This window comes from Mycobacterium aquaticum, from assembly GCF_002086485.1.
In the GTDB taxonomy this organism is placed as follows: domain Bacteria; phylum Actinomycetota; class Actinomycetes; order Mycobacteriales; family Mycobacteriaceae; genus Mycobacterium; species Mycobacterium aquaticum.
The window spans coordinates 1-52,387 of the sequence record NZ_MVHF01000056.1 but is presented as its reverse complement, the minus strand read 5'-3'; the positions used below and the strand labels follow the sequence as shown (position 1 = coordinate 52,387).

At 66.5% G+C, this 52,387-nt stretch carries 45 protein-coding genes and 1 pseudogene; 25 read left to right on the top strand and 21 right to left on the bottom strand.

The window, feature by feature from the left end; all coding sequences use genetic code 11:
* Window positions 1–302, bottom strand: a pseudogene (locus BST13_RS40000) (DUF4190 domain-containing protein); the annotation flags it as partial.
* Between the two features lie 131 nt (window positions 303–433).
* On the opposite strand from BST13_RS40000, the gene BST13_RS34050 reads away from it, so the two are divergent.
* The 6 genes from BST13_RS34050 (at window position 434) to BST13_RS34025 (ending at window position 6,485) form a co-directional block, all read left to right on the top strand.
* Window positions 434–946 (top strand): YflT domain-containing protein, encoded by a 513-nt coding sequence (locus BST13_RS34050; protein ID WP_029366602.1) that lies wholly within the window; start codon window positions 434–436, stop codon window positions 944–946.
* A 172-nt stretch (window positions 947–1,118) separates the two neighbouring features.
* Complete coding sequence (locus BST13_RS34045; RefSeq protein WP_095533822.1) at window positions 1,119–2,516, top strand: ABC transporter substrate-binding protein; 1,398 nt, start codon at window positions 1,119–1,121, stop codon at window positions 2,514–2,516.
* A gap of 71 nt (window positions 2,517–2,587) precedes the next feature.
* The gene (locus BST13_RS34040) at window positions 2,588–3,439 is read left to right on the top strand and encodes a carbohydrate ABC transporter permease (RefSeq protein ID WP_425437089.1); all 852 of its coding nucleotides are present in this window, start codon (window positions 2,588–2,590) and stop codon (window positions 3,437–3,439) included.
* 259 nt (window positions 3,440–3,698) lie between these two features.
* Window positions 3,699–4,535 (top strand): carbohydrate ABC transporter permease, encoded by an 837-nt coding sequence (locus tag BST13_RS34035; protein ID WP_083170064.1) that lies wholly within the window; start codon window positions 3,699–3,701, stop codon window positions 4,533–4,535.
* A 4-nt stretch (window positions 4,536–4,539) separates the two neighbouring features.
* Entirely contained in the window at window positions 4,540–5,889 is a 1,350-nt protein-coding gene (locus BST13_RS34030) for an ABC transporter ATP-binding protein (RefSeq protein ID WP_083170062.1), read from the top strand.
* On the top strand, window positions 5,886–6,485 hold the full coding sequence (locus tag BST13_RS34025; RefSeq protein ID WP_083170060.1) for a suppressor of fused domain protein: 600 nt from the start codon (window positions 5,886–5,888) through the stop codon (window positions 6,483–6,485). The genes BST13_RS34030 and BST13_RS34025 overlap by 4 nt, the downstream gene beginning before the upstream one ends.
* A 3-nt stretch (window positions 6,486–6,488) precedes the next feature.
* On the opposite strand, the gene corA is transcribed toward BST13_RS34025, so the two are convergent.
* On the bottom strand, window positions 6,489–7,595 hold the full coding sequence (gene corA / locus BST13_RS34020) for a magnesium/cobalt transporter CorA (protein ID WP_083170058.1): 1,107 nt from the start codon (window positions 7,593–7,595) through the stop codon (window positions 6,489–6,491).
* Window positions 7,596–7,729: 134 nt separating this feature from the next.
* Between corA and BST13_RS34015 the strand changes: the two genes are divergently transcribed.
* Together BST13_RS34015 and BST13_RS34010 are read left to right on the top strand one after the other, a co-directional pair.
* Window positions 7,730–8,932 carry an NAD(P)-dependent malic enzyme gene (locus tag BST13_RS34015; RefSeq protein WP_083170072.1) on the top strand — a complete coding sequence of 401 codons (1,203 nt, stop codon included), beginning with the start codon at window positions 7,730–7,732 and terminating at the stop codon, window positions 8,930–8,932.
* Window positions 8,933–8,934: 2 nt separating this feature from the next.
* Window positions 8,935–9,777, top strand: a complete 843-nt coding sequence (locus BST13_RS34010; protein ID WP_425437088.1) for a glycine betaine ABC transporter substrate-binding protein — start codon at window positions 8,935–8,937, stop codon at window positions 9,775–9,777.
* Window positions 9,778–9,781: 4 nt separating this feature from the next.
* On the opposite strand, the gene BST13_RS34005 is transcribed toward BST13_RS34010, so the two are convergent.
* From BST13_RS34005 to BST13_RS33995, 3 genes are all read right to left on the bottom strand, one after another.
* Window positions 9,782–10,606: an SDR family NAD(P)-dependent oxidoreductase gene (locus tag BST13_RS34005; protein WP_083170054.1), complete on the bottom strand. Its 825-nt coding sequence runs from the start codon at window positions 10,604–10,606 to the stop codon at window positions 9,782–9,784.
* 35 nt (window positions 10,607–10,641) lie between these two features.
* Window positions 10,642–11,499, bottom strand: a complete 858-nt coding sequence (locus tag BST13_RS34000; RefSeq protein ID WP_083170052.1) for an SDR family NAD(P)-dependent oxidoreductase — start codon at window positions 11,497–11,499, stop codon at window positions 10,642–10,644.
* Between the two features lie 371 nt (window positions 11,500–11,870).
* Window positions 11,871–12,131: a helix-turn-helix domain-containing protein gene (locus BST13_RS33995; protein ID WP_083170050.1), complete on the bottom strand. Its 261-nt coding sequence runs from the start codon at window positions 12,129–12,131 to the stop codon at window positions 11,871–11,873.
* Window positions 12,132–12,201: 70 nt separating this feature from the next.
* Here BST13_RS33995 and map point away from each other — a divergent pair, with 70 nt between their 5' ends.
* Window positions 12,202–12,963, top strand: a complete 762-nt coding sequence (map, locus tag BST13_RS33990; protein WP_083170048.1) for a type I methionyl aminopeptidase — start codon at window positions 12,202–12,204, stop codon at window positions 12,961–12,963.
* On the opposite strand, the gene BST13_RS33985 is transcribed toward map, so the two are convergent.
* The 3 genes from BST13_RS33985 to BST13_RS33975 form a co-directional block, all read right to left on the bottom strand.
* On the bottom strand, window positions 12,960–14,273 hold the full coding sequence (locus BST13_RS33985) for an MFS transporter (RefSeq protein WP_083170046.1): 1,314 nt from the start codon (window positions 14,271–14,273) through the stop codon (window positions 12,960–12,962). The two genes, map and BST13_RS33985, sit on opposite strands and share 4 nt — an antisense overlap.
* Window positions 14,274–14,351: 78 nt before the next feature.
* Window positions 14,352–18,059, bottom strand: a complete 3,708-nt coding sequence (locus tag BST13_RS33980) for a multifunctional oxoglutarate decarboxylase/oxoglutarate dehydrogenase thiamine pyrophosphate-binding subunit/dihydrolipoyllysine-residue succinyltransferase subunit (protein ID WP_083170044.1) — start codon at window positions 18,057–18,059, stop codon at window positions 14,352–14,354.
* A 172-nt stretch (window positions 18,060–18,231) separates the two neighbouring features.
* On the bottom strand, window positions 18,232–18,981 hold the full coding sequence (locus BST13_RS33975; RefSeq protein WP_083170042.1) for a hypothetical protein: 750 nt from the start codon (window positions 18,979–18,981) through the stop codon (window positions 18,232–18,234).
* Between the two features lie 145 nt (window positions 18,982–19,126).
* Here BST13_RS33975 and BST13_RS33970 point away from each other — a divergent pair, with 145 nt between their 5' ends.
* Window positions 19,127–20,398 carry a multidrug effflux MFS transporter gene (locus BST13_RS33970; protein ID WP_083170040.1) on the top strand — a complete coding sequence of 424 codons (1,272 nt, stop codon included), beginning with the start codon at window positions 19,127–19,129 and terminating at the stop codon, window positions 20,396–20,398.
* Window positions 20,399–20,489: 91 nt separating this feature from the next.
* Window positions 20,490–22,454 carry an MFS transporter gene (locus tag BST13_RS33965; protein WP_083170038.1) on the top strand — a complete coding sequence of 655 codons (1,965 nt, stop codon included), beginning with the start codon at window positions 20,490–20,492 and terminating at the stop codon, window positions 22,452–22,454.
* 9 nt (window positions 22,455–22,463) lie between these two features.
* Here BST13_RS33965 and BST13_RS33960 read toward each other — a convergent pair whose 3' ends face one another.
* From BST13_RS33960 to BST13_RS33945, 4 genes are all read right to left on the bottom strand, one after another.
* Window positions 22,464–22,883 (bottom strand): histone-like nucleoid-structuring protein Lsr2, encoded by a 420-nt coding sequence (locus tag BST13_RS33960; RefSeq protein WP_083170036.1) that lies wholly within the window; start codon window positions 22,881–22,883, stop codon window positions 22,464–22,466.
* A complete protein-coding gene (locus tag BST13_RS33955; RefSeq protein WP_083170034.1) occupies window positions 22,871–26,305 on the bottom strand; it encodes a TM0106 family RecB-like putative nuclease in 3,435 nt (1,144 codons plus the stop codon). Before BST13_RS33955 ends, BST13_RS33960 begins: the two co-directional genes overlap by 13 nt.
* A 59-nt stretch (window positions 26,306–26,364) precedes the next feature.
* On the bottom strand, window positions 26,365–27,234 hold the full coding sequence (locus BST13_RS33950) for a hypothetical protein (RefSeq protein WP_083170032.1): 870 nt from the start codon (window positions 27,232–27,234) through the stop codon (window positions 26,365–26,367).
* Window positions 27,235–27,342: 108 nt separating this feature from the next.
* Window positions 27,343–27,867 (bottom strand): LppP/LprE family lipoprotein, encoded by a 525-nt coding sequence (locus tag BST13_RS33945; protein WP_425437087.1) that lies wholly within the window; start codon window positions 27,865–27,867, stop codon window positions 27,343–27,345.
* A gap of 98 nt (window positions 27,868–27,965) precedes the next feature.
* On the opposite strand from BST13_RS33945, the gene BST13_RS33940 reads away from it, so the two are divergent.
* From BST13_RS33940 to BST13_RS33930, 3 genes are read left to right on the top strand one after another with little or no spacing between them, the layout of a single operon-like run.
* Window positions 27,966–29,681 (top strand): DEAD/DEAH box helicase, encoded by a 1,716-nt coding sequence (locus BST13_RS33940; RefSeq protein ID WP_083170028.1) that lies wholly within the window; start codon window positions 27,966–27,968, stop codon window positions 29,679–29,681.
* On the top strand, window positions 29,678–30,826 hold the full coding sequence (locus BST13_RS33935) for an acyltransferase family protein (RefSeq protein ID WP_083170026.1): 1,149 nt from the start codon (window positions 29,678–29,680) through the stop codon (window positions 30,824–30,826). The genes BST13_RS33940 and BST13_RS33935 overlap by 4 nt, the downstream gene beginning before the upstream one ends.
* A gap of 23 nt (window positions 30,827–30,849) precedes the next feature.
* Window positions 30,850–31,560 carry a siderophore-interacting protein gene (locus BST13_RS33930; RefSeq protein ID WP_095533824.1) on the top strand — a complete coding sequence of 237 codons (711 nt, stop codon included), beginning with the start codon at window positions 30,850–30,852 and terminating at the stop codon, window positions 31,558–31,560.
* A 1-nt stretch (window position 31,561) separates the two neighbouring features.
* Here the strand turns inward: BST13_RS33930 and BST13_RS33925 are convergent, their stop codons facing one another.
* The 3 genes from BST13_RS33925 to BST13_RS33915 form a co-directional block, all read right to left on the bottom strand.
* Window positions 31,562–32,140 carry a TetR/AcrR family transcriptional regulator gene (locus tag BST13_RS33925; protein ID WP_083170022.1) on the bottom strand — a complete coding sequence of 193 codons (579 nt, stop codon included), beginning with the start codon at window positions 32,138–32,140 and terminating at the stop codon, window positions 31,562–31,564.
* A complete protein-coding gene (locus BST13_RS33920) occupies window positions 32,140–33,387 on the bottom strand; it encodes a cytochrome P450 (protein WP_083170020.1) in 1,248 nt (415 codons plus the stop codon). The genes BST13_RS33925 and BST13_RS33920 overlap by 1 nt, the downstream gene beginning before the upstream one ends.
* A 203-nt stretch (window positions 33,388–33,590) precedes the next feature.
* Window positions 33,591–34,268 (bottom strand): TetR/AcrR family transcriptional regulator, encoded by a 678-nt coding sequence (locus tag BST13_RS33915; protein ID WP_095533821.1) that lies wholly within the window; start codon window positions 34,266–34,268, stop codon window positions 33,591–33,593.
* A gap of 58 nt (window positions 34,269–34,326) precedes the next feature.
* On the opposite strand from BST13_RS33915, the gene BST13_RS33910 reads away from it, so the two are divergent.
* From BST13_RS33910 to BST13_RS33900, 3 genes are read left to right on the top strand one after another with little or no spacing between them, the layout of a single operon-like run.
* Window positions 34,327–35,169 carry an alpha/beta fold hydrolase gene (locus tag BST13_RS33910; protein ID WP_083170016.1) on the top strand — a complete coding sequence of 281 codons (843 nt, stop codon included), beginning with the start codon at window positions 34,327–34,329 and terminating at the stop codon, window positions 35,167–35,169.
* Window positions 35,166–36,059: an alpha/beta fold hydrolase gene (locus BST13_RS33905; protein WP_095533820.1), complete on the top strand. Its 894-nt coding sequence runs from the start codon at window positions 35,166–35,168 to the stop codon at window positions 36,057–36,059. Before BST13_RS33910 ends, BST13_RS33905 begins: the two co-directional genes overlap by 4 nt.
* Window positions 36,060–36,062: 3 nt before the next feature.
* On the top strand, window positions 36,063–37,604 hold the full coding sequence (locus BST13_RS33900; protein WP_083170014.1) for an FAD-dependent monooxygenase: 1,542 nt from the start codon (window positions 36,063–36,065) through the stop codon (window positions 37,602–37,604).
* A 93-nt stretch (window positions 37,605–37,697) separates the two neighbouring features.
* Here the strand turns inward: BST13_RS33900 and BST13_RS33895 are convergent, their stop codons facing one another.
* Window positions 37,698–38,618 carry an alpha/beta hydrolase fold domain-containing protein gene (locus BST13_RS33895; protein WP_158087249.1) on the bottom strand — a complete coding sequence of 307 codons (921 nt, stop codon included), beginning with the start codon at window positions 38,616–38,618 and terminating at the stop codon, window positions 37,698–37,700.
* A 300-nt stretch (window positions 38,619–38,918) separates the two neighbouring features.
* Between BST13_RS33895 and BST13_RS33890 the strand changes: the two genes are divergently transcribed.
* Window positions 38,919–39,545: a cutinase family protein gene (locus BST13_RS33890; RefSeq protein WP_083170010.1), complete on the top strand. Its 627-nt coding sequence runs from the start codon at window positions 38,919–38,921 to the stop codon at window positions 39,543–39,545.
* Between the two features lie 57 nt (window positions 39,546–39,602).
* On the top strand, window positions 39,603–40,475 hold the full coding sequence (locus BST13_RS33885; protein WP_083170008.1) for a rhomboid family intramembrane serine protease: 873 nt from the start codon (window positions 39,603–39,605) through the stop codon (window positions 40,473–40,475).
* Between the two features lie 3 nt (window positions 40,476–40,478).
* Here BST13_RS33885 and BST13_RS33880 read toward each other — a convergent pair whose 3' ends face one another.
* Window positions 40,479–41,846 carry an FAD-binding oxidoreductase gene (locus BST13_RS33880; RefSeq protein WP_083170006.1) on the bottom strand — a complete coding sequence of 456 codons (1,368 nt, stop codon included), beginning with the start codon at window positions 41,844–41,846 and terminating at the stop codon, window positions 40,479–40,481.
* A gap of 133 nt (window positions 41,847–41,979) precedes the next feature.
* Between BST13_RS33880 and BST13_RS33875 the strand changes: the two genes are divergently transcribed.
* Together BST13_RS33875 and BST13_RS33870 are read left to right on the top strand one after the other, a co-directional pair.
* A complete protein-coding gene (locus BST13_RS33875) occupies window positions 41,980–42,894 on the top strand; it encodes a carbohydrate kinase family protein (RefSeq protein ID WP_158087248.1) in 915 nt (304 codons plus the stop codon).
* A 12-nt stretch (window positions 42,895–42,906) separates the two neighbouring features.
* On the top strand, window positions 42,907–45,168 hold the full coding sequence (locus BST13_RS33870) for an SIR2 family protein (RefSeq protein ID WP_083170002.1): 2,262 nt from the start codon (window positions 42,907–42,909) through the stop codon (window positions 45,166–45,168).
* Here BST13_RS33870 and tap read toward each other — a convergent pair.
* Entirely contained in the window at window positions 45,165–46,403 is a 1,239-nt protein-coding gene (tap, locus tag BST13_RS33865) for a multidrug efflux MFS transporter Tap (RefSeq protein ID WP_083170001.1), read from the bottom strand. The two genes, BST13_RS33870 and tap, sit on opposite strands and share 4 nt — an antisense overlap.
* Window positions 46,404–46,427: 24 nt before the next feature.
* Between tap and BST13_RS33860 the strand changes: the two genes are divergently transcribed.
* Window positions 46,428–47,294 carry a uracil-DNA glycosylase gene (locus tag BST13_RS33860; protein ID WP_095533819.1) on the top strand — a complete coding sequence of 289 codons (867 nt, stop codon included), beginning with the start codon at window positions 46,428–46,430 and terminating at the stop codon, window positions 47,292–47,294.
* Between the two features lie 13 nt (window positions 47,295–47,307).
* The gene (locus BST13_RS33855; RefSeq protein ID WP_083170000.1) at window positions 47,308–48,357 is read left to right on the top strand and encodes an LLM class flavin-dependent oxidoreductase; all 1,050 of its coding nucleotides are present in this window, start codon (window positions 47,308–47,310) and stop codon (window positions 48,355–48,357) included.
* Here BST13_RS33855 and BST13_RS33850 read toward each other — a convergent pair.
* Together BST13_RS33850 and BST13_RS33845 are read right to left on the bottom strand one after the other, a co-directional pair.
* Entirely contained in the window at window positions 48,354–48,803 is a 450-nt protein-coding gene (locus BST13_RS33850) for a nitroreductase family deazaflavin-dependent oxidoreductase (RefSeq protein WP_211296253.1), read from the bottom strand. The genes BST13_RS33855 and BST13_RS33850 overlap by 4 nt on opposite strands.
* Window positions 48,804–48,807: 4 nt before the next feature.
* On the bottom strand, window positions 48,808–49,245 hold the full coding sequence (locus tag BST13_RS33845; RefSeq protein ID WP_083169999.1) for an HIT family protein: 438 nt from the start codon (window positions 49,243–49,245) through the stop codon (window positions 48,808–48,810).
* A 176-nt stretch (window positions 49,246–49,421) separates the two neighbouring features.
* On the opposite strand from BST13_RS33845, the gene mbtM reads away from it, so the two are divergent.
* Window positions 49,422–50,999, top strand: coding sequence for a long-chain-fatty acid--ACP ligase MbtM (gene mbtM / locus BST13_RS33840; RefSeq protein WP_083169998.1), 1,578 nt, complete (start codon window positions 49,422–49,424; stop codon window positions 50,997–50,999).
* Window positions 51,000–51,005: 6 nt separating this feature from the next.
* Here the strand turns inward: mbtM and BST13_RS33835 are convergent, their stop codons facing one another.
* Complete coding sequence (locus BST13_RS33835; RefSeq protein ID WP_083169997.1) at window positions 51,006–51,473, bottom strand: VOC family protein; 468 nt, start codon at window positions 51,471–51,473, stop codon at window positions 51,006–51,008.
* 27 nt (window positions 51,474–51,500) lie between these two features.
* Here BST13_RS33835 and BST13_RS33830 point away from each other — a divergent pair, with 27 nt between their 5' ends.
* Window positions 51,501–52,337: an AraC family transcriptional regulator gene (locus BST13_RS33830; protein ID WP_083169996.1), complete on the top strand. Its 837-nt coding sequence runs from the start codon at window positions 51,501–51,503 to the stop codon at window positions 52,335–52,337.
* Window positions 52,338–52,387 lie beyond the last annotated feature (50 nt).

Here is a 52,387-nt window from a genome sequence, read left to right as displayed (position 1 = left end):
GGAGGCGGGGGGTACGCCGCGGGCTGCGGCGGGTACGGCGGATAGTTCATGGGGTAGTCGACCGCAGGGGGCGACGGTGGTGGGGGAGGCGACGAGTACGTCGGCCCGGACGCATACCCGGCATCAGGGCGGGCCTCGATCGATGGTGGCGCGCCATAAGACGGTTGCGCTTCTGCGGCAGGCGGCAGATCCTTGGATTGCTCGATCGGAGGTGCTTCATAGCCGCTCGACGACGGTTCTGACGGCACGGCACTGGGCTCGGATGCAGGTGTTTCGCCTGCGTGGCCGTCCGGGTTTGTCATGCTGATCAACCTAGCGCACGGCACGGAACGTAGAGGTCACCTCATCGCAGGCACCTTTTGCGGGTGGGGGACGTTGCTGTAACAAGAGCAGCAGGCCGATCGGTCGCTGCACGACAGGAGAGTGAAGATCGATGACCAGCCCATTCCAGCCCGGGCAGGCAGCCGGTGCGACACCAGGTGCGCCGCTGCGCGGCGCGTTGCCCACACCGCCCAAAGGGTGGCCGATCGGCTCCTACCCGACCTACGCCGAGGCGCAGCGTGCGGTGGACTATCTGTCCGACCAACAATTCCCGGTTCAGCAGGTGACGCTGGTCGGTGTCGACCTGATGCAGGTCGAGCGGGTGACGGGCCGGTTGAGCTGGCCCAAGGTGCTCGGCGGCGGCGTGCTCTCGGGCGCCTGGCTGGGTCTGTTCATCGGCCTGATCCTGGGCTTTTTCAGCCCCAATCCGTGGAGTGCCCTGCTGACGGGTCTGATCGCGGGCGTGTTCTTCGGCCTGATCACCTCGGCGATCCCGTACGCGATGGCTCGCGGCACAAGAGATTTCAGTTCGACCATGCAGCTGGTCGCGGGCCGCTATGACGTGCTGTGCGATCCGCAGAGTGCCGAACAGGGCCGGGATCTGCTGGCGCGCTTGACGATCTGAGCCCGTCCGGCCGCCGCTGATGTGCGGTGTGGCAAAGTTTGCAGGTCACGATTGTGATGCGCGTGTGCCGAAAGTGTTGCACATCATGCGTATTTGGCTCTACGGTTTGCGCGCGGGCGGTTCCCGCCCGAAGTCGCAGCGGCGGCGACATGGAGTGACGGGAGGCCCAGCGGTGCGCGCTCGGCGGCTGTGTGCTGCGGCAGTGGCCGCGTTGACGGCGGTCACGACCGTCTCCGCCTGTGGGGCCCCCGCCAGCGGCCTGGTCATCAACTACTACACGCCGGCCAACGAGATGGCCACGTTCACCGCCGTGGCCAAACGCTGCAACTCCGAACTCGGTGGCCGGTTCACCATCAAACAGATCAGCCTGCCGAAAGGTGCTGACGACCAACGGCTGCAGCTGGCCCGACGCCTGACGGGCAACGACAAGTCGCTCGATGTGATGGCGCTCGACGTGGTGTGGACGGCAGAGTTCGCCGAAGCCGGTTGGGCACTACCGCTGTCCGACGACCCGGCCGGCCTCGCCGAGTCCGATGCCGCCGAGAACACCTTGGCAGGCCCGCTGCAGACCGCGCGCTGGCAGGGCAAGCTGTATGCCGCGCCGATCACCACGAACACCCAATTGCTTTGGTATCGAGCCGATTTGATGGATGAGCCGCCGCGCACCTGGGACGGCATGGTCGCCGAGGCGACGCGTCTGCACGCGGCAGGGAAGCCGAGCTGGATTGCGGTGCAGGCAAAGCAGTACGAGGGCCTGGTGGTGTGGTTCAACACGCTGCTCGCGAGTGCGGGCGGTCAGGTGCTCTCCGACGACGGCAAGACCGTCACCCTCACCGACACCCCTGAGCATCGGGCGGCGACGGTGAAGGCATTGCAGATCATGAAGTCGGTCGCGACCGCGCCGGGTGCGGACCCGTCGGTGACCCAGACCGACGAGGGCACCGCGCGCCTTGCCCTCGAACAGGGCAAGGCTGCCCTGGAGGTGAACTGGCCGTTCGTGCTGCCCTCGCTGTTGGAGAACGCCGTCAAGGGCGGGGTGAAGTTCCTGCCGCTCAACGAGCGTCCCGATCTCACCGACGCCATCAACGACCTCGGCACCTTCTCGCCCAGCGATGAACAGTTCGAGGCCGCATACGACGCCAGCAAAAAGGTCTTCGGCTTCGCCAACTACCCGGGCGTCCGCGCCGGCGAACCGGCGAAAGTGACCATCGGTGGTCTCAACCTGGCTGTCGCGTCCACCAGCCAGCACAAGGCCGAGGCCTTCGAAGCCATTCGCTGCCTGCGCAACATCGACAATCAGCGCTACACCTCGGTGGAGGGCGGGCTGCCCGCGGTGCGCGAATCCCTCTACGACGACCCGGCCTTCCAGGCGAAGTACCCGCAGTACGCCATCATCCGCGAGCAACTCAGCGATGCCGCCGTGCGCCCGGCGACCCCGGTCTATCAGGCGGTGTCCACCCGCATCTCGGCGACGCTGGCCCCGGTGACCGCGATCGACCCGGAGCGGACGGCCGATGTGTTGACCACGCAGGTGCAGAAGGCCATCGACGGTAAGGGGCTGATCCCGTGACGTCGTCAACCGCTACCGCTTCCGCGCCCGCGCCGGCGGCCCGCACCGACGACCGCCGGTCGCAGCGCAGGCTGGCCTACGCACTCATCGCTCCGGCGGTGGTCCTCATGCTCGCGGTAACGGCCTATCCCATCGGCTACGCGGTATGGCTGAGCCTGCAGCGCTACAACCTGGCCGCGCCGGGCGACACCGCGTTCGTCGGGGTCGACAACTACGTCACGATTCTCACCGACCGGTATTGGTGGACGGCGTTCGCCGTGACGCTGGGGATCACGGTCGTGTCGGTGGCCATCGAGTTCGTGCTCGGCATGGCGTTGGCATTGGTCATGCACCGCACCATCTTCGGCAGAGGCGTCGTGCGTACCGCGGTGCTGATCCCGTACGGCATCGTCACCGTCGCGGCGTCGTACAGCTGGTACTACGCATGGACGCCGGGCACGGGGTACCTGGCGAACCTGCTGCCGGATGGCAGCGCGCCGTTGACCGAGCAGTTGCCGTCGCTGGCCATCGTGGTGCTGGCGGAGGTGTGGAAGACCACGCCGTTCATGGCGCTGCTGCTGTTGGCCGGGCTGGCGCTGGTACCGCAGGAACTGCTCAACGCCGCCCAGGTCGACGGTGCGGGGGCATGGCAGCGGCTGGTCAAAGTGATTCTCCCGCTGATGAAACCGGCCATCCTGGTGGCGCTGCTGTTCCGCACCCTTGACGCGTTCCGGATCTTCGACAACATCTATGTGCTGACCGGTGGGGCCAACAACACCGGGTCGGTGTCGATCTTGGGTTACGACAACCTGTTCAAGGCGTTCAACCTCGGGTTGGGTTCGGCCATCAGCGTGTTGATCTTCGCCTCGGTCGCGGTCATCGCGTTCATCTACATCAAGATCTTCGGGGCGTCGGCGCCTGGGTCGGACGCGGAGGGCCGCTGATGACCGAAGCTGACGATGCGGGCCCCCAGGCCCGAGGAGGAAGCGAGCAACATGGCTGAAGCTGACGATGCGGGCCCCCAGGCCCGAGGAGGAAGCGAGCAACATGGCTGAAGCTGACGATGCGGGCCCCCAGGCCCGAGGAGGAAGCGAGCAACATGGCTGAAGCTGACGATGCGGGCCCCCAGGCCCGAGGAGGAAGCGAGCAACATGGCTGAAGCTGACGATGCGGGCCCCCAGGCCCGAGGAGGAAGCGAGCAACATGGCTGAACGGGTCGGTGCGCGCCGCGCGACCGGATGGGTTGTCGTCGACGCACTGGTGATTCTCTATGCACTGTTCCCGGTGTTGTGGATCCTGTCGTTGTCGTTGAAACCGACGTCAACGGTCAAGGACGGCAAGCTGATTCCGACGCAGATCACTTTCGCCAACTACAAGGGCATCTTCACCGGTGACATCTTCAGCTCGGCACTGGTCAACTCCATCGGCATCGGCCTGATCACCACGGTGATCGCGGTGGTGGTCGGTGGCATGGCGGCCTATGCCGTGGCACGGCTGGCGTTCCCGGGCAAGCGGTTGCTGGTCGGCGTCGCTCTGCTGATCGCGATGTTCCCGCAGATCTCGCTGGTGACACCGCTTTTCAACATCGAGCGCCGGCTCGGCCTGTTCGACACCTGGCCGGGCCTGATCATCCCCTACATCACTTTCGCGCTGCCGCTGGCGATCTACACACTCTCGGCGTTCTTCCGGGAGATCCCATGGGATCTGGAGAAGGCCGCGAAGATGGACGGTGCCACGCCGGCGCAGGCGTTCCGCAAGGTCATCGCCCCGCTGGCGGTGCCAGGCATCGTCACCGCGGCCATCCTGGTGTTCATCTTCGCGTGGAACGATCTGCTGCTGGCTCTGTCGCTGACCGCGACCCAACGCGCCATCACGGCGCCGGTGGCCATCGCGAACTTCACCGGCAGTTCGCAATTCGAGGAGCCGACCGGTTCCATTGCGGCGGGCGCGATGGTCATCACCATCCCGATCATTGTCTTTGTCCTGATTTTCCAGCGGCGCATCGTCGCTGGACTGACCTCCGGTGCGGTAAAGGGGTAGTTGGATGGCCGAGATTGTGTTGGACCGGGTGACCAAGAGTTACCCCGACGGCGCAGGCGGTGTCCGGGAAGCCGTCAAAGAACTGTCCATGACCATCGCCGACGGCGAATTCATCATCCTGGTCGGGCCGTCCGGGTGCGGCAAATCCACCACGCTGAACATGATCGCCGGGCTCGAGGAGATCTCGTCGGGCGAGCTGAGCATCGGCGGGGAACGGGTCAACGAGAAGGCGCCCAAGGACCGCGACATCGCGATGGTGTTTCAGTCCTACGCGCTGTACCCGCACATGACGGTCCGGCAGAACATCGCCTTCCCGCTCACGCTGGCCAAGATGAAGAAGGACGAGATCGCGGCCAAGGTCGAAGAGACCGCCAAGATCCTCGACCTGACCGAACTGCTGGACCGCAAGCCCGCTCAGCTCTCCGGCGGGCAGCGTCAGCGGGTGGCGATGGGGCGGGCAATTGTCCGCAGCCCCAAGGCATTCCTGATGGACGAGCCGCTCTCTAACCTGGACGCCAAACTGCGGGTTCAGATGCGTGCCGAGATCTCGCGGTTGCAGAGCCGGCTGGGTACCACCACGGTGTACGTCACCCATGATCAGACCGAGGCGATGACGCTGGGGGACCGCGTTGTCGTGATGCTGGCCGGTGTGGTGCAACAGATCGGCACCCCCGACGAGCTGTACAAAAACCCGGTCAACCTGTTCGTGGCAGGCTTCATCGGGTCGCCTGCCATGAACTTCTTCCCGGCGACGTTCACCGATGTCGGGGTGCGGTTGCCGTTCGGTGATGTGACGCTGAGCCCCGACGTGCACGAGTTGCTGGCCCGAGCCCCCAAGCCGGACAACATCATTGTCGGGATCCGCCCGGAGCATCTTGAGGATGCGTCCCTGCTGGACGGGTATGCCAGGATCCGGGCCTTGAGCTTTACCGTTCGCGCCGACATCGTCGAGTCGCTGGGCTCGGAGAAGTACATCCACTTCACGATCGAAGGCGACAGTGCCCGCGCGGCGCAGTTGGCCGAGCTGGTCGCCGAATCCGGCGCGGGCGAAAACGAGTTCGTGGCAAGGGTTTCCGCGGAGTCCCGAGCGACGGCAGGCCAGCAGATCGAGCTGGCGTTCGACACGTCGAAACTGGTGATCTTCGATGCCGACTCGGGGCTGAACCTGACCCGGGTGATCGAACCCGAACCCGACGAGACGCTCGAGCCCGAGCCACAGCCCGAGCCGGAACCCGAGCCCGAGGCCGAAGCGCCAGAGGCTGAAACCAGTGAGACAGATTCCGACGAGCCCGCAGAACCCGCCGACGACGCCGAGGAGAAAACCGCGGCGCCGTCCGAGCCCAAAGCCGAGTGACCGACGTCCTGGCGGCCGTGCGAACCGGTCTCGACGAGCACTTCGCAGCTGCGGGTATCACCGCCGAACCGGTCAGTGCGAGTGTCACCTTCCTCGGAACCGAGCGGATCGAGGTGCTCCGCTTCGGCCCCGACCCAGCTGATGACACCGTGTACCACTATGTGACGCTGGGCTGTTCGCGTCACCCGATGTTCGACCCCACGGAATTCGTGGCCGACCCGATCCACGGTCCGCGGGCCGAGGTGACGGTGTCGCTGCGCGGGCCGACGCCGACTGGGCTGGCCCGGTCCCTGGCGATCCTCGCGGCGGCGCCTGCGGTCGAGGGGTTGGTGCTTGAGGCCGACGCCCTGGTCGATCTGGAGACGCCGTTGTTCGCCGGTGCGCCGTTCACGGCTTTCCTGTTGTCCCCCAGCGATATCGGGGAGATCGCGTTGCCGGATCCGATGACCGCGGTGAATGTCCTTGCCGCGACTCCGATCACCGCGACGGAGGCGGCGTGGGTGCGGCTCAAGGGCGCCGACGCGATGCGTGAGGCGTGGCAGACCGACGGTGTGGACGTGCTGAATCCGGCTCGCCGGGCCGCCAACCCGACCTGATACTCAGAGCCAGTCGTTCTTCCGGAAGGTGCGGTGCAGCACCACGCACACTGTGAGCATCAGGGTGAGAACTGCGGGATAGCCCCAGACCCAATGTAATTCGGGCATGTTGTCGAAGTTCATGCCGTAGATCCCGGCCAGTGCGGTCGGTACCGCCGCGATGGCTACCCACGCCGATATCTTGCGCATGTCGACGTTCTGCTGCATCGCGACCTTGCCGAGGGCGGCCTGCACCAGTGAGCTGAGCATTTCGTCGTAGCTGGAGATCCGCTCCGAGGCCTGGATGGTGTGATCGTTGACGTCGCGCATGTAGCGGCGCACTTCCACGGAGATGACGTCATTGTGGTCGGTGAGCAGCCGCTGCAGCGCCAGTGTCAGCGGCCCGACGGCGCGGCGCAACTCGACGACCTCCCGCTTGAGCAGGTAGATGCACTCGATGTTGGTCGGGGTGTCGGGGGAGAAGACGTTCTCCTCCATGACGTCGATATCGGTTTCCATCAGGTCGGTGACGTGCAGATAGTGGTCCACCACGTGGTCGGCGATCGCGTGCATGACGGCGAATGGGCCCAGCGTCAGGATGGCCGGCGACGCGTCGAGGCGGCGGCGCACGCTGGCCAGCCCGCCGTGTTCACCGTGCCGGACGGTGACCACGAAGTCGGGGCCGACGAAGATCATGATCTCGCCGGTCTCGACGATTTCGCGAGCGTTGGCCACCGAGGCGTGCTCGACGTAGTTCACGGTCTTGATCACCAAGAACAGTGTCTTGTCGTAGCGCTCCAGCTTGGGGCGCTGATGGGCGTGCACCGCGTCCTCGACCGCAAGCTCGTGTAACCCGAAAACGTCTGCGACAGACTGCATCTGGTGTTCGTCGGGCTCATGCAGGCCGACCCACGCGAACGCCTTCTTCCCGGCGCTCTCCAGTTCACGCACCTTGGCCTGCGCGGCCGCGTGGGTGTATTTGCCGGGCAACCTCTGTCCCTCGCAGTACACCCCGCAGTCGACCATGGCCCGGGCCACCGGAACATGGATGGATTTGGCGTCGGTGACGGGCGGTTTGGTCCGCGCAGCGGGGCGGAGCAGCGACGGCGGTAGCGCGCGGAACGAGGGCATTCGCTGGGCCTCCCATCAGCTGTGACCGGCACCCGATCGGGCCGCATTGAATCGTACGCGCCCAACCTGTTACCAACGGCTCACGAGAGGGGAAGTCGACCCTGTGAGATCGGTCTGTGAAGTACCCTGGCGCCGTGTCGGAAAGTACTGTCGCTTCATCGCGTGAGGACTCCGCGACGACGCGCACTCCCCAGGTTGTCGTCGAAGATTCCGAGATCTTTACTGCTCACGAAGGCGGCAAGCTCTCCGTCGAGCTCAATTCCCCGCTGGACACCCAGCGGGCCCTGTCGATCGCCTACACCCCGGGCGTCGCCCAGGTCAGCCGGGCCATCGCCACGGATCACACGCTGGCGGCCAAGTACACCTGGGCGAACCGTTTGGTCGCCGTCGTCAGTGACGGCACCGCGGTGCTGGGTCTCGGCGACATCGGCGCGGCGGCGTCGCTGCCGGTGATGGAGGGCAAGAGTGCGCTGTTCAAGTCTTTCGGCGGACTGAACTCCATTCCCATCGTGCTGGACACCAAGGACCCCGACGAGATCGTCGAGACCCTGATCCGGCTCCGCCCGACATTCGGCGCGGTCAACCTGGAGGACATCTCGGCACCGCGGTGTTTCGAGGTCGAGCGCCGCGTCATCGAGGCGCTCGACTGCCCGGTCATGCACGATGACCAGCACGGCACCGCCATCGTGGTGCTCGCCGCGCTGCTGGGGGCCACCAAGGTGCTTGAGCGCGACATGCACAACCTGCGGGTCGTCGTCTCGGGCGCCGGCGCGGCCGGCGTGGCCTGCACCAACATGCTGCTCGCCAAGGGCATCGCCGACATCACCGTGCTGGATTCGCAGGGCATCGTTCACGCCGACCGCGAGGGCATGAACTCCTTCAAGACCGAACTGGCGGGGCGCACCAACCCGCGCGGTCTCACCGGCGGCATCGCCGAGGCGCTCGACGGCGCCGACATGTTCCTCGGAGTGTCGGCAGGCATCGTGCCCGAAGAGCTCATCGCCACGATGGCCCCGGGCGGCATCGTCTTCGCCCTGTCCAATCCGGATCCGGAGATCCATCCCGATGCGGCGCGCAAGCATGCTGCGATCGTCGCGACGGGCCGCAGCGATTTCCCGAACCAGATCAACAACGTGCTGGCCTTCCCCGGGGTGTTCCGGGGTGCGCTCGATGCCGGTGCGCGCCGGATCACCGAGAAGATGAAGGTGGCCGCCGCTGAGGCGATCCACTCGGTCGTCGGGGACGATCTGGCCGCCGATCACATCGTGCCGAGTGCGCTCGATCCCCGGGTCGGGCCTGCGGTGGCCGCGGCAGTGGCGGCCGCGTCGGGAGACTGACACTGTCTGTGCGTCGTCGATTGGTTTTGGCGCTGGCGGTCGTACTGCTGATCGCCGGCTGCAGCTCCCATCCGCCGCCTGCCCCGATGGCCGTCGCGGCGGGCATGACCCCGGAGTATGCGCTGATCGGCCAGCTGTATGCGGCCGCGCTGCGCTATTACGGCACTCCCGCCGAGGTCACCCCGACCAAGGAGGCGCTTGGCGCGCTGGATTCCGGTTCGGTGACCGTCCTGCCCGGGTTCACCGGACAGTTGCTCGAGACGTTCGCGCCCGGTGCGTCGGCGCATTCCGATGAGCAGGTCTACCGCGACCTGCTCTCGGCGTTGCCCGAGGGCGTCGCCGCCGGTGACTACACCATGTCGGCCCAGGACAAACCCGCTGTCGCGGTGACGGAACAGACCGCGTCGGCCTGGGGCGGGAAAGATCTCTCCGCGCTGCGGCGCAACTGCGCCAAGGTGGTGCCCGGGGCTCTCAAAGGCGCAGCCGTCCCTGCGCTGGTGGGTACCTGCCACCTGCCCAAACCTGTCGAATTCACCGATCGCGCAAGTCTTTTCGCGGCGCTTCGGGCCGGGAAGATCAACGCGGCATGGACCACCACCGCCGACCCGGCCAACCCGGCGGAGGTGGTGGTGCTCGCCGACCGCACGGCGATGATCCGTGCGGAGAACGTGGTGCCGCTCTACCGGCGCAATGTGCTCAACGAACGCCAGATCCTGGCGGTCAACGAGGTGGCGGGTGTCCTGGACACCGGTTCACTTGCTGACATGCTTCGGCAGGTGGCCGAAGGCGCCGACCCGCGTGCGGTCGCCGACGCCTTCCTGCAGGCCAACCCGCTCGGCCACTAGTCCGTCAGTAGGGCAGGATGCGGCTCATGGCGGTGGAGAACAACCGCTGGTAGCCCGAGCCCGTGATGCGCACGACGATGTCGAGCAGCTTGGCGTCGGGGCCGACGAGCACCCGGGCCTTGTTCTTGCGCACGGCCTCGAGGATGATCTTCGCGGCCCGCTGCGGTGTGGTGTTGGCGAGCTTCTTGTCGAACACCTTGGCCAGTTCCTGCGGGTCGAGACCCTCGGCTGCCGTGGCGTTGCGGGCGATCGCGGTCTTGATGCCGCCCGGGTGCACAGTGGTGACCTTGACCGGGTGCTTGGCCAGTGCCATTTCCTGGCGCAGAGCCTCGGTGAACCCGCGTACCGCGAACTTGGCCGAGTTGTAGGCGGCCTGGCCCGGCACGGCGAACAGGCCGAAGATGCTGGAGACGTTGACCACGTGTCCGTCGCCGGAGGCGATCAGGTGCGGCAGGAACGCCTTGGTGCCGTTGACGACGCCCCAGAAGTCGACGTCCATCACGCGTTCGATGTCCTTGTAGCTGCTGACCTCGATGTCGCCGGTGAACGCGATGCCTGCGTTGTTGTAGATCTGATTGACCTTGCCGTAATGCTCGACGACCGAATTCGCGTACAGCTCGAAAGCTTCGCGCTCGGTGACATCGAGCCGGTCGGCCTTGACCGGCGCGCCGATCGCCTTGAGTCGCTCCTCGGTGACGGCGAGGCCTTCGGTGTCGACGTCGCTGATGGCGAGCTTGGCGCCCGAGCGTCCGAGTTCGATGGCCAGTGCCTGTCCGATACCCGACCCGGCACCCGTCACCACGGCGACCTTCCCAGCAAAGCCTTCCATGCGCACTCCCTTGTGTCGTTTGACTGGTGTCGAGATTAGCCGGTACCCGCGGTTCCGCGTAACTCGGCCGACTTGGTCGAGGCCAGCTTCAGGAAAGTCGTGAACATGCGCTGATAGCCCGATCCGGTGACGCGCACGACGAGGTCGAGGAATTTGGCGTCGGGGCCCACCAATACGCGGGCCTTGTCTTTGTGCACGGCGTTGAGGATGAGCTGCGCCGCGCGTTGCGGGCTCGTCCTCGCGAATTGCTTGTCGAAGTTGGCCGCCACCAACTCGGCGTCGATACCGTCGGCCATGATGGCGTTGCGTGCGATGGAGGTCTTGATGCCGCCGGGGTGCACGGCGGTGACTTTGACCGGATGACCCGCCAGCATCATCTCCTGGCGCAGGGCCTCGGTGAACCCGCGTACGGCGAACTTGGCCGAGTTGTACGCGGCCTGCCCGGGCAGCGAGAACAACCCGAAGACGCTCGACACGTTGATGACGTGGCCGTCGCCCGATGCGATGAGGTGGGGCAGGAATGCCTTGGTGCCGTTGACGACTCCCCAGAAGTTGACGTCCATGACCCGTTCGATGTCCTTGAACCGGGCGACCTGGATATCACCGGCGTATCCGATGCCCGCATTGTTATAGATCTGGTTGACCGTGCCGAAGTGCTGCTTGACCTGGTCGGCGTAGGCCAGGAACTCCTCGCGTTCGGTCACATCGAGGTGGTCGGCCTTGACGGGCGCACCGATCGCTTTGAGCCGTCGCTCGGTGTCAGCCAGACCGTCGATGTCGATGTCGCTGATGGCGAGCTTGGCGCCTGCACGCCCCAGTTCGACGGCCAGCGCCTGTCCGATTCCCGAGCCGGCGCCAGTGACGACAGCGACCTTTCCAGCAAAGCCATTCATGTAAACCGCTCCATCGATCGAGGTGTCTGGCGCTATCGTCTCGGAACTGCTTCGCAAGACAATGGCAATCGCCAGATGTGGAAATGGGTTCAGCCGCGTCTCGGCTTTCGCATTCACAGCCGTATTGGCACGGTGATCCCCCGGTCGTAGTGTCCTGATGCCTCGGAAAGGCCATGATTCGCAGCAATTTACGATCGGGAGCGGCGCGTCACGGGTGGCCTGTAGGGAGTTCGTACCACTGGATCGCCGCATCCACAAGCCGGGCCACATCGCCCGTGTGACCCTTCCGGCGAGTTGAAATGTCCGACCGACGTGGTCGAGCGTTATCCCGAATCCGACCGGTGATTCACTGATACGTCACGAGCAAACAACTACGACGCCGCGGCGCTCACCGGCCGCCATATTTCGGCGAGGGTCTGCAGTGGCAGGTCGAGGACATCACTGAGTCCGACGATGGTGCCGAATGCGGGGGAGGGCAGGCGACCGGTTTCGATCTTGCGCAGTGTCTCGGGGGAGATTCCTGCGCCGCGTGCGACGTCTTCGAGGGTGCGGGGGCCCCGGGCAGCGCGCAATGCCGCGCCGAGTCGGCGGCCTGCGGCGACTTGCTCGGGGCTGAGCGGCGTACGAACCACGCCACCACCGTAGCGCTGGTATTTGTATACCGCTAGTCTGGTATTTAAATACCGTACAAGGAGTAGTGACGTGATCGAACTCAAAACCGATGCCGAGATCGAGAAGATGCGGACCACCGGACGCTTCGTGGCCGAGGTGCTCGCCGAACTCGGAAGGCTGGCCGAAGTCGGGGTGAATCTGCTCGACCTCGAACACCACGCCCGGGACATGGTCAAGCGCCGCGGTGCGCAGTCCTGCTACTGGGACTACGACCCGTCGTTCGGGTCGGGACCGTTCCGCAACGTGATCTGCTTGTCGGTGAATGACGCTGTGCTGCATGGCCTTCCCTTCGACTACGTGCTGCGCGACGGCGACGTGTTGAGCATGGACTTCGCGGTATCCGTAGACGGCTGGGTGGCCGATGCGGCGCGCACCGTGATCGTCGGCACGCCTGCCGACGAGGACGTTCGGCTGATCCGTGCGACCGAGGAGGCGCTCGCGGCAGGCACCGCGGCGGCACTGCCCGGCGGCCGACTCGGCGACATCTCCGCCGCCATCGGCGCCGTCGTCGCGTCGTACGGATACTCGGTCAATCTCCAGTTCGGCGGGCACGGACTCGGCAGGACCATGCATGAAGATCCGCACGTACCGAACAACGGCAAGCCCGGGCGGGGCATGCGGCTACGGGCGGGCATGACACTCGCACTGGAGCCGTGGCTCGCCCGCACCACCAACCGCATCGTCTATGACCGGGACGGCTGGACCATCCGCTCTGCCGATGGATCCCGCACCGCGCACACCGAGAACACCATCGCGATCACCGGCGCCGGCCCGGTGGTACTCACCACCTAATACCGCGGCCGCAGCAACAGCGTCGCGACGACGCTGATCGCGGCGGTCGCGACCAGATACCCGCAGGCGTACCAGGGCTTGCCGCCGCCCGCGGCGATGAGCGCCGTCAGGATCAGCGGCGTCAGACCCGACGCGTACACCCCGGAGAGCTGATACACCGTCGACAACCCGGTGTAGCGGGTGCGAGTCGGGAACAGCGATGCGTACAGCGTGCCCTGCGCACCGTAGAACCACGCGTGAATCACGCCGAACGCCAACAACATTGCCGCCGAGTAGGCGACGATGCTGCGAGTGCCGAACAGCGCGAACGCCGGGAACACCACTAGACCGTAGGCGGCGATCCCGCTGGCATACATGGTGCGGGCGCCGAACCGGTCGGTCAGCCGGCCCGACACCGGCAACAACGCCGCCATCAACAACGCCGAGATGGTGACCACGATCAGCACCGGCACCTTGCCCAGATGCAGCGTGCTGGTGGCGTACGCGATGGTGAACACACCCCAGGTGTTGAAGGCCGCCCCCTCACCCCACCGCGACAGCATGCCTAGGATCGTCGACCGCAGCACAGGCGGCCGGAAGATCTCCCGCACCGGGACCGGCGCACGGTCGTCGTCGGCACGGATCTTCTCGAACGCGGGGGTCTCGGCCACCCGGAAGCGCACCACCACGCCGAAGATCACCAAGGCGATGCTGATCAGAAAGGCGATGCGCCAGCCATAGGCCAGGAAAGCGTCCGGTGACAGGGCCAGCTGCAGCACCACGAACACTCCGGTGCCGAGCGCAAGGCCCAGCGCCAGCCCGACCTGGGGAATGCTGCCGAACAGCCCACGGCGGTTGCGCGGGCTGTGCTCGACGGCCAGCAGCACCGCGCCGGCCCACTCACCGCCGAGGGCGAAACCCTGCACGACGCGCAACACCAGCAACAGCACCGGCGCCAGCGCCCCGATCTGAGCGGCCGTGGGCAGCAGACCCATCAATGCGGTGGCACCGCCCATCAACAGCATGGTCAGTGCCAGGGTGCGCTTGCGGCCGATCCGGTCGCCGATGTGCCCGAAGACGAAGCCGCCGATCGGGCGCACCACAAAGCCGACCGCAAACGTCGCGAACGCCAACATGGTCCCGACGAACGAGCTCTGGTCGGGGAAGAACGTGTGGTTGAACACCAGGCTCGCGGCCGTGGCGTAGAGGAAGAAGTCGTACCACTCGATCGTCGTCCCGAGCAGGCTGGCCAGCAGGGCAGTCCGAACGGTCCGCGGGTCGGCAGGCGACGCTGCGGGTTCCGCGGCCGGGGCGCTCGTCGTGAAGGTCACCCTTGTTGACTAGTCGCCCCGGGCCGCGGTGCCCAGCGTTGCGTGCGCGGTGATTCGAACCCGCGCGGTAGCTATCGACTACCCGAACGCGAGATCGATGATCTCCTGCTGCTCCACCGCGTGCACCTTCGACGAGCCGGACGACGGTGCGGACATGGCCCGTCGGGAGATGCGCTTGATGGGGTTGAAGTACTCGGGGAGTACTTCGGGCAGGGTGAGTCCGACCGAGGGCCAGGCGCCCTGGTTGGCGGGTTCTTCTTGGACCCAGTACTTGTCGGTGGCGTTGGGGTAGAGGTCGAGGGTTTGGGCCAGGCGGCGTTTGGGCAGCGGCGCGAGCTGTTCGAGGCGCACGATGGCCACGTCGTCACGCTTGTCCTTGACCTTGCGCGCGGCCAGGTCGTAGTAGATCTTGCCGCTGCACAACAGGATGCGGGTGACCTTGTTGCGATCGCCATCGCCGTCGGTGTACGTGGGCTCCTCCAGCACCGAACGGAATTTCTGTTCGGTGAAGTCGCGGATGTCGGACACCGCGGCCTTGTTGCGCAGCATGGACTTCGGCGTGAACACGATCAACGGGCGTTGGATGCCGTCGAGGCCGTGGCGGCGCAGCAGGTGGAAATAGTTGGCCGGGGTCGACGGCACCGCGATGGTCATCGACCCTTCGGCCCAGAGCTGCAGGAACCGTTCGATGCGCCCGGAGGTGTGGTCGGGGCCTTGGCCTTCATGCCCGTGCGGCAGCAGCAGCACGACGTTGGACAGCTGGCCCCATTTGGCCTCACCGGAGGAGATGAACTCGTCGATGATGGATTGCGCACCATTGACGAAGTCACCGAACTGCGCTTCCCAGAGCACCATGGCGTCGGGGTTGCCCACCGAGTAGCCGTATTCGAAACCGACCGCGGCGTATTCGGAGAGCGCGGAGTTGTAAACCAGGAACCGGCCGCCGGTGGGGGTGCCGTCGGTGTTGGTGGCCAACAATTGCAGCGGGGTGAACTCTTCACCGGTCTTGCGGTCGACGATGACGGCGTGGCGCTGTGTGAACGTGCCGCGCTGAGTGTCCTGACCGCTCAACCGGACCAGTTTGCCTTCGGAGACCAGCGACCCCAGGGCGAGCAACTCGGCGAAGGCCCAGTCGATCTTGCCTTCGTAGGCCATTTCCCGACGCTTCTCCAGGACCGGCTTGACGCGCGGGTGCACCGTGAAGCCCTCGGGCAGGGCCAGGTGGGCGTCGCCGATGCGAGCCAGCAGTGACTTGTCCACCGCGGTGGCCAGGCGTTGCGGAATCTGCTGATCGGCTTCCACCGATTCGCTGGGTTCGGCGGCGTGCTTCTCCAGTTCGCGGACCTCGTTGAACACCCGCTCCAGCTGACCCTGGTAATCGCGCAGGGCGTCTTCGGCTTCTTTCATGGAGATGTCGCCGCGGCCGATCAGCGATTCGGTGTAGGCCTTGCGGGAGCCGCGTTTGGTGTCGATGACGTCGTACATGTAGGGCTGGGTCATCGACGGGTCGTCGCCTTCGTTGTGCCCGCGGCGGCGGTAGCACAGCATGTCGATGACGACGTCCTTCTTGAACGCCTGGCGGAAGTCGATGGCCAGCCGCGCCACCCAGGCGCAGGCTTCGGGGTCGTCGCCGTTGACGTGGAAGATCGGCGCGCCGATCATCTTCGCCACGTCGGTGCAGTACTCGCTGGAGCGCGAATCCGTTGGCGCGGTGGTGAACCCGATCTGGTTGTTGACCACGATGTGGATGGTGCCGCCGGTGCGGTACCCCTTGAGCAGGGCCAGGTTGAGGGTTTCGGCGACCACGCCCTGGCCGGCGAACGCGGCATCACCGTGCAGCATCAGCGGCACCACCGGGAAGGTTTGGGAGCCTTCGGCATCGGTGCCGGTGTCGAGCAGGTCTTGTTTGGCCCGCACCAGGCCCTCCAGGACCGGGTCGACGGCCTCCAGGTGGGACGGATTGGCGGTCAGCGACACCTGAATGTCGTTGTCGCCGAACATCTGGATGTAGTTGCCCGACGCCCCCAGGTGGTACTTCACATCGCCGGAGCCGTGGGCCTGCGACGGATTGAGGTTGCCTTCGAACTCGGTGAAAATCTGGCTGTAGGGCTTGCCGACGATGTTGGCCAGCACGTTGAGCCGGCCTCGGTGCGGCATGCCGATGATGACCTCGTCGAGTCCATGTTCGGCGGCCTGGTCGATGGCGGCGTCCATCATCGGGATGACGGTCTCCGCGCCTTCAAGCGAGAAACGTTTCTGCCCAACGTATTTGGTTTGCAGGAAGGTTTCGAACGCTTCGGCTGCGTTGAGCTTGGACAGGATGTACTTCTGCTCGGCGACCGTGGGCTTGGCGTGCTTGACCTCGATGCGTTCCTGCAGCCACTTCTGCTGTTCGGGTTCGAGGATGTGGGTGTATTCCACCCCGACGTGACGGCAGTAGGCGTCGCGCAACAGGCCCAGGATGTCGCGCAGTTTCATGTACTGCTTGCCGGCGAACCCGTCGACCTTGAACGCCCGGTCCAGATCCCACAGCGTGAGGCCGTGGGTGTTGACGTCCAGGTCGGGATGGCTGCGGAAGCGGGTCTTGTCCAGGCGCAGCGGATCGATGTCGGCCATCAGATGCCCGCGGTTGCGGTAGGCGGCGATCAGTTCGATGACGCGGGCGTTCTTGTCGGCGATCGAGTCCGGGTTGTCGGTGCGCCACCGCACGGGCTCATACGGGATGCCCAGTTCGCGGAAGATCTCGTCGAAGAAGTCGTCGTCGAGCAGCAACTGGTGGATGGTGCGCAGGAAGTCACCCGATTCCGCGCCCTGGATGATGCGGTGATCGTAGGTGGAGGTCAAGGTGATCAGCTTGCCGATGCCGACCTCGTTGATGCGTTCCTCGCTCGCGCCCTGGAACTCGGCGGGGTATTCCATGGCGCCGGCGCCGATGATGGCGCCTTGCCCGGCCATCAGGCGGGGCACGGAGTGCACGGTGCCGATGGTGCCCGGGTTGGTCAGGGAGATGGTGACCCCGGAGAAGTCCTCGGCGGTGAGTTTGCCGTCGCGGGCGCGCCGGACGATGTCCTCGTAGGCGGCGATGAACTGGCCGAACGCCATGGTTTCGCACTTTTTGATGGCGGCGACGACCAATTGGCGATTGCCGTCCTTGCCGGGCAGGTCGATGGCCAGGCCGAGGTTGGTGTGTTCGGGGGTGATGGCGTTGGGTTTGCCGTCGATTTCGGCGAAGTGCCGGTTCATGTTCGGGAACTTCTTGACCGCCTGCACGATGGCGTAGCCGAGCAGGTGGGTGAAGCTGATCTTGCCGCCGCGGGTGCGTTTGAGGTGGTTGTTGATCACCACCCGGTTGTCGATCATCAACTTCGCCGGGATGGCCCGCACACTGGTCGCCGTCGGCACTTCCAGCGAGGCGTTCATGTTCTTCACCACCGCCGCCGCAGCACCCCGCAACACCTGCGAAGCATCACCCTCAGCCACCGACACCGACTTTGCCGGCTTGGGTGCGGGTGCTGCCGGAGCGGCAGCGGCGGCCGGCGCCGCGGGCGTAGCCGGGGCGGGCGCTGCCGGGGCAGCCGGCGCCGGGGGAGCAGCTGCAGTGGGGGGCGCGGCCGGCGCCGGGGACTGGCCGTTGGCGGCCGTGGTGTCGGTCACGGGCTCAGGGGAATAGTCGACGAGGAACTCATGCCAACTCGGATCCACCGATGACGGATCCTCGCGGAACTTGCGATACATCTCCTCGACCAACCACTCGTTCTGCCCGAATGGTGAAGGTGAACTGGTCACGGCAGCTGCTCGCCTCGATTCTTGGTCTCGGCAAGCCGTGGCAAGGGGGCTCGCCGCTCGTCTTTTCGTTGTGTCTGCGGTGACCTGCGTGACCGCCGTCTAAAGGCTAGCGCCTCCGAGCCGACGGCGACCAGGCACCGCCCATCTGGGCAGCACGCGTTGTCGCGGGCCCTCAGGACTGCGCGGACGGCAGCACATGCAGGGTCGCGGGCCACCGTGGCGGCGGCGGACCGAACGCCTTCTGTGCGTTGCCGATGATCTTCTTGCCCATCAGCCGGTTGCCCACGCCGCCGACGACGGCCCCGATGCCGACCGGCAGCATCTTGCCCAGCGCCATGGCGCCGCGCTTGAGGGTGTACTTCTTGACGAAGAACCGCACGAGTCGCGAATTGAGCTGGGACACCGCGGGCAGTGGCAGCGTTGCTGCGCCGTCGGACAGCCAGGCCCCGCTGGTCCGCCCGGAGCCCAGCAGGTCGGCGATCGCGTGCTTGCTGTCCTCGCCGACGAGCACCGCGAGCACCAGGGCGCGTCGGCGCTCCTTGTGGTCGGCGGGGATGCCGTGCACCTCGGCGACGGCGAGGACGAACACCGACGTCGCCTCCAGGAACACCACAGTCTCACCGGCCACAGCAGACAGCGCGGTCAGGGTGCCGATGCCGGGGAACGCCGCGGCCGAGCCGACCGCTGCGCCGCTGGCCATCACGGCGGCCAGATAGTGCTTCTCCAGGCGGGTGATGATCTCGGCCGGGGTGGCGTTGGGTCGCTGGTTGCGCAGCCGGTCGACGTAGGCCTTCACCGCCGGCGCCTGCACGCGTGCGCTGCGCTCCAGGATCGCCGACAGAACCTTCGCCGCAGCGCTGGGATCCTCGTCCACGCCCTCGCGGACTGCCGGCAACTGTTTCTTGGTGGACCGAGCGCTCACTTCGGGGCCTCCCCACGTGCGGACCGACAAACATCGGCTGAATGTCCAGGCTAACCCTTGGGGAACGTCCGGCGACGGCTGCAGGGTTTCCGTCCGTGACACCTGTCACGGAATAAAAAACTGCGATGCGTGGCTAACCAATTTCATGGCATCATCGCCCCACGTGGACGAGACGACAGCCAGCCAGAATCCCGGCGTGAGCCGCATCCGCATGATTCTGGTGTTGGGCGCCCTGATCGCCCTCGGCCCACTCACCATCGACATGTACCTCCCTGCGCTGCCGAGGATCGCCGACGAGCTCTCGGTGTCGTCGTCGGTCGCTCAGCTCACGCTCACCGGAACGCTCGCAGGCCTGGGATTGGGCCAGCTCATCGTGGGTCCGCTGTCGGATTCCCTGGGCCGGCGGCGTCCGCTGATGGGCGGCATCGTGCTGCACATGCTGGCGTCGTTGCTCTGTGTGTTCGCCCCGAACATCACGACTCTCGGAGTTGCGCGCGGCCTGCAGGGCATGGGCGCGTCGGCTGCCGCGGTGGTCGCCGTCGCCGTCGTCGGTGACCTGTTCGCGGGTTCGGCCGCGGCCACCGTGATGTCCCGGCTCATGCTGGTGCTGGGCGTGGCACCGGTGCTCGCGCCGTCACTGGGTGCGGCAGTGCTGCTGAAGGGTTCGTGGCACTGGGTGTTCATCGCACTGGTGTTGTTGGCCGGCGCGTTGTTGCTGATGGCCGTGCTGGCGCTGCCGGAAACGCTGCCGGTGTCGCATCGGCGTCCGTTGCACGTCGGCAGCATTCTCAGCACGTATGCCGAGCTGTTGCGGGATGCGCGATTCGTCATCCTGGTGCTGGTCGCTGCCCTCGGCATGTCCGGTCTGTTCGCCTACATCTCGGCCGCGCCGTTTGTGCTGCAGGGCCACTACGGGCTCGATCAACAAGCGTTTGCGCTGGTGTTCGCCGCAGGTGCAGTCGCACTGATCGGGTCGACGCAGTTCAACGTGGTGCTCCTGCGGCGGTTCACCCCTCAGGCGATCACGGTGACAGCACTGGCCGCGGCTTCGGTGGCGGGGCTGTTGTTCATCGGCATCACGCTCGCGCAGGTCGGCGGCTTGACCGGGTTCATCGCGCCGGTGCTCGCCATCCTGGCGGCCATGGGTCTCGTGATCCCGAACGCCCCGGCTGTGGCGCTGTCACGCCATCCCGATGCGGCGGGGACTGCCGCCGCGCTGCTCGGTGCCGCCCAGTTCGGGCTCGGCGCGGCGATCGCCCCCTTGGTCGGCGCGCTGGGCAACGGGGCGCTGGCGCTGTCTGCGGTGATGACGCTCGGCGTGGTGATCGCGCTGGCTGCGTTGCTGGCCGTCGGGTTGCGACGCGGTGAAGCGACTGTGGACGACATCGTTCCCGCAGTCGTCGCCGAACCTGCCTGAGGGGTCTGCACCGGCACGCCGACTTGTCGCCAGCGGGGTGGGTCCGTAGCGTCGGCTGGGGCCAACTCGTTGCCGTCCCCTCACTGATCACATGTTCGAGACCTTGAACGCCCGGTTCGCGGGCCGCACTGCCAGCCACAACCCGTGGAACGCGTTGTGGGCGATGATGGTCGGCTTCTTCATGATCCTGCTCGACGCCACCATCGTGGCCGTCGCCAATCCGACCATCATGCAGCGGTTGGGCGCCGATTACGACGGCGTGATCTGGGTGACCAGCGCCTACCTGCTGGCCTACGCCGTGCCGTTGCTGGTGTCGGGCCGGCTCGGCGACGTGTACGGACCGAAGAACCTCTACCTCGCCGGGCTGGCTGTGTTCACCGCGGCGTCGCTGGCGTGTGGGCTCGCGGGCAGCATCGAGATGCTGATCGCCGCGCGCGTCGTCCAGGGGATCGGTGCGGCTTTGTTGACGCCGCAGACCCTTTCGACCATCACCCGGATCTTCCCGCCCGAGCGGCGCGGCGTCGCCATGAGTGTGTGGGGCGCCACCGCGGGTGTGGCCACGCTCGTCGGCCCGCTCGCCGGCGGCGTGCTGGTCGGTGGGCTGGGCTGGCAATGGATCTTCTTCGTCAACGTGCCGATCGGGATCATCGGCTTCGGTCTGGCGGTCTGGCTGGTTCCCGTGCTGCCGACCGCGCCCCACCGGTTCGACCTGCTCGGTGTGGCGTTGTCGGCCATCGGCATGTTCCTCATCGTGTTCGCGCTGCAGGAAGGGCATGCGCACCACTGGGCGCCGTGGGTGTGGGCCACGCTGGCCGCCGGGGTCGGGGTGATGGTCGGATTCGTCTACTGGCAGTCGGTCAACACCGCCGAGCCGCTGATTCCGCTGCGCATCTTTGCTGACCGCGATTTCAGTCTGGCCAATATCGGAGTGGCCACCATCGGCTTCGCCGTGACGGCGATGATCCTGCCGTTGATGTTCTATGCCCAGTCGGTGTGCGGTCTGTCACCGACCCGGTCGGCACTGCTGGTCGCGCCGACAGCGATCGCCAGCGGTTCGCTGGCACCGTTGGTGGGCCGCATCGTGGACCGCTCACATCCGCGGCCCGTGGTCGGCTTCGGCTTCGCCGCCATGGCCGTCGGCCTGACGTGGTTGTCCATCGAGATGACCCCCGTCACGCCGATCTGGCGGCTGGTGCTGCCACAGGTGCTGATGGGCGTGGGGATGGCGTTCATCTGGTCGCCGCTGGCCGCGACCGCGACCCGCAATCTGTCGCCGAGCCTGGCGGGCGCCGGGTCGGGTGTGTACAACGCCACCCGGCAGGTCGGGTCGGTGCTGGGCAGTGCCGGCATCGCGGCCTTCATGACCTGGGAGATCGGCAGGCAGATTCCGGGTCCCGCGGTGGTGCAGCCGCGGGCCGAGACCGCCGCGACAGTGCTGCCCGGGTTCCTGCACGAGCCGTTCGCCACGGCCATGGCCCAGTCGATGCTGCTGCCGGCCTTCGTTGCGCTCTTCGGTGTGGTCGCGGCGTTGTTCCTGCGTGGCTTCGGCGACCGTTCAGATGTCGCCGAGGACAGCTATGCCGACGAGGCCGACGACGTCGACGAACTCGACGACGGCGGCGACGAACCGACCGAGGTGTTGCGCGTGGTGGGCCCGGTCAACCAGTACCTGCCCGACTATCCCGACGACGACGAGTACCTCGAATACACCGTGGTGTGGGATGAGCCGGAGCCCGAGCCCGTGCGCGACCCCGCGCCCGCACCGGATCCCGTCACGGAGCCACTGAGCACCCAAGCGCCGCACGCCGCCGCTTCCGAGGACGAGGGCGAGGACCCGTGGCAGGCGATACTGAACCGGCTCATGGCCGATCTGCCCGCGAATTCGTCAGACGAGCTGATCGGCCACGCGCACAACGGGTTTCACGTTGATGCCGGGCGGCATTTCCGCCCATTGGAGCCACCGAGCGGGGAGCACCGCCGCGTCAACGGCAATCATTACGGCGGGGATCCCGACGACAACCCTTCCTACGGCAGGCATTCGCGCCCGGGGGATTAGCGCAGCCGGTCAGTGCGCTGCGTTGTAGGCCTCCATGATGGACGCCGGAATGCGTCCGCGCCGCGAGACGCTATGGCCGTTGGCCACCGCCCATTCACGAATCGCGCGAATCTTCTCGGGGCCCGAAGGTGCGGCCGCGGCGGCTTTACGTGACGCGGTTTTGCGCTGTGGAGCTGCTTTGGGCTTGGCCGACTGTCGCGGTTCCGGCCGGGCCTTCTTGCGTGCGGCCCGTGCCTCGCGGGTCTGCGCTTTCTTGGCGGCGCTGATGTAGCGAGCCATATCCTTGTCGAACTGAGCGCCGTTCTTGGTGGTCAAGACGAGCGAGTAGTCCTGCCCGCGATATGAAAACTCAACCGTGTCAACAACGTCAGCGTCGATTTCCACCCCGTCGAGGTCGTCGACGTACTCGATTGTCACTATCTTGCCCACGCAGATTCCTTCGGGTCGGTGATTGCTTTTGCTCTGAGAGTACCGAGCCCGAGAAATGCACCCAATTCGACGACGCCTGCCGGAGTGGCGGGTAGGTAATCGGTGAGCGCCGCCGAACGCACGATGACGGCGGTGTATTTGGCCCGGCTGACCGCCACGTTGAGTCGATTGCGATTGAGCAGGAACGAGATTCCGCGCGGCACGTCGTCGATCGACGACGCCACCATCGAGATGAAAACCACCGGCGCTTGCTGCCCCTGGAATTTGTCCACTGTGCCTGCCCGAACCTCGGTCAGCCCGGCGGCGTCGAGCCGTTGGCGCAGCATCACCACCTGAGCGTTGTATGGCGTCACGACCAGCACCTGCTCCTGGGTCAGCGGGCCGCTGCCGCTCTCGTCGGTCCATGTCGTCCCGAGCAGCTGCGAGATCTCGGCCACGATGGCGTCGGCTTCCTCGGGGCTGTCGGTCGCGTTGCCATCGTGCTCGAGAGTCAGCAATCGCACCCCGGGCTCGTAGCCGTCGAGCCTGCGGGCCGCGGTGACCGCATCCACCGAACGCAGCCGGCCGTCATAGGACAAGCGCGACACCGCCGCGCACACCGCGGGATGCATGCGGTAGGAGCGGTCCAGGAAGTAGCCGAGCTCGGCGGGCAGCGTGTGATGTTCGCCCACCAGCCACCCCAGCGCGGAAGTGTCCACCGGTTCCGGGTGGGTGCCCGCGCTCACCTGCGGCAGCTGCTGCGGATCACCCAGCAGCAGCAGATTGGCCGCCGCAGGCGCCACGGCGATGGTGTTGGCCAAGCTGTACTGCCCGGCCTCTTCGACCACCAGAAGGTCGAGGCTTCCCGGCGGCACTCGCGCGGCATTGGCGAAATCCCATGCGGTACCGCCGATCACGCAACCCTCATGCTCGGAGATGAACGCCGGGTAGTCCTTTTCGTCGAGCTCTGTCCAACACGGATTCTCGTTGCGGCCCTTCTTGGCGACCCGGGCGGCGTCCACGCCGGCCTTGACGATGTCGCGAAACAGATTCTCCACCACCGCATGCGCCTGCGCCACCACGCCGATGCGCCACTGGTGGTGATTGACCAGCCTGGCGATCACTGCCGCTGCGGTGTAGGTCTTGCCGGTTCCGGGTGGACCATGCACAGCCAGGTATGACGAGTCCAGGTCCAGTAGCGCCGAGGTGATCTGCTCCTCGACCGGCCGGTCGTCGTGGGGAAGGGCTGTGCCGCTGCGGGTGCGGGGCGGCCTGCGCAACAGCACGTCGACGACGCCGGTCGCGGGCAGGCGGGGCAGGGCCGCCGCGATCTGGGCCGCCGTGGCCTCGATCGATTCCCGCAGCGCCGTGGTGCGGATGGGCGGCCCCGGCGTCAACGCGAACGGGGTTTGATGGAACACCGTGCCGCCCTTGGGTTCCCGCTCGGTGATGAGGACCTCGGTCGGGGCGGCGGGGTCGTCGCACTCGAGCACCTGCACCGATCCGAACGCCCGGCGCTGCGGATCGTCGGTGAGACCGTCGGGGGCAGGCGGATCGTAGAGCGCATACATCTCGCGGCTCAGCTCACCGTTGGCCAGCATGCCGTGCAGCAGTACCTGCCGCTGTGGTTTGCGGGCCCGCGGCGGGGTGTGCCAGTCGGTGACAACGGTGGCCTTCTCGGCGACGAAAACCCCTGTGCTGTCGGCCCATTCGTCGACAGGGTGGTTGAGTCGGTCGAAATGTCCCCACCAGTACGGCTTGTCTTCGCGACGGTGGTAGCCGCGGGCGGCCGAGATCATCGCCACCGCCTGCTGTTCGGGTTTTCTTTCGGCATCGCCGACGAAGCGCCTCAGCGTGCGGGCCAGCTGGTCTTCCGGTTCGGTCGGCCCGCCATCGGTCACGGGTTGGGCGCCCAGCGGCGGCACGCTCGACTCGATGGCCCGGTTGATGAGCCAGTCGCGGAGCTTGCGGGTGGACGTGCAGTCGTACCGGTTGTAGTCCTCGATCTCCTTGAGCACGACGGCGGCGTCATCGTGGCGGCCTTCGGCGCGCAACGCGCAGTATTTCGCGTACTGGGTGATGGAGTCGGTGGCGGTGGTGACGTCCCCGCTGCGCAGCTGCGACCCCATGTAGAGCGGCTCAAGCGATTTCAGGCTGTAGTTCTTGGTGCCGATGCGAATGCTCTTGCGTACCAACGGATACAGGTCGACCAGGATGCCGTTGCGCAGTAGTTCGTCGACGGCGTCCTCGCCCTCGCCGTAGCGCCCGGCCAACCGCAGCAACGCCGTCTTCTCGTAGGCCGCGTAGTGGTAGATGTGCATGTTCGGATAGCGCTTGCGCCGGTGCCGGACCAACTTCAGGAAGTCGCGCAGGGCCTGCCGTTCCTCGGCACGGTTGTGCGCCCACAGCGGGTGAAAGTCCTCGGCCTTGGTGCCGAGCACCCCGAACATGTACTCAAGGCCCCAGTGTCTGCCGTCGTCGGTCCACAGCGGGTCGCCTTCGAAGTCGAAGAACAGATCACCCTTGTCCGGGTCGGGCAGTTGCATGAGCGGCTGAGCGTCGACCACCTGGAACGGCGGCTTGCCGTCGATCCGGTCTGCGCGCTGCAACCGCGCCTGCGCGGTCAGGTTGGTCAGGATGCGGGGGTGCAGACCGTCGACGGGGCCCTCGTGGCGGGTCAGCTCGGCGACCGTGGTGACCCCGGCGTCGATCAGCCGGGCCCGCTGGGTCACCCGCATGCCTGCGACCAGCAACAGATCGTCGTGGGCGCTGACTTGCTCGGCGCACTCGGGGCAGCGGAAGCACGCCCGCACGTCGTCGGCCCAGTTGACCGGCTTGCCTGCGGCCAGGTGCTCGTCGAGCAGCCGCTGCAGGGCGTCGCGGCGGGGCCGGTACACGCCGAGCAGCTCGTCGACCGGGTAGGACGCCACCGCGCCGTCACCCAACACCAGCTCGACCTCGTCGGCCACCGGCACGCCCGCGGCGGTCAGCGTCTGGTTGTAGGCCGCGAGTTGCAGCAGCGCCTCCACCTTGACCGAGCGGGCGAGCTTGGTGTCCCGCAGTCGGTAGCGCTCTCCGTCGAACATCAGAAAGTCGGCGAACCCCGCGAACCGGCCGTCGAACATCGCGGCCTGATAGATCACCGGCGCGCGGTTGCGCACGGCGTCGAGGGTCTGCTCGGCAGCGGCGGTGAGCCCCGCAACGGTGTATGCGGGCCGGCCGATGACCGTCACCGAGCTGTCGGAGCGCAACTCGTCGAGGTGGCGCTGCTCGTGCTCATCGCCGAGTTGGGCGGTGCGAGCAAGCAATTCGTCATCACCGGTAGGCGCTGGACCCCAGCCGAGCCGGGCGTCGAACGAGCGCAGCAACGCATATTCGCAGCGGGCCGCGGCGGCGAGGTCCGAGGCGCTGTAGATGACCACGCGGTCCTCGGTGACGAACACGTTGTCACTGTAGGTGAGTGGCCCGACAGTGGCGGTCCGCGAAACAGCATTGAGGGTCGTTACGCCGCCATCTTTGCGACCCTGCCTTCACGCTCGCGTCGATTCCATGCATCGCGCACCCGATCGAGGATGTCGCGGGGACGGTCCTCCTTGATCACCCGGATGTGCAGCCAACCCTGGCGGCGTACCTTCCGTACCCGCTTTGCGTCCCACACATACCTACTGCGGTCGGCTTGATGCTGCTCACCGTCGTATTCGAGCCCGATCATCATGTCCTCCCAGCCCATGTCGAGGTATGCGAACGGGAACCCATCGGGTTCGAGCACAGGGATCTGGGTCCGTGGCCGCGGATATCCGGCGTCGATCACCAGCAGTCGGAGCCACGTTTCCTTCGGAGATTGGGCACCGGCGTCCATCAGGTCGAGCGCTTCCCGCGCCCGGCCTACTCCCCGCGCACCCCGATAGCGCTCGATGTGTGGTTGCACGTGTTCAGAAGCCAGACCGGTGGCTCGTGCCAGCGCGTCGAGATGCGCCACCGCGGCTCCCCGTGGCAGATATCGGCCGAGGTCCAGCGCTGTTCGCGGGATCGTGGTGACTGCCATCCCGTTGATCGCGGCCACCTCGTCGTCGGCGAATCGGTCGTTGTGCGTCACGATGCCATGCGGCGGGCGGTTGTTGCGCCAGATTAGTTCGACGGGAGAGTCCTCGTCGACGTACTCGGCGCCGTGTAGCGCTGCCGCAGCCCGACCGGTGATCACGGCCCGCTGCCCCGACCACAACCAGGCGCCGACCGTATTGGCGTACAGCGATGGTTCGGCGATCCGCGGTTGGTAAATGTCGGGAAATATCGACCGATATGCAGCCCGCAGGCGGCCCCTCGTCAGTTCACCTCGCGCTACCGCCTCACTGCCTACGAATATTGTCCCCATAGCGGGATCGTGGTCGGGTGGTCCGACAAGCCGCGCCAAAATGAAGCCATGGCTGCGCAGTTGTGGATTTAACGACCACCAAGGCTGTTTCGCGAAGAATGCCCTCGCTCAGGTATTGCCCATCAGCTCGACGCCGTTGCCGTTCCACCGGAACTTCACGACGCTGGCGAGGCCGTGGTAGCCGCCGGAGTACTGCAGCGCGACGGTGTCGCCGGTGCTGGTGGTCTTGTCGATGCCGTTGAACCCATACGTGTCGGGCACCCCGGTCGGGATGAACTTGCCGAGGTGGAACAGCACGGCGCGGGTGTTCGGATTCGAGGCGTTGGTGTTGGCCCGCACGATGACGGCCGACAACTGCGCGCACTCGTTGTAATTGCCGGCCAGCGGCTCCGGGCTCCAGGCCTGATTGCTGCGCGGATCGCGGGGGAGCTCGGAGACCGCACGGGCGATCTCGGGCGCGGCGAGATTGACCGCGCACGGGTCCGGCTCTGCTGAAGTCGGCTTCGGCGGTGCCGCTGCTGTGGCTGCCGACGTGGCCGTCGGGGCCGGATTGGCCGTCGGTTCCGGCGTTTTGGAGACGGTGGAATCCCCCGAACCGCATCCCGCCACCACGAGCACAGCCGCCGAGATCATCAAGATCTCTTTCACAGTTGGGCAACCTACCCTGATCGTTGCGGCGGATCTGGCAGGCGCGGCGGCTTGTCCGCCAACTGGCACTAGACTCTGTCCCGATGACCTCGACAGATTCGGATACCGGAGACGCCGAGCCGACGTTTGCCGACCTGCAGATTCACCCCTCGGTGCTGCAGGCCGTCACCGACGTCGGCTACGAGTCGCCTTCGGCGATCCAGGCCGCCACTATTCCACCGATGCTGGCCGGCTCCGACGTCGTCGGCCTGGCGCAGACGGGCACGGGCAAGACCGCTGCCTTCGCCATCCCGATCCTGTCCAAGATCGACACCTCGAGCAGGGCCACCCAGGCCCTGGTGCTGGCGCCGACGCGTGAACTCGCCCTGCAGGTGGCCGAGGCCTTCGGCCGCTACGGCGCGCATCTGCCCGAGATCAACGTGCTCGCCATATACGGCGGCTCGTCGTACGGGCCGCAGCTCGCCGGGCTCAAGCGCGGCGCGCAGGTGGTTGTCGGCACGCCGGGCCGGGTGATCGATCACCTGGAGAAGGGCCGGCTGGACCTGTCCCGCCTGGACTACCTCGTGCTCGACGAGGCCGACGAGATGTTGCAGATGGGCTTCGCCGAGGATGTCGAGCGGATCCTCGCCGACACCCCCGAGTACAAGCAGGTCGCGCTGTTCTCGGCGACCATGCCCCCGGCCATCCGCAAGATCACCAGCAAGTACCTGCACGATCCGGTCGAGGTCACGGTCAAGGCGAAAACCGCCACGGCCGAGAACATCTCACAGCGCTTCATCCAGGTGGCGGGCCCGCGCAAGCTCGATGCGCTCACCCGCGTGCTCGAAGTCGAACCGTTCGACGCGATGATTGTGTTCGTCCGCACCAAGCAGGCCACCGAGGAGGTCGCCGAGCGGCTCAAGGCGAGGGGTTTCTCGGCTGCTGCCATCAACGGCGACATCGCCCAGGCTCAGCGGGAACGCACCATCGCCGCACTCAAGGACGGCAAGCTCGACATCCTGATCGCGACGGACGTCGCTGCCCGCGGGCTGGACGTCGAGCGCATCAGCCACGTCGTCAACTACGACATCCCGCACGACGTCGAGTCCTATGTGCACCGGATCGGCCGCACCGGGCGGGCCGGGCGTTCGGGGGCGGCGCTGCTGTTCGTGACGCCGCGCGAACGCCATCTGCTCAAGTCGATCGAGAAACACACCCGGTCCAAACTGGTGGAATCCGAGCTGCCCAGCGTCGACGACGTCAACGCGCAGCGGGTCGCGAAGTTCCGGGATTCCATCACCGACGCGCTCAGCGCGCCGGGTATCGAGCTGTTCCGCCGGCTGATCGAGGACTACGAGCGCGACAACAACGTGCCGCTCGCCGACATCGCGGCGGCGCTGGCGCTGCAATCGCGCGACGGCGAGGCGTTCCTGATGGTCGAGCCGCCGCCGGAGAAGCGCCGCGAACGTGCCGAGCGGCCGGCGCGGGAAGACGGGCCGCCACGCAAACGGCATGAGACCCGCAGCGACCTGGCGACATACCGCATCGCGGTGGGCAAGCGGCACAAGGTCGCGCCCGGAGCCATCGTCGGCGCCATCGCCAACGAAGGTGGGCTGCACCGCAGCGACTTCGGCCACATCTCGATCCGGGTCGACCACTCGCTCGTCGAGCTGCCCGCGAAGTTGCCCCGCAGCGTGTTCAAAGCTCTCGAGAACACCCGTATTCAGGGCGTGCTGATCGACCTTCAGCCGGACCGTCCCCAGCGCCGGGACCGCGACCACCAAGGCGGTGCATCCAAACCCCACCGGAAGGCCAAGTGACGCTGTCCAAGGGCGTCAAGGGGCTACCCGACCAGGGTGGGCTGGAATCGGTTTCCACCACCGACCGCGTGGCCTCGCTCACCGGGATCCGGGCGGTCGCCGCGATGCTGGTGGTGCTCACCCACGCGGCGTACACCACGGGCAAGTACGGCCAGGGCTACCTGGGGCTGGTGTATTCCCGGGCCGAGATCGGGGTGCCGATCTTCTTCGTGCTGAGCGGTTTTCTGCTGTTCCGGCCGTGGGTGAAAGCGGCCGCAACCGACGGTGAGTGGCCGTCCGTCCGGCGTTACGCCTGGCACCGGGTGCGACGCATCATGCCGGCTTATGTGGTCACGGTGCTCATCGCCTACGTCCTCTACCACTTCCGCACGGCCGGGCCGAATCCCGGCCACACCTGGTACGGGTTGTTCCGCAACCTGACGCTGACTCAGATCTACACCGACAACTATCTGTTCGCGTTCCTGCACCAGGGCTTGACGCAGATGTGGAGCCTGGCCGTGGAGGCCGCGTTCTATGTGGTGCTGCCGCTGCTGGCCTACCTGCTGCTGGTGGTGCTGTGCCGGCGCCGCTGGCGACCGGGTCTGCTGCTGGCCGGCCTCGTGGTGCTGGCGGCGGTGTCACCGATATGGCTGACCATCGTGCACCGCACCACAGGATTGCCGGACGGCGCGCGGTTGTGGCTGCCGACGTACCTGGCGTGGTTCGTGGCGGGCATGGTGCTGACGGTGCTGATGCAGCTGAAAGTGCGGGCTTACGCCATGGCGTGCCTGCCGGTGGCGGTGGTCAGTTACTTCATCGTGTCGACGCCGCTCGGCGGTGCGCCGACGACGTCACCGGCCGGGCTGGGCGAGGCGCTGGCGAAGACCGCCTTTTACGCGGTGATCGCCGCGCTGATGGTGGCTCCGCCGGCGTTGGCGGACCGGGGTTGGTACGTGCGGTTGCTGGCCAGCCGGCCGATGGTGTTTCTCGGCGAGATCTCCTACGAGATCTTCCTGATCCACCTGATCATCATGGAACTGGTCATGGTCGAGGTGCTGCAGGATCCGGTGTACACGGGTTCGATGGTCAACCTGTTTGTGGTCACCATGGTGTTCACCGTCCCGGCCGCCTGGCTGTTGCACCGGTTCACCCGCGTCAAAAATTAGGTTATGCTTACCTTATGGCGCAATTGGTCGGAAAGCAGGCATCACGCGGCCTGGAGGGCGCGCTGGTTCGGCTGTGCCGCGGCGGTGACTACGAGCTGACCGTCGTCGGCCGTACCGAGCTGACGGCGAACTACCTGCGGTTGCATTTCACCGCCGAGCGGCTGCTCGCCGAGCAGCGGCTGCACCCCACGATGTGGGTGCGGGGTTGGTTTCCCGACGGCGGCCAGGCGCATCAGCGCGGCTACACGCTGGTCAACCCGGATCCCGAGGCGGGCACGGTCGACATCGACTTCGCGCTGCACGACGGGGTGGCCACCCGGTGGGCCAAGGGCGCGGCTGTCGGCGACGTCCTCGAGGTGACGGTGCTGGGCAGCAACTTCGCGCTTCCCGATCCCCAGCCCGCCGGCTACGTCATCGTCGGCGACGCCGCATCGCTGCCTGCCATCAACTCACTGCTCGACGCCATCGGCGACGCCCCGGCCCGGGTGTTTCTCGAAGCCGGGCACGACGACGATCCGAAGCTGCCGATCGCAGGAGCGGCCGACGTCACATGGGTGGGCCGCGATGGCGAGGGACTGCTGCAAGCCGTCAGCTCCTCGGCGTTCGACGCCGCCGATCACTTCGGCTGGGTCGCGTGCAACAACCGCACCACGCGCGAGGTGGCCCGGGTGTTCCGCGAGGAGTATCGAATCCCGCGCAAGAGCATCAAGGCGCAGGCGTACTGGGCGGCCTGACTCAGTCCGCCGGCTGGTGCGCAGGCACCACGAGGGGTGCGACGAATTCCGCCAGCATTGCCCGTTCGTCGGCCTCGTCGAGGCCGGGGAAGACCAGCAGCGAGACCATGACCCGCACCAGCCAGCGGGCACGGCGCTCGATCCCGTCGCCGCCCCCGCCCAGTGACCGCACGAACGCCTCGACCAGGGCCCGGATCACCTCGGAATGCTCGGCCATCTCACCGCCGATGGGCGGCGAGGCTGTGGCGAACCACGATGACAGCGCGGGACTGTCGCGCACGGCCCGCAGTCCGGTCATCACGCCTTCGATCAACCGTTGCGTCGGGTCGCTCACCCCGGCGACCTGGCGGGTGAGGTCTTCATAGAGACGACGCGCCTCCCGGTGCACATACGCCGTGTACAGCGCCTCGCGATTTTCGAAGTAGCGGTACAGCGTCGCGCGGGAACAGCCTGCGGCCGTGGCGATCTCGTGCATTCCCACAGTAGCGGCGTCCTGCCGCGTGAACAGCTCGTCGGCGGCGTCGAGGATCCGGTCGGCCGCCACCTCGGATCGGCGGGCAGCCAGCCAGTCGCCGGCCATCACGCGCCGGCTCGGAATGGGACCGACAGCGGGCGGCGCACGTAGCTGCCGCCTGCCCACACCACCGCATCGAGGTCGACCTCGAAATCCGGGCAGCGCGATAGCAATTCGGTCAGTGCCACCCGCGATTGCATCCGGGCGGCGGCCGCCCCAAGGCAGAAATGTGCGCCGTGGCTGAACGTCAAGATGTTGCGGGGGTGGCGTCGGACGTCGAGTTCGGCTGCGTCAGGCCCGAATTCGCGTTCGTCGCGGTTGCCCGACCCGTACAGCAGCAGGGTTCGGCGGCCCGCGGGAACGGTGGTGTCACCGATGGTGACGTCGCGGGTGGTTGTGCGGGCCAGGCCCTGCACCGGTGAGGTCAGCCGCAGGAACTCGTCGACCGCCTCGGGGATAAACGCCGGATCTTCTACCAGCAGCCGCCGCTGATCTGGCCGCTGCTGCAGCAATTGCACTGCGCCACCGAGCATTCCGGTGGTCGTGTCGTTGCCGCCGGTGACCATGGTGAAGGTGAATGCCAGGATCGACAGCACTCCCGAGATGTCCCCGTCAGCACCCACCCCCGCCGCCACCAGATGCGAGATGGTGTCGTCGGCCGGTTCGGCGCGCCGGCGTTCGATCAGTTCGGCGAAGTAGCCCGCCATCGCCGTGACGGCATCGGTGGCGCTGCCCAACGCGCCCGCGATCCCGTCGGACGAGGTGTTGGCGGCGACGATTGCTTCGGTCCAGCCATCGAATTGGGCCCGGTCGGCTTCGGGCACCCCGAGGTAGTGCGCGACGACCATCGACGGCAGTGGTTTGAACAACTCGGTGACGATGTCGCCGCCCCCGTTGGCGCGCAGTTCTTCCAATCGAGATATGACGAACTCCCGCACCTTCGGTTCCACCGCCTCGACCTGGCGCGGGGTGAAGCCGCGCGAGACCAGCTTGCGGAACTCGGTGTGCACCGGCGGGTCTTGCATGACGAACGGCGGGTTCTCGGCCAGCCCGATCATCTCCATGTCGCCGTACGTGACGGTCAGGCCCTGGGCCGACGAGAAGGTCTCGTGATCGCGTGCGGCCGCCCAGATGTCGGCGTGCCGGGACAGCACGTAGTAGTCCTGATCGGGTCGATCGGCGGGCACCACGTGGTGGACTGGATCGTGTTCGCGCAGGGCGGCGTACATCGCCCACGGGCTCGCCCAGGTATCGGCATCGGCGAGTTCGAAGCGCGCCGGAGATTCGGACAATTGAGACAGAGGAGCTGTCATGTCTTATTGGTACGACAGTTCGTAGGCTTGTGTCAATAGCGATACGGCCCCGGTAAATGTTGGTGTTGTTGCCCGCGCGGCAGCCGTGTCGACGATGTCAGGCTTGTCGGGATTGAGTTCATGGGCAGCGACCACGGCGTGCTGCAACAGTTTTCAGCCGACGATGAGGTCGCCGATGGTCATCCGTTATCGGCGATGTCAGATCAGGCGTCGTCGAGCAACTGCGTCAGGCCGTTGAGGATCAAATCCAACCCGAGGCTGAACTCGCGGTCCAGGCCGACCGGCAGGTGGTCGGACACGGCAACGGTGGCGGGATAGGACTGTGGATCCTGGGCGCGCCAGGTTTCGGGAAGCTCGGCGTCGTCGTCGGTCGCGTGCTCGCCGAGTTGGATGGCGAATCCAAGGACGAAACGCGCCACTGTCGCGTAGGCCTGTGCGGCCAGCTCAGAACCGAACCCTGCATCCAGCAACACCGCCAGCATCACTTCGCGCTGCCGCATTGCATTGGGTCCCATCGGGATTCGGCCCGCTAGCAACCGCGGAACGTGCGGGTGCACACGGAAGACTTCGAACATCGTGCGTGCGACCGTTTCCACGGACTGCTGCCACGGCATTTCGCGTACCGCGGCCGCATCGATATCGGCCGCACCGAGCACGGCGTCGATGACATGGGCGGTCAGTTGCGCACGCGACTTGAAATGCCGGTAGAGGGTGGCAGTGCCCGAATCCAGGCGCTGGGCCAGTGTCCGCATGGACAACGCCTCGGCGCCGTCCTCGTCGACGATCGCGGTGGCCGCGGCGATGATGCGCTCCACTGGGACGGCAGGGCGTCCTCGCGACCGTGGGGTCGACTGCTGCGCCGCTTTCGAAGTCGGGGTCACCGCCTCAGTATCACTGACCCTTGACACCCAGCATAATTATGGCGACACTGTATCCATTATGCCTGTTCGCGATATCGATGTTCGCCCGGACTCGCGCTTCGCCGCAGTCGACGGGATGCGGATCCATTACCGACGGTCAGGGGAGGGTCCGACGGTGGTGCTCCTGCACGGCAGCGCGTCCTCGCTGTACGGGGTGGAGGCCGTCGCCCAACGACTGTGGGGGTCCTTCGACGTGATTCGCTTGGACCTACCTGGTTTCGGCGTAACGGGGCCGCGCCCCGATCGCGACTACCGCGTCGCCACCTACGCGGCGACGCTCGCCAGGTTCTTAGACGTCATCGGCGTCGAGCGATGCGCCTTGGTGGGGAATTCGTTGGGCGGCAACATCGCCTGGAATCTTGCCCTCGACCATCCCGAGCGCCTGCAGCTGGCCGGTTTGGTATTGATCAACGCGACTGGCTATCCGGACAAGGAACCGCCCGCCGCAATGGCGTTGGCGCGCAACCCGGTAGTCGGGCGACTGCTGCGGTGGTTCATGCCCCGACGCGCTGTCGAGCGCAGCCTGCGCCAGGCCGTCGGGCCGAACTCGGACATTGTCGATGCTGCGATGGTGGATCGCGCGCACCGGTTGTGGAACCGGGCCGGCAACCGGTCGGCGTTCGTGGATTTTCTGACCACCGACCAGCCCGACCGCAGCGGTGAGATTCCCCATATCGACGTGCCTACGCTGGTGCTGCGCAGTGCCGACATGGATGGCCAACACTTCGCCCGCGACATCGTCGGAAGTGCCGAGAAGGTCCATCCCGACGGTGGACATCTGCTGCCCGAGGAGGACCCGGCTTGGGTGGCCGACGCGATCACCGAGTTTCTACACTCCCGCCCGGCAAGGAACGCCCGATGAGGTACTTCGTCGCGGCCGGAGAAGACCGCCGACTGGACGCCGCCACGCGGGGTCGTCTTCGCGGTAGTTACATTGAATTGAGCGATGGTGTAACGCATTACGAGTTGGCTGGGCCTGACGGCGGCGATGTCGTCGTGCTGGCCGGCGGGCTGACCATTCCGTTGTTCTACTGGGACGCATTGGCTGCGGAGTTACATGCCCGCGGACTGCGCACACTGGCCTACAGCGGCTACGGGCGCGGCTACTCCGACCGTGTCATCACCCGCTATGACGAGACGCTGTTCGTCCGTCAACTCCGCGAGCTCGTCGAGCACCTCGACCTACCCGCCTCCTACCACGTGGTGGGGACGTCGATGGGTGCGCTGATCGCCATGGCGTATGTGGGTCAACACGTCGGCAGCGCGGCCACTCTGGCGCTGGTAGGCCCTGCCGGGCTGAGTCGTCAACCCGTTGCGCAGAAACTGTTGCTGGGCAACGACATCGCAGCCGGCGTCATCGCCAAGCGGTTTGGGCGGCGCATCCTCGAACGGCATCTGGGACACAATGTGGCAGACGCCGACCATGCCGCCGCACTGGCGGAGATGATCGGTGACGCCTCACGATACGAAGGTTCGATCTACGCATTTTTCGATACGCTGCAACACTTTCCGCTGTTCGATCGCGCCGAACTCTACCGGCACACCGGCAGGCTTCGCCTGCCCACGCACCTGATCTGGGGCCGCGACGATCACGTCACCCCCATCGGCAGCCTGGGTCAGGTCCGTGAACTACTTCAGCCCAGCCAATGCCACGTCATCGATGACTGCGGCCACATGGCTCCGTTTGAACGTCCCCGTGTTGTCGCCGACCAACTCGCGACTTTCTACGGCACCTTCCACAGATCGGCTTGACCCATGACAACACCAAGCATCATCACAGACGTCTTGATCGTCGGCGCGGGGCCCGCCGGTACCGCGCTTGCGATCGACCTCTTACGCCGCGGTGTGGCGGTACGTCTCGTGGACAAGGCGCCACATGCCTTCGACGGTTCCCGAGCCAAAGGCGTCCAGCCCCGCACTCTCGAGGTTCTCGACGATCTGGGCGCGTTGCCCGACATTCTCGATCAAGGTGCCCTCTACCCACCGATGGGAATCCATCTCGGCCCGATCACCATCCCTTTCACGATGATGGCCAAGGGAAAACGTGGTCCCGATGTCCCATACCCCGACACCTGGCTCATCCCGCAGCACCGTACCGACCGCGCGCTGCATGCTCAGTTCGAATCCCTCGGGGGACGCGTCGATTTCAGCACTGAGCTGGTGGATTTCACCGACCACGGCACACATGTCACCGCACGCGTCACGACCACCGATGGTGCCGAGGACATCTCCGCGCGCTACCTTGTCGGCGCCGACGGCGGCGCCAGCCGGGTCCGCAAGGTCCTCGGCGTCGAGTTCAGCGGCTCCACCGACGAGGCCGATCGCATCCTCATCGTCGACGCAGCCGTCTCTGGTGGACTGTCTCGCAAGTACTGGCACGTGTGGCCCGGACTCAAAGGACGCTTCGTCGGCGCTTGCCCGCTGCCGCACAGCGACACATTCCAGTGGATGATCCGACTTTCGCCGAACGAACAACCGCCGGAAGACCTGCCCAAGATCAACGCGCGCATCCAAGCCCATACCCACAACAAGCGTCTCGTGCTGCGAGACATCCAGTGGCAGTCGGTGTTTCGCCCCAACATCCGGCTGGCTCAGAACTACCGCCGCGGCCGTGTACTGCTGGCCGGTGACGCCGCCCACGTTCACACCCCCGCCGGCGCCCAGGGCCTCAACACCGGGATCGGCGACGCCTACAACCTGGGCTGGAAACTCGGTCAAGTCCTTGCAGGAGCAGACGATCGGCTCCTCGACACCTATGAACAGGAGCGCCAGCCCGTCGCAGCCGGTGTGCTCGGGCTATCCACCAAGAAATACGAAGGCATCGGCAAGTTCGACCCCTCCAGCATTCGGCGCGGCAAGGACGAGAAGCAACTCGGCCTGTCTTATCACGGCGGGCCGCTGGCACCGCTCGTCGCCGACCGCACCGAGACGCTGCGCGTCGGCGATCGCGCGCCAAATGCTGATGTCGTCGACGCGGACGGCAACGGCGTGCGGCTGTTCGACGCCTACCGCGGACCTCACTTCACCGCCATTGCATACGGCGCGCATGCCGCCGACGCGGTGGCGAAACTCGACTGGCCAGCCGCCGGTGCGCGACTCAACCGCGTCCTCATCGACACCGACCCCACCGGACAATTCGCCGAGATCTACGGGTTGTCCCGAGACACGTTGTTGCTGATCCGGCCGGACGGCTACATCGGGCACATCGCCATCCACAACATCGCCGAAACAACAGGCGCCGCTGCCCAATCCATGACGCCGCACATCGTGACATCAGCGCCATCGAAGCGGTCATGATCGGATAGGCGCTCACGTCGGACTGTCAAGCCGCGAACTCACCGGTGACGTGGGGCGTCGGGGCAGCTGGCCGCTCAGCGTTGCTGACGTCGCTCAGCGTTGCTGAGGTCGCCCAAGCGCATCGGTGATGAACCTCGTGGCGAGGTCGAATGACGCCGCGGTTTCGGGCAATTCGGGCTCGGTTTGGTAGACGTGCCACAGCCCGGGGGTGGAGTCCAGCGTGACCGTCACCCCGTCGCGGCGAAGAACCTCGGCCAGGCGCTCGCAATCGGGCGCGAACAGGTCCAGGGAGGCGGTCGTGAGCAGGACGGGCGCGCGGAGCCCCTTGAAGCGACCGTTGATGGGGGAAACCGCCGGCGTGGATGTCGACTCGGCGCCGGCATAGAGCGAGGCCGCTCGATCGAGCATTCCATTCCAGCGAATGCGCGCGTCGAGGCCCTCGTTGACCATGCGGCTGGACTCCCTTGAACCCGGTGGCATCAAGTCGGACCAAGGCGAGAAGAGGACGACACCGGCCGGGTGTACGAGGCCAGCGTCGCCGGGAAGACCGGACACGATCCTGCTCAGAAGCGCCAGGGCAAGGTTCCCCCCGGCGGATTGCGCCACGAGCATGGCGGATCCTGACCAGTTCGAGGTGAGGGCACGCCACACTGCTGTCACTTGGTCTAGTGCGACGGGATAACGCTGCTCCGGGATGAGGTCGTATTGCACGGATACGGCGGGGAGCCCAGTGCCGGCGGCCAGGGCGAGCACGATGGGGTCGACCGGACCGCCGACGAGGAACGCGCCTCCGTGGACGTACACGATGAAGGGCTTGCCGGACTCTTTCGCGGGTCCGCCGCTGAATTCTGCCGCAGCGGTGGTGTGGGGTGTGATGCGGGTGACTCGCACTCCGGCGACACTGTCCTTGACGATGTCACCTTCGAAGTTCGTGTGCGCAGTTCGTATCTGGTGACGAGAGCGCCAATGGCTTACTGCTCGGATGAGAGGTGCCGTAAGTCGGTTGATCGGCACGGGGATTCGGCCGGGTGGGGCGGTCGCGGCTATGCGCGCCGCTGCAGCGGAGATCTTGACCGGTCTAGGCCCGGAGTCCCCAGCGCGGTCTCGCGCGGGGTCTCGACCGGGTTGTGTCGACATCATGCGTTCCCTTCTCGTCAACGGGCGGGGAAAGGTGACTCGCCACCGGTGCCACCGTGCTGCTGATCTCTCTACCGTGTCCATAGGATCGCCTCGAATCACTTGTGGATACACTGTAGCCATAAATGATTCGAGTGGCCAATCGCGCCCGGCGACGTACTGGCGAATGGGGACCTTTTGAAGAGCTACATCTGCACGGCAGTGGTCGCGGCGGTGTGCGCACTGTCGGCTGCCTGCATTGCCGCACCACCCGCCTCCGCGGCCGCGTGCCCAGATATTGAGGTGGTATTCGCCCGTGGCACAACACAACCTCCGGGGCTCGGCGAAGTAGGGCAGGCCTTCGTCGATTCGCTCGCCTCGAAAGTGGGCGCACGCTCGGTCGAGGCGTACGCCGTCGACTACCCAGCCACCTGGGATTTCGACACCGGGATGCCCGACGGATCCTCTGATGCGAGCGGTCACATTCAATCCATCGCCGCGACCTGCCCCAAAACCCGGATGGTGCTCGGCGGCTACTCGCAAGGGGCAGGCGTCATCAGCTTGACCACGACGGGGATGCCCCCGCAGATCGCCGATCACGTTGCCGCAGTGGTGCTGTTCGGCAACCTCGAGAGCGCCTATGCGGCCACGCTCATGCATGGCCCGCTGCCCAGCATCGGCCCCGCGTATACCGGTAAGACCATCGACGTCTGCGTGCCCAACGATTTGATCTGCTCCGACGGCCAGGACTGGGGCGCACACACCGCGTATGTCCAGACCGGCAGGGTCGACGAGGCGGCCGGTTTCGCTGCCAGTCGACTGTGATCGGCTGGGCAGTTCGGATCGCTCGACGTTCGCCGGGTGCCGACTAGGCTCGGCGCCGTGAGCATTCCCAACACGCCGCAGTCACCTGCCGCGACGCCGACGTGTTACCGGCATCCCGACCGCCAGACGTATGTACGGTGCACGCGTTGTCAGCGGTACATCTGCCCAGAGTGCATGCGCTCGGCCGCTGTCGGTCACCAGTGCGTGGAATGCGTCAACGAGGGCGCCAAATCCGTGCGGGCACCACGCACCCAGTTCGGCGGGAAGCTGAGCAACGGCACTCCTCTGCTCACCTACGGACTCATCGCGGTCAACGTGCTGATGTTCGTGCTACAGATGACGTCGAAGAACCTTGAGGGCGAACTGACCTTGTGGTCGCCGGGCATCGCCATCCACGACCAGTACTACCGGCTGGTCACCTCGGCCTTCCTGCACTACGGCCTGACGCATCTGCTGTTCAACATGTGGGCGCTCTACGTGGTCGGGCCGCCGCTGGAAGCGTGGCTGGGGAGACTGCGTTTCGGTGTGCTCTACGCACTGAGCGGCCTGGGCGGTTCGGTGCTCGTATATCTGCTGTCGCCACTGCAATCCGCGACAGCAGGCGCGTCGGGCGCGATCTTCGGCTTGTTCGGCGCGATCTTCGTGGTCGCGCGGCGGCTGCGGCTCGACGTGCGCTGGGTCGCTGCGGTCATCGTCATCAACCTGGTGTTCACGTTCGTCGGCCCGACCCTGGGGACCGGCGCGATCAGCTGGCAGGGCCACGTCGGTGGGCTGCTCACCGGCGCCGCGGTGGCAGCGGCCTTCGTCTACGCCCCGCGCGCACATCGCAATGCGATCCAGGCCGGGGTTTCGGTCGGCGCGTTGCTGATATTCGTGGCACTGATCGCGTTCCGCACCAACCAGCTGCTGACGTCTTTCGGGATGACCTGAGAGCTAGATGGCCGCACCCGGATTGAGGATGTTGTCCGGGTCCAGCGCCTGCTTGATGCGGTGGTTGAGGGCCATTGCGTCGGGGCCGATCTGACCGGCCAGCCACGGCCGCTTGAGCCGGCCGACGCCGTGTTCGCCGGTGATGGTGCCGCCCAAACCGACTGCCAGGTCCATGATCTCGCCAAACGCGAGCTCGGCCCGCCGCGTCATGTCAGGGTCTGCCGGGTCGAACACGATCAGCGGATGGGTGTTGCCGTCACCGGCGTGTGCGATCACCGAGATCAGCAGGTCGTGCTGCTCGGCGATCTTGGCGACGCCGCCGACCAGTTCGGCCAGTGCGGGCAGCGGCACCCCGACGTCCTCCAGTAGCAGTGAGCCCTTGGCCTCCACGGCCGGGATCGCGAACCGGCGGGCCGCCACGAACGCTTCGCCCTCGTCGGGATCCGATGTCGAGAACACTTCGGTGGCACCGCATTCGGTGAACACCTCGGCCATGAACGCGACGTCGTCGGCGCCCGCGGCGCCCCGGTCGTCGGAGGCGGCCACCATCATGGCCGCCGCGGTGCGGTCCAGGCCCATCTTCAGTTTGTCCTCGACGGCGTTGATGGCCGCCGAATCCATGAACTCCAGCATGGACGGCCGGATCTTGCCGGTGATCTTCACGACCGAGGCCGCCGCGGCCTCGACCGAGTCGAATGTGGCCACCACGGTGCACGGCGAGTGCTGCGGCGGCAACAGCCGCAGCGTCACTTCGGTAACCACCCCGAGCGTGCCCTCGCTGCCGACGAACAACTTCGTCAGGCTCAGGCCCGCAACGTCTTTCAAGCGCGGGCCACCGAGGCGCACCGCGGTGCCGTCGGCCAGGACCACCTGGAGGCCCAGCACGTAGTCGGTGGTGACGCCGTACTTGACGCAACACAGGCCGCCTGCGTTGGTGGCGACGTTGCCACCGATGCTGCAGATCTCGAACGATGACGGGTCCGGCGGGTACCAGAGCCCATGGGCGGCAACGGCTTTCTTCACCTCGGCGTTGAGCAGGCCGGGTTGCACGACTGCCGTGCGGGTGACCGTGTCGACGGTGATGTCGCGCATCTTCTCGGTCGACAGCACGATGCCGCCGTTCAGTGCGGTGGCCCCGCCCGACAGGCCGGTGCCGGCCCCGCGGGGCACCACCGCCACCTTGTGCTCGGTGGCCCACCGCAGCACCTGCTGGACTTCCTCGGTGCGGGTCGGTCGCACAACGGCCAGGGGAGTGCCCGCGCCCGGATCGGCGGCGCGATCCTGCCGGTAGGAAGCCAGGATGTCCGGGTCAGTGACGACGACTCCTGCGGGAAGGGCGGAGATCAACTCAGGCAGCGCGGTGTGGGTCACGGCTCGATGCTACGACCGGACATCGGGTCGCTGTGAAATCCTTCATCGGTGCCCGGAGTCCGCTAGGGTCGTCCGGACCTGCAGTTTTGTGGGGTCATCGGCACGTAGTTTCGACGCGGCTCGGGGAGGGTCTGTGCACGAGCTTGCTGTCGTCGGGTCTGCCGTGCTCGACATCGTCATCAGCGACGGCGACCGCGACCGCTCCATCGGTTTCGGCGGCACGTGCCTACACGCCGCACTGACGGCGGCGATGTCCGGATGTGCGGTCGAGTTCTGCTCGCCCAGCTACCACGGGGCGGTTGCCGAATACTTCGCGAACTTCCTGGCCACCGCCGCCATAGAGTGGAACGCCGTCGCGCCGCCGCAATCAATGCCGATCTGCCGGGCCCTCGTCGACGGTAGCGGGTCACTCATATCGGAGTCGTTCGATGCCGGCGGTGCCTACTCTGCCGTCACACCTGACATCGTCGGGCAGATCGTGAGCACGCCGACGATGATCGGTACCGACTTCGATCAACGGGTTCTGCAGGCGGCCATCACGCAATCCGCTCGCACGAACGTCGCCAGTTGGTTATTGACCAGCGCATCGCTGAGTGCTCCGGTCGTAAGCCTGCTGAATCCGCGGCCCACTTTTGTCGGGTTGAACCTCGAAGAGCTGCGGATCGCCACGGGTCAACAGTTGAGCGACCGGGACGACGACTCGATCGCCCGGGTGGCACGCACCCTGGCGGCGCGTGGAGGCGCCGCGTTGGTCACCCTCGCCGATCGGGGAGCGCTCTTGGCCCCGGCATCGGCGGACTGGTACCTGGCGCAGAAGATCCCGCCGGCTTCGGGTGGACGTTGGCTCGGTGCAGGCGACGTCGCGTTCGGCGCACTGGCCGCTGCGGTTGTTCGGGGCGACGATCTGCCCACCGCCCTGAAGGTGGCCATGACCACTGCTCAGTCATTCGGACACTCCCGCATCGACGGCGTTTTGCGGTACCGCAATGCCGCCCGCCCGGAGCGGCCGCCCGAGATCCCCGACCCCGAAGTGCGTTACTACACATGAATAAGGCACACCATGGATCATCCTGACATCGCTCGCGTCGAAGCCCACCTGCGCAAGGCTGAGCGGCCCGTCGTCTTCTTCATCGGTGCGGGAATGTCGCGGCCGCTCGGCTTCCCGTCTTGGGTCGAGATGATCGAGAACCTCATCGACTACGGTCTGAGCGTCAAGCGACTGTCCGAGGAGCAGGCAGTTGTGGCGCGCGGGTTGCTGACCACCTACGATTACCTGGGCTGCGGTGAGTATCTGCGCCAGAAGATGGGGCACCGCGTCGACGAGCGGTTGTACGAGATCTTCGGTGGAGAGCTACCGGCTGATCTCGGCGTGTACGACTATCTGGTTCGGTTGCCGTGCGCCGGTTTCATCACCACCAACTACGATTCGGCGCTGGAATCGGCCTACGCCAAGCACTTTCGGAGACCCCTGGACGCGTTGCTGTCCGATGATCGGGCTCGCCTGGCGACGATCGGCGAGCGCAAGCCGTTTCTGTTCAAACTGCACGGTGACGCGGACCGTCGCAAATTTGTGCTGAGCACGTCCGATTACGAGCACATCAAGACAAATGAGCCGCTGTCCCGCTTTCTCTATTCGCTGTTCTTCAATTATGAGTTGGTCTTCCTGGGATATGGATTGGGAGACAACGATATCCTGACCGTCCTGGACCTGTTGAGCCGCGACTTCAAGGAACGCGGGCCACGCCACGTGGCACTGCTTCCCGACACCGTGACCGCGGATCTGCGGGCGCGCCTGGAGGACAAATACGGTATCGACATCGCGCCCTACGACGTCGCCAAGGACGGTCATCGTCCGGTATTGCGCACGGTCGCACAATGGTTCGTCAATCTCGCCGACGAAGGTGCAGACTTCCAGGCACGGCGAGGCCCGGCGGACTACCCCGCACTGTTGCGCGAGTATCCCGACCTGCTGATCCCGGAGCAGCGAGATATCTGCCGACAGGGGTTGCAGCGGCTGCTCGCGATGCCCACACACTGGGGCCTCTCGCCGGACGGGACACCGCGGGCGGCCAACACCGCTGAAGGGCTGATTGCCTTGGCGGCAACCAAATACGTGCTGGGACAGGATTATGAGCCGGCCGACGAGGTGGACTGGCTGGTGGGCATGCAGGGCGACGACGGCGGATTCCTCAGCGTCACGATCGGTGAGGTCAACACCCACACCCATGCCCTCTGCTTGCTGGCGCTGGCTCAGTGGGCTGCGCTGAAAGACGAGATCCCCCAGATTCTGGCCGACGGGCGCGACTGGTTGCTGGGCGCGGTGCGCGCCGACGAACCTGGTTGGGCGAGGTTCACCGATGACACCAGGGTCGCGGTCGTCCCGTCGCTGATGGCCTTCGGCGCGCTTCTGAATCTGGATGCATTCCCCCGGGACACCTGGATCCAGTTCCGTGACCAGGTGCTGATCAACGAGCAGATCGGGCACACGCTCACCCGGACCGCCGCGAGTGCAGCCGCGGCCGGTTGGGCGCTGTGGTTCGTCGGGCAGTTGGCAGCACGAGGGCTGGTCGAGGAGCGTGATCTCCGCCTGGTGGATCTCGCGCTCAAACAGCTGACCAATCGACGTAACAACTTCCAGAGCGAGCACGAGGCGTTCGAGCACATCAAGAAAGGGGGCCACGGGGCTTGGCGGTCCTGGCATCACCCGACCGCGGCGGCGGTCGCACTCGGAGCCATGGCGTGGCTCGACGAGCGTCCGGAGCAGGCCTGGGAAGTGTGCGGCCGGGCCCTTGCAGTGGTGCTGCGGCAGGTCGCCGACTCCGATGCGGCCTCGACACGGGACGGTGGGGACCACGCCGGCACCGAGGTATTCACCTTCGTGTGGATGTACGGCGTGTGGGCACTAGGGGAGGCGCTTCAGCGTCTCGGTGCCGGCCGGATCGTGAAGGCGGGTCTGGTGTGCGTCGGTGGTCGACGACTGCTGTTGCTGCGCAAGCGTGGACGAGATCTGTTGATCCTGCCCGGTGGCACCATCGAATCGGGGGAGACGCCTGCAGAGGCCCTGGATCGCGAGCTCAAGGAAGAGCTCGGCGTGATGCCGTCAGGCGTCGGATTCTGGGATGTCTTCACCAGTCGGGCCGCGTTCGAGCCGGGGGTGGAACTGGAGATCCACGCCTTCGAAGGCACCCTGGACGGGTCACCCTCTGCGAGAGCCGAGATCGCCGAGATCGTCTGGTTCGATGTCGATTCCGACGACGAGAACGATTTGTCCCCGATCATCCGCGAACAGATCCTCCCCGAGCTTCGGGACAGGCTGGCCTAAGCGGCGGGACCGGGTTCGGTGCGATCCAACTGCCGTAGGGCAGGCAGGAAGATCGCGACCACGCCGAGCAGCAGCATCGGCAGAGCCAGGGCCAGGAACGTGGCGTGCAGCCCGGCGTGATCGGCCATCGGACCGGCGACCACCAGGCCCAACGGACCGGCGGCGTAGGCCAGTGAACCCATCACGCCGACCACCCGGCCGCGCAGATGCTGCGGTGACCTGGTCTGCATGACGTAATTGGCGATCGGCGCGATCGGCCCGTAGACCAGGCCCACGATCGCGCACATCGTCAGGATCAGCGGCAGGGGCGGCAGGAAGGCGACCACCGTCATCGCCACGCCGAGGGTGATCACGGCGGTGAGCATGGTGGCGCGTCGGCTCAGATATTTCGACACCACGGCATACCCGAGCGCGCCCACCAACCCGCCGATGCTCATGGCCATCAACACCCAGCCCAGCTCGGCGGGCTCATCACGGTCGGTGAAGTACTTGGGGAACAGCACGCTCTCCATCGGCATGTACAAGCCGGTGGCGACCAGGTCGATGATCGCCAGAGTGCGCAGCACCGGTGTGTGCCAGACGAATCGCAGGCCTTCGACGATGCCCGACCACACCCCGTCGGGCAACGCGTCCCGGTCGGGCGTGCCTGCACCCTCCAATCGCAGCACCGCGATGGCCGCCAGCGAGCAGACGAACGTCGCGGCTGTCACCCACATGGTGTTGATCCCGCCGATCGCCGCGATGAGCAGGCCGCCGATGCCGGGGCCGACGATGTAGGCCAGGCTGAACGCGGCCTCGTACACGCTGTTGGCGTGGTCCAGGCTCCAGCCGGCCCGTTCGGCGGCCTCGGGCAGCATGGTCTGGCGCGCGGTCATGCCGGCCGGGTCGAAGAACGCCCCGAAGGCCGCAAGCACAGCCAGCACGACGACGTTGATCGCCTGCACGCCGAACACCAGCGCCAGCACCGGCACCGTCGCGACCGAGATGCCCGAGAGCACGTCGGAGAGCATCGACACGCGCCGCCGGCCGAGATAGTCAACGGCCGCCCCCGCGATCAGCGTCGCGGCCAGCAGCGGCAGCGTCGCGGCCATCGCGACGATCGCGGCGTCGAGCGCAGATCCGTTGCGCTGCAACACCAACCAGGGGAACGCCACCATCGAGATGCCGTTGCCCGCGCCTGCCATCAATGCGGCGAACAGGATCAACAGCAGTGGGCCGCGCTTGGTCTCGGTCATGGCTATCGCGGCGAATCTAACACCGTGGGGCACAGTGGACGGGTGCAGCGGGCTCAACTGCCTCATCCCAGGACCGGGAACCTCTTCGACTCACCGGTGCCGCCCGGCGCGGGCTGGCCCGGCGACCCCGCCGACCCCGACACACCGGTGGCGCGAACCGCGCCGCGCGTACGGCGCCTGGCCGCAGGCGCCGACTCCGTCGGTGAACTCGACGCGCGGGTATCGGTGTGCCGGGCCTGCCCACGGCTCGTGGCGTGGCGTGAAGAGGTCGCCGTGGTCAAACGAAAGTCCTTCACCGATCAGCCGTATTGGGGCAGACCCGCGACCGGGCTGGGTTCGGAGCATCCGCGGATCCTGATCGTTGGGTTGGCCCCGGCCGCGCACGGCGCCAACCGGACCGGGCGCGTCTTCACCGGAGACCGATCCGGGGACTTCCTGTTCGCCGCACTGCACCGGGTCGGCTTGGCCAGCCAGGAACACTCGGTCGACGCCGCCGACGGCCTGCGCCTCATCGACACCCGCATGGCCGCCGCCGTCCGCTGCGCCCCACCCGGCAACGCCCCCACCCCAGCCGAGCGCGCCACCTGTGCGCCCTGGTTGGACGCCGAATGGCGACTGGTCGGCGAAAGCGTGGGCGTAATCGTCGCGCTCGGCGGCTTCGCCTGGCGTTCTGCGTTGGACATGATCGGCGCGCCGCAGCGCCCGGCACCCAAGTTCGGCCACGGCGTCACCGCCACGCTCACCGGCGCCTTCGGCGAGGTGACGCTGCTGGGCTGCTTCCACCCGAGCCAGCAGAACACCTTCACCGGCCGGCTCACCGCGGCGATGCTCGACGACATCTTCGTCACGGCCCGCCGCATCGCAGTCGGGAACGAACCCGGCCGGCCATGACGTTGACGCTGTCATGCGGCTTTCTGTCCTCGACCTCGTCCCGGTGCGCACCGATCAGACCACTGCCGACGCGCTGACCGCCACGACGCACCTCGCGCAGACCGCCGACCGGCTCGGCTACACGCGCTACTGGGTCGCCGAACACCACAACATGGCGGCGGTGGCGGCCACCAGCCCGCCTGTGCTGATCGCGCATCTGGCGGCCCACACGTCACAGCTGCGGCTGGGCTCGGGCGGCGTGATGCTGCCCAACCACGCGCCGCTGGCCGTGGCCGAACAGTTCGCGCTCCTTGAGGCCGCGCATCCCGGCCGTATCGACCTCGGCATCGGTCGCGCGCCGGGCTCAGATCCCGTGACGTCGCTGGCGCTGCGCGGGGCCGCCGGCCGCGATGATCGTGACATCGAAGCGTTCCCGCAGTACCTCGACGATGTGATGGCGCTGATGGGCACCCGCGGGGTGCGGGTGCCGTTGCCGCGGGACCTGCTGCGCGAGAACTACGTCCTCAAGGCGACGCCTGCCGCAGCCAGCGAACCTCGGATGTGGCTGCTGGGGTCCTCGATGTACTCCGCGCACCTGGCTGCTGCCAAGGGGTTGCCGTATGTGTTCGCCCATCACTTCTCCGGGCAGGGCACCGCCGAGGCGCTGGAGATCTACCGCGACGAGTTCCAGCCCAGCCAGCACCTCGCCGAACCGTTGACCTTCCTGACCGTCAACGCCGTCGTCGCCGAAACCACCGATGAGGCAAAGGCTTTGCTGCTGCCCCAGTTGCAGATGATGGGCCGGCTGCGCACCGGGCAGCCGCTGGGCCCGCTCGATCTGGTGGAGGACGCCGAGGCCACCACGATGACCCCGCAAGCCGAAGCCGTGGTGGCTTCCGGCCTGCGTCGCGCCGTCGTGGGGTCGCCGACCGAGGCCGCCGATCAGGTGAGGGCACTGGCCGAGGAGTTCGGGGTCGACGAGGTGATGGTCAACCCGGTCGCCTCGGCGCGCCGCGGTGCCGACCCGGCCACCGCGACCGCCCGCGACACCACCCTCGAGTTGCTCGCCAAGGAGTTGTTCTAAGGCGACAGCACCACGACGGGTATGGGCCGCGTCGTGCGCTTCTGATACGCCTTGTAGCGGTCCTTGTTGCCCGGCATGTTGTTGACGATCTCCCACAACCGCGGGTAGTCGGGGTCACCGGGCAGCACCGGTTTGGCCGTCACGCCGAACCGCTTGGGGCCGACGTTGATCTCGACCTGCGGGTTGGCCTTGAGGTTGTGGTACCAACCGGGTGCCGTGGGGTCGCCGCCCTTGGACGCCACCACGAGGTAGTCGGTGCCGTCTTTCGCGTAGGTCAGCGAATTCGCGCGCGGTAGCCCTGTTTTGGCGCCGACGGTATGGATGATCAGCGCTTTCGGACCACCCGGGATCTGGTGCCCGATCCGGCCGTCGGTGGCCTTGTAGACCTTGTCGTGCAGCATCAGCATCGGCAGACCGATGTAGCGCTCCCACAATGGCATGCTCATGGGCTCAATCTTGCGCAGACTCATCGAGTTGCGCCAACGCCGCCCGCAGCAGGCGGGCCGACCCCTCGCGATCGGGGTCCCGCCGCATCAGCACGCCCTTGGCAAACGACAGCTTGTCGCCGTCGTGCCGCGGCACCACGTGCAGGTGGATGTGGAACACGCTCTGGAAGGCCGCTTTGCCGTCGTTGATGGCGATGTTGGTGCCGTCGGCGTGCAGCCCCGATTCACGCGCAGCTCGGGCGATGCGCTGCCCGACGACGGCCATTCCCGCGAGGGTCTCGGGTGGCGTGTCGGTCAGGTCGACGGTGTGCTTTTTCGGGATCACCAGGGTGTGGCCGCGCGTGAACGGCCGGATGTCGAGGATGCCGAGGTAGTCGTCGTCTTCGTAGGTCCGGATGGCCGGGGCCTCACCGGCGACGATGGCACAGAACACGCATGACATACCGCCACGTTATCCGTGACCGAAAGGGCAGCCGAAGACGTCTGGTTCACCGTCCATCGGGCAGGCCACTTTTCGGCAAAGAGCGAGTACCTTCACCGTATGGCCTGCGGCGACGTCAAATATGCACGGCATCGGAGGCCCAGCAATGACTGTGTGGCTCGCGTGGAGGTTGCCCGATGAATCCTTTGGCTGCGACCTTGACGGTCCGACTCGGAACCAGCGCCGCGAATCTGGTGCTGCTCGAGGATGGCGAGTGGACGCGTTATCCGTGGCCCGAGATTCTCGCTCGCGCCGAGAACACGGCCGAGCGGTTGCTCGACGATGGTGTGAACCGCGTCGGGCTGGTCGGTGAACCCACCGCGGAGTTCGTGTCGGCGATCATCGGCTCGATCCTGGCCGGGGCGGCGGTGTCGATCTTGCCGGGGCCGGTTCGCGGCGCCGAAGCCGCCCAGTGGGCGCACAACACGTTGAATCGGTTCGGCGGTATCGGCGTGCAACGCGTCCTGAGCCAGGGCAGCTATCTGGAGCGGTTGACCGAGGTCGCCGACACTGCGCAGGTCGTCGATCTCGCCGGTGTGGCACATGCCCGGCGGTCCACATCTTTCGTCGCGCCGGAGGCGCTCGCAGCGGTCGCGGTCCTGCAGGGCACCGCGGGATCGACGGGTTTACCACGGACCGTGCAGATTTCCCCCGAGGCGATGCTGGCCAACCTGACCGGCATCAACGAGCGGACCGGTGTCACAGCGGACACAGTGGGATGTTCGTGGCTGCCGCTCTATCACGACATGGGTCTGAGTTTTCTGATGTCGGGCGCAGTGGCCGGCGTGGAGGTGTGGCAGGCGCCGACCTCGGCGTTCCAGTCGTCGCCGTTCCGCTGGCTGAACTGGCTCACCGAGAGCCGGGCCACCTGCACCGCTGCGCCGAACATGGCCTACGGGATGATCGGCAAGTTCGCCCGCCGGGTCACCGGCATCGACCTTTCCGCACTTCGCTTCGCCCTCAACGGCGGCGAACCCGTCGACTGTGAGCTGACCGAGCGGTTCGCGGTCGAGATGTCCCGGTTCGGATTCTCTGCCGGTGCCCTGGCACCCTCGTATGGTCTGGCTGAATCCACCTGTGCGGTAACCGTTCCCGTGCCAGGCGTCGGAATGTTGGTGGACGAGACGGTGTTTCGCACCGACGAAGGGACCTCGCCGCGTCGGCACGTGGTGCTGGGCGGGCCGATTGCGGGCATGGAGGTACGCATCGAGCCCCATGAACACGCCGCGGTGGAAGTAACCGACCGCGAGGTCGGTGAGGTCGTCATCCGGGGTACGTCGATGATGTCGGGGTACCTCGGCGGCCAACCGCTCGATGCCGAGGAATGGTTCCGCACAGGCGATCTGGGTTACTTCATCGACGGTGGCCTGGTGGTGTGCGGCCGGGCCAAGGAGATCATCACCGTGGCCGGCCGCAACGTGTTCCCCGCCGAGGTCGAACAGGTCGCCGCCCAGGTGCCCGGCGTCCGGGAGGGCGCGGTGGTGGCCGTCGGGGTCGGGGAAGGCTCGATCCGTCCCAGCCTGGTGATCGCCGCCGAGTTCCGCGGGCCCGACGAGGCGGGTGCCCGCACCCGGGTGATCCAGCAGGTGGCCTCCGGCTGCGGTGTCGTGCCCGCCGACGTCGTGTTCGTCAAACCCGGTGCGCTGCCCCGCACGTCGTCGGGCAAGCTGCGGCGCTTCGAGGTCAAACGGACCCTGGTCGCCGACTGGGTGTAGCGGGCCTCAGCTGTTGGCGGCTGCCCATTCGTTGAGGCGGCGCTCTTGTTCCTCCGGTGAGACGTCCTCGACGCGGGTCATCACGCTCCAGCGTTGACCGAACGGGTCGATGATCGACGCGAATCGGTCGCCGGTGACGAAGGTCTGGATCGGCTCGCGGACGGTGGCCCCGGCCGCCACGGCACGTTCCGTGACCGCGTCGGCGTCGGCGCAGTAGAACGCGATCGAACCGGTGGCGTAGGCGTTCTTGTCGGGCGCGGCAATTTGATAGGCGTCCTGCGGATCGCCCAGTTGCAGACGCCCGTTGCCGAAGTCCAGTTCAGCATGCGCGACGGTGCCGTCGGGACCGTCCATCCTGCTCACCAGGGTGGCGCCGAACACGGAAACGTAGAAATCGATGGCGTCCGCGGCGCCGTCCAGGCACAGGAACGGGGTGAGGCTCGTGTAGCCGTCGGGAATCGGTTTCACAGTCATGTGGCCCAGTTTCGTAGCCTGGGTTCGATGGGTGCTTGGAGAAACGCGCCAGAATCGACCGCGCCGGTGCGCGGCGTTGTCGGCCGGGCGGGCACCGGCTCGGTGTTCGATCTGCACCGCTGGGCGCCGTCGCCGGACGCCGCCCGGTTCGTCGAGCACTTCTGGTCGGTGAGCTGGGACCGGCGCACAGAAGGACCGTTCGAGAGCACCGTCATCACCTTTCCGGCGATGCACATCACCCGAGAATGGGGCGACGACGACGTCCGCCACGGGGTTTCGTTGCCCAACACGTTGGTGCACGGTGTGGTGCCGCAGGTCTTCCGCACCACGATCAGCGGGCGTGGCTCCGTGGTGGGCGCCCGATTCCATACCGGCGGTTTCACCGCCCGGTTCGGCAGGGATGCCGCTGACTTGACGGGCAGAGTCGTTCCGGTGGACGACGAATTATTCGGGGCGCCAATAGTTCTCGACGACGATGTGGCCTCGGCGGGCGCTGCGCTGGATTCCGCTGTCGGAGCCTTTGCCGGCGAGCCCGACGCGACCTACCGAGCGCTGACACCGTTGCTCGACCGCATGCGTGAAGATGCGACGCTGCACCGTGTCGAACAGGTGATGGCCCATGCGCCGTGGAGCACCCGCACGACGCAGCGAGTATTCCGGCGGTATGTCGGCGTGCCCGTCAAATGGGTGCTGTGCCGCTATCGGCTGCAACAGGCGGCGCTGGAGATCGAGAGCACGCCCGGTATCGACTTCGCCGATCTCGCGGTCCGGCTCGGCTGGTATGACCAGGCGCATTTCAGCAACGATTTCCGCGCCATGCTGGGCTGGACGCCCGGCGAGTACGCCGGCCGGTTTGGTGGCTGACGTCGTGTGACTGCTGCGCTTTTAGAAGGGTGGTGGTTGGTAGTTGGTGG

What these genes read in the sequence shown, in the direction of transcription:
- BST13_RS34050 (WP_029366602.1), top strand. Translation starts at nt 434, where the DNA reads ATGACCAGCCCATTCCAGCCCGGGCAGGCAGCCGGTGCGACACCAGGT.
- BST13_RS34035 (WP_083170064.1), top strand. Translation starts at nt 3,699, where the DNA reads ATGGCTGAACGGGTCGGTGCGCGCCGCGCGACCGGATGGGTTGTCGTC.
- BST13_RS34030 (WP_083170062.1), top strand. Translation starts at nt 4,540, where the DNA reads ATGGCCGAGATTGTGTTGGACCGGGTGACCAAGAGTTACCCCGACGGC.
- corA (WP_083170058.1), bottom strand. Translation starts at nt 7,595, where the DNA reads ATGCCCTCGTTCCGCGCGCTACCGCCGTCGCTGCTCCGCCCCGCTGCG.
- BST13_RS34005 (WP_083170054.1), bottom strand. Translation starts at nt 10,606, where the DNA reads ATGGAAGGCTTTGCTGGGAAGGTCGCCGTGGTGACGGGTGCCGGGTCG.
- BST13_RS34000 (WP_083170052.1), bottom strand. Translation starts at nt 11,499, where the DNA reads ATGAATGGCTTTGCTGGAAAGGTCGCTGTCGTCACTGGCGCCGGCTCG.
- BST13_RS33970 (WP_083170040.1), top strand. Translation starts at nt 19,127, where the DNA reads ATGGCATCATCGCCCCACGTGGACGAGACGACAGCCAGCCAGAATCCC.
- BST13_RS33965 (WP_083170038.1), top strand. Translation starts at nt 20,490, where the DNA reads ATGTTCGAGACCTTGAACGCCCGGTTCGCGGGCCGCACTGCCAGCCAC.
- BST13_RS33950 (WP_083170032.1), bottom strand. Translation starts at nt 27,234, where the DNA reads ATGGGGACAATATTCGTAGGCAGTGAGGCGGTAGCGCGAGGTGAACTG.
- BST13_RS33945 (WP_425437087.1), bottom strand. Translation starts at nt 27,867, where the DNA reads ATGATCTCGGCGGCTGTGCTCGTGGTGGCGGGATGCGGTTCGGGGGAT.
- BST13_RS33940 (WP_083170028.1), top strand. Translation starts at nt 27,966, where the DNA reads ATGACCTCGACAGATTCGGATACCGGAGACGCCGAGCCGACGTTTGCC.
- BST13_RS33925 (WP_083170022.1), bottom strand. Translation starts at nt 32,140, where the DNA reads ATGGCCGGCGACTGGCTGGCTGCCCGCCGATCCGAGGTGGCGGCCGAC.
- BST13_RS33920 (WP_083170020.1), bottom strand. Translation starts at nt 33,387, where the DNA reads ATGACAGCTCCTCTGTCTCAATTGTCCGAATCTCCGGCGCGCTTCGAA.
- BST13_RS33910 (WP_083170016.1), top strand. Translation starts at nt 34,327, where the DNA reads ATGCCTGTTCGCGATATCGATGTTCGCCCGGACTCGCGCTTCGCCGCA.
- BST13_RS33905 (WP_095533820.1), top strand. Translation starts at nt 35,166, where the DNA reads ATGAGGTACTTCGTCGCGGCCGGAGAAGACCGCCGACTGGACGCCGCC.
- BST13_RS33900 (WP_083170014.1), top strand. Translation starts at nt 36,063, where the DNA reads ATGACAACACCAAGCATCATCACAGACGTCTTGATCGTCGGCGCGGGG.
- BST13_RS33870 (WP_083170002.1), top strand. Translation starts at nt 42,907, where the DNA reads ATGGATCATCCTGACATCGCTCGCGTCGAAGCCCACCTGCGCAAGGCT.
- tap (WP_083170001.1), bottom strand. Translation starts at nt 46,403, where the DNA reads ATGACCGAGACCAAGCGCGGCCCACTGCTGTTGATCCTGTTCGCCGCA.
- BST13_RS33855 (WP_083170000.1), top strand. Translation starts at nt 47,308, where the DNA reads ATGCGGCTTTCTGTCCTCGACCTCGTCCCGGTGCGCACCGATCAGACC.
- BST13_RS33850 (WP_211296253.1), bottom strand. Translation starts at nt 48,803, where the DNA reads ATGAGCATGCCATTGTGGGAGCGCTACATCGGTCTGCCGATGCTGATG.
- BST13_RS33845 (WP_083169999.1), bottom strand. Translation starts at nt 49,245, where the DNA reads ATGTCATGCGTGTTCTGTGCCATCGTCGCCGGTGAGGCCCCGGCCATC.
- mbtM (WP_083169998.1), top strand. Translation starts at nt 49,422, where the DNA reads ATGAATCCTTTGGCTGCGACCTTGACGGTCCGACTCGGAACCAGCGCC.
- BST13_RS33835 (WP_083169997.1), bottom strand. Translation starts at nt 51,473, where the DNA reads ATGACTGTGAAACCGATTCCCGACGGCTACACGAGCCTCACCCCGTTC.
- BST13_RS33830 (WP_083169996.1), top strand. Translation starts at nt 51,501, where the DNA reads ATGGGTGCTTGGAGAAACGCGCCAGAATCGACCGCGCCGGTGCGCGGC.